We start from the raw sequence: 57,671 nt of genomic DNA, 5'->3' as shown, positions 1-57,671 counted from the left end.
AGTCTGCCGCCTGCAGTGGCGAGACTGTGCAGAGGCAAAGGTAGTGAATGGAGTGAGAGCCTGCAAGCAAAATCGGAAAATTTTTTTGGTACAACCCTCTATCTTTTATAAAGATAGCTGTGCACGGGTAGGTGTATAAGGTGTCAGTAGGTGGGGCAATGTTCTGTTGTTTATGGAGGTGTCATGGTCGATACATCGGACAACGTCCCGACAGTTGTCGCTCTCTCGGATATGTTCAAAATCATCAAAAATTTAAACCAAAGATTTTTGCAAAAAAGCCCCTTTTTGCTATCTTAGTAGCGCAAAAAAGAGATAAATATCATGGCGAAGCGAGTATACTTGGGCTTAGGCTCGAACCTGGGGAATAAGGAGCAAATCATCAGGAAAGCCATCGACCGGATTGGCAAGCGGGTAGGCACGGTTGTAGCCGTGTCGTCGTTCTACAAGACAGAGCCGTGGGGGTACCAGTCGGTACATACCTTTTGCAATGCGGCCATGGCTGTCGATACCGATTTGCTGCCCGAGGAGGTGCTCTCGACCGTACAGGCCATCGAGCGAGAGTTGGGGAGCAAGGACCACCGGCGGAGCGACGGCAGTTATGCCGACCGGCTTATCGACATCGACCTGCTCGACTACGACGGCCAGGTGCTCGACACCTATGCGCTGGTGCTTCCTCACCCCTACATGCACAAGCGCACCTTTGTGATGGAGCCTCTCGCCGAGATTGCCCCGCAGTGGATGCACCCCGTTCTGGGCAAGACGGCTGCCGAGATACTGGCCGGCCTGGAGGGGCGGTAACATCCAGGGAGAGAATGCCGTATTTGCTGCGGTAGCTGTCGTGGCAAATTGAAAATTCGTTGCGAAAAGAGCGATAAAATTTGGTATTGCTCGCGGCATATATTATCTTTGCCGCGCAATTACAAAAAACTGTGGAAGGATTTGGCTGCTTGCAACCACGAAAAAAAATGCTAAAACTGCGTTACGGGGTCTCGCCGAGGCCCGTCCGGCTTTATCAAAATCAGTTTACTTTCGTGGGCTTTGCAGTCGTTCTTCCTTGAAAAAGAAGTATTTACTATTTATTCAAGAGAGAAATGAACTATTTGTTTACCTCGGAATCGGTGTCGGAAGGACACCCCGATAAAGTGGCCGATCAGATTTCGGACGCTTTGCTTGACGAGTTCCTGGCCTATGACCCGAACTCGAAAGTTGCTTGCGAAACCCTTGTGACGACCGGGCAGGTCGTTTTGGCGGGCGAGGTTAAATCGAATGCTTATGTCGATTTGATGGAGGTGACCCGTCGGGTAATTCACCGGATTGGATATAATAAGAGCTCGTACAAATTCGATGCCGACTCGTGCGGCATCTTCTCGGCCATTCACGAACAGTCGGCCGACATCAACCGGGGCGTGGAGCGTGCCGATGCCATGGAGCAGGGTGCCGGCGACCAGGGCATGATGTTTGGTTATGCCTGCAACGAGACAGACAACTACATGCCTCTCTCGCTCGATTTGTCGCACCTATTGCTCGTCGAGCTGGCTGCGATTCGCCGCGAGGCTTCGGCCATGACCTATCTGCGCAAGGGGCGGGTGACGTCGTATCTGCGTCCCGACTCGAAGTCGCAGGTGACTATTGAATACAACGAGAAGAACGAGCCGGTGCGCGTGCACACCATCGTCATCTCGACCCAGCACGACGAGTTCGTGACGCCGGTCGATGGCTCGAAAGAGGCACAGGATGCTGCCGACCGCGAGATGTTGCAGACCATTTATAACGATGTGAAGACGGTGCTTTTGCCCCGCGTGATAGCCCAGTTGCCCGAGCGGGTACGGGCTCTCTTCGACGACCAGCTGGTGTTGCTGGTGAACCCCACGGGCAAGTTTGTCATCGGCGGGCCTCACGGCGATACCGGTCTCACGGGTCGCAAGATCATTGTCGACACCTATGGCGGCAAGGGTGGTCACGGCGGTGGCGCCTTCTCGGGCAAAGACCCTTCGAAGGTAGACCGTTCGGCAGCCTATGCCGCCCGGCACATTGCCAAGAACCTGGTGGCTGCTGGTGTATCCGACGAGATTCTGGTGCAGGTATCCTACGCCATCGGGGTGGCCGAGCCGGTAAGTATCTATGTGAATACCTACGGCAAATCGCATGTGCCGATGAGTGATGCCGAGATTGCCCGTCGCGTGGGCGAGATATTCGACATGCGTCCCCGGGCTATCGAGGAGCGGTTGAAGCTGCGTAACCCCATCTATGAGGAGACCGCGGCTTATGGCCACATGGGTCGCAAACCGCAGACGGTGGTCAAGACCTTCACGTCGCACTACAACACCGAGCCGGTGGTGCGCGAGGTAGAGCTCTTCACCTGGGAGAAACTCGACTATGTGGATGTAGTGAAGAAAGCCTTCAATCTCGACTGACCGATAGACCGGTCGAAACGGAACCATACGAAGGGTGTGCCTGCGATTTTCGAACGGGTGCACCCTTCGCTCGTTTTCGACAGGGGTAATTCGGCGAGGCTGTTGGGGGATGCCTTTAGTATTTTATCGGGAAAGAGAGATTAGAAGTTGCTGAAATTCTGGGGTTTGATGACGAACCCGATACGCAGCCGGGAGTGGAACTTGTTGTAGTCGAGCAGTCCCTCGCCGTAGCCGTTGTAATATTGCAGGAAGAGATACTGGTTCTCGTTGGGGAAGAGGCGGGCACTCAACTCGACGACGGTGTTGAAGTTGAAGTTCCAGCCGCTGCGTTTGGTGAGGATGATGGAGGCTCCGAATCGGCGGTTGTCGCTCAGGTAGCTGCCGGCCAGTTGGAAGATGCCGCAATACTTGAGTATGTCGCGGTTGTTGCCGCTGTCGATAATGGGTATCCAGGTTTTGAATTGCAGCTCTACGTTGTGATCGACGGCAAGTGCACCCATAAGCGAAATTTTGTTCCAGCTGCGAGACCAGATACTGTCTTTTCCGTTCGACTCATGCTCGACGAGGAGCGTGACCTGTCCGATGAAGCGGTCGTGGTAGATGACCGGGTGCGTGAGGCCTATGCCCGGATTGAAGTTGAGGTCATACATGGGGAGCGACTCTTGGAATACGTTCCAAAAAGCCTTTTGCGTGTAGGTGATAAAGAGGTAGGTATCGAAGGGCAGCTTGCTCTTGGTGAGTCGCTGGCTGATACTCAACTGAAATTTTACATCCGAATTTTGTCCGGTGGGTCTCCCGCCCAGAGTAGAACCCACGATGAAATAGTTGTCTTTGAAAAGCGAGAAGTAGGGGCGCTTGTCCAGCTCTTCGCGTACGCTGTCGGGATTGTACTTGGGTACATTGTTGCGTATCTGGGCATTGGCGACGACTGCCAGAAGGAGCAAGGGGAGGAGAATGGCAAAACGTTTCATAGACAAGGTATAAGATATTTTGCAAATATATAGAAAGTCGGGAGTATAAAAATAAGCTCGCTTGATTTTTATACCAAAAGGTGTATCCTGTATTCTACCAAAAGGGAAAAGGATTAACCGCTACAAGTGAAAACCGCGTTTTCACATGGTGTTGCGTCGTACCTCCTTTTGGAGGTGCAAATATAGGCTAACTTCTCGGAGATATATAGTCAAAAAGGTCGTTCTTTTTTGTCGTTTTTTCCAGAAAGTTCGGGCTCGGTCGAGGGTTTTGACCGATAAAGTTTGGCTTCTCCCGCAAATCGAGTACATTTGCAAGAAAAGAAAAAGGTTTTACATGAGCAAGATAGGAGCAATATTGTGTGTGGGGGTGCTGCTGTTGAGCGGTTGTGGAGGCAAAAGTCACGAGTTTTCGGTCGAGGGGACCCTCAACAACCTGGGCGGTCGGCCTGTCTATGCGGTTTACAGCACCGAGAGCGGTATCGTGGTCGATACCCTGCGTCCGCAAAACGGATATATCGCCTTTAAAAATTCGTCGGCCGAGCTTATTCCCATTCAGTTTTATTATTTCGACAAGACTCCGTTTACCCAGATTTATGTGCAGAACGGCGACCGCATCGAGCTTTCGGGCGACGGGCAAGACCCCTTCGGCCTGAAGGTGAAGGGCAGTTCTCTGAACAAAGAGCTGCTCAAGTTCAACCAGGAGAACAAGGAGCTGTTGCAAACCTGGCTGGCCGAGCGTAACGCCTCGGCTTCGGGTTCGCGCACCCCTCGGTACGAACAGTTGTGCCGGGAGCTGCAGGGGGTGGTGGCCGACTATGTGGGCAAGCATCGCGACTCGCCCGTGAGCGCCATCCTGTTGAGCAACTATCTGCTGGGCGAGGCCGATCAGGCCCGTTGCGATTCGCTCATTGCCCTGCTCGACCCCGGGGTGCTGGCCGGTGGGGCCGGAGTTCCGTTGGTGCGCTATCGGGAGTTTGAGAATACGTTGAAAGCCGATTCGGTATTGCCCTACCTCTCGCTGGTCACGGTGGCCGATACCTCGTGGATAATCGATGCCCAGGAGGCCCGGGCCACGCTGCTCTGTTTCTGGGCAGCCGAGACGGCCGGGACCCGCGGCTACGAAACTTTCCTGGGCGATATGGCCGCCCGCTACGATACCGCCGTGCAGGTGATAGATGTGTCGCTCGACCGCGACAGTGCCGTATGGCGCCGGACGGTATCCCCCGACACCGTGCAGTGGACCCGGTTGTGGGCCAAGGGGGGCTACCTCTATGCCGGGGTGAAGTGGCTCGACATACACCGCCTGCCCTATCTGTTGGTAGCCGATTCGACGGGCCGGGTGGTGGCACGAGGTCTGTCGCCCGACTCGACCCAGGCCTGCATCGACCGGATGATTAAACCCTAATCGGGTGTATATAACCTGCTTAAATCTATTACTATGTTGGTGAAAGTTTTCGGAGCAGCCGTGCAGGGCATCGACGCCCTGGTCGTCACCATCGAGGTGAACTGCTCGCAGGGGATTCGATTTCTCATGGTGGGGCTGCCCGATGCGGCAGTCAAGGAGAGCCACGAACGCATTGTCTCGGCCGTAGAGCACAACGGCTATAAATTTCCACGTCGACAAGTCATTGTGAACATGTCGCCTGCCGACATCCGCAAGGAGGGGGCCTCTTACGACCTGCCCCTGGCCATCGGCATCCTGGCCGGCGACGGCAAGGTGAAGAGCGACCGCCTGGGCGACTACATGCTCATGGGCGAACTCTCGCTCGACGGTTCCATTCTCCCCATCAAGGGAGCTCTGCCTATCGCCATCAAGGCCCGCGAGGAGGGATTCAAGGGGTTGATTATCCCCAAGGCCAATGTGCGCGAAGCGGCCGTGGTGAACAACCTCGAGGTCTACGGGGTGGAGAACCTCACCGAGGTGATCCGTTTCTTCGATGGAGAGGTGGAGTTGGAACCGACCGTCATCGACACCCGGGCCGAATTTTTCAAGGAGTGCACCCGTTTCGACCTCGACTTCAGCGACGTGAAGGGACAGGAGAGCGTGAAGCGCGCCTTCGAGGTAGCTGCTGCAGGCGGGCACAACATCATACTCATAGGACCTCCGGGGGCCGGCAAGTCGATGATGGCCAAGCGGTTGCCGTCGATACTCCCGCCGCTTACCCTGCAAGAGGCCCTCGAGACCACCAAGATACACTCGGTAGCCGGCCGTATGGAGCGGGGTAGTTCACTGCTGTCGCAACGTCCCTTCCGGGCACCGCACCACACCATTTCGTCGGTAGCGCTGGTCGGTGGCGGTGCCTATCCCCAGCCGGGCGAAATCTCGCTGGCCCACAACGGGGTGCTCTTTCTCGACGAGTTGCCCGAGTTTTCGCGTCAGGTACTCGAGGTGATGCGCCAACCGCTCGAAGACCGCAAAATCACCATCGCCCGGGCCAAATATTCGATTGAATATCCGGCCAGTGTGATGCTGGTAGCCTCGATGAACCCCTGCCCTTGCGGCTATTACAACCACCCCGACAAGGAGTGCATCTGCAACCCGGGGGCCATACAGCGTTATTTGGGAAAAATATCGGGTCCGCTGCTCGACCGCATCGACATACAGGTAGAGATTGTGCCCGTACCCTTCGAAAAAATATCGGATACCCGTCCGGCCGAGTCGAGCGAAGCGATACGTCGGCGTGTTGTGGCCGCCCGGGAGGTTCAGGCCGCCCGCTTTGCCGAGTATCCCGGCATCTACTGCAACGCCCAGATGACTCCCCGACTGCTGAACCGCTATGCCGCACCCGATGCCGCCGGGCTCAAACGGCTGAAGGATGCCATGGAGCGATTCCACCTCTCGGCCCGAGCCTACGATCGTATCTTGAAGGTAGCTCGCACCATTGCCGACCTCGACGGATGCGAGACGGTGCAGGTGCAGCACATCAACGAGGCGGTGAACTACCGCAACCTCGACCGCGAGAACTGGGGCGACCGTTGAGTAAAGGGCGTTTTTTTCGCCGGCGAAGCAGATAACCGGGATAGGGATAAAGACAATTTAAGAAAAATATCTATTTTTGCCGCGAAAAGGAGACCTTGATGTCCTTCGCGGGAAGATGATGCAATTGAGAATCCTTAAACTGATAACTGAAAAATATAACCATCATAACATTAGCAATGAAGAAAATAGGCTTGTTGGGCATATTCTTATGCCTGAATTTTATGCTGTACTCCGATACCTTGAAAAAGGTAGTCGATGTGGAGTACAAGGACAACACGGTGGTGAGCGTGGTGCTCTCTCCCGATTTGACGATGCGGTTTGCCGACGATGCCCTCGTTTTTGAGAGCGAAGAGTCCGACAACAGTTTTGCCCTGGCCGATATTTCGGGCTTTCGCTATACCAAGCGGGCTATTTCGGGTATTCAGGAGGTCACGGCCGAGACCTTTGTCGTGACAGCCGAGTCGTTGCAGATAACCGGGTTGCCTGCCGGGACTACGGTGCAGGTATACGACCTGAACGGCCGTCTGGTGGCCGACGAGCAGGTCGACGGCGAGTTCCGCCTGGCGTTCGACCGGTTGCCCGGCGGGGCCTATGTGGTCCGCTACGGCCAGGTATCGCGCAAGATTATCGTCGCCCCACGGGGATAATCCTCCCGGTAGAGAGTTATAAACAAGAGTATCCATACCAGTAGTTCAAATAGAAAAACATGAAAAAACTATTCCTCCTTCTCCTGTTGCTGCCGCTTTGGGTATACGGCCAACAGGCTCACCCCTGGCTTCACATATACCACAACGATGTCGATTTCAATTCGGTAAAGGCTACGGAGATTACCGAGATGACACATCGCCTCTCCGATAGCGACGATTCGCTCGACAGTCTCATTGTCAACACGAAAGAGAACCGCTTGTCGGTAGCTCTCTCCGATATAGACCGCTGTGCCGTGGGCACGAATGTTCCCACCGTGTACATCACGATACCCGACTATCCCAACTTGAGCGAACTCTATGACAAGGAGCTCTACCTCGATGCCATGATCAGTATCGACGGCAACGGTGTAGTCGACGATCTGGAACCTACGGCCGTCTCGATCAAGGGGCGGGGCAACAGTACCTGGAACTATGTGAAGAAACCCTATCGGTTGAAATTCGACAAGAAGATCGCCATTTGCGGTCTGGCCAAGGCCAAGAGCTACGCCTTGATTGCCAACTACATCGACTGTACGCTCATGCGGAATGCCATCGCCTTGAAGATAGGCCAGTTGCTCGAGATGCCCTATACCAACCATTGCCAGCCGATACGGGTCTATTTCAACGGTATCTTCAAGGGGGCATACTTCATCACCGAGAAGATTGGCATCACGGGGGCGAGTGTCGATATCGACGAAGAGACTGGCATCTTGTTTGAGATGGATACCAACTTTGACGAGGACTACAAGTTCTGGTCGCGCTACTACAACCTGCCCATGATGGTGAAAGATCCCGACCTGAGCGAAATTGCCGAGTTGAAGGGGGTGACCCCCGAGTCGCTGTTGACCACCTGGGGCGATGATTTTACCGAGTTTGAGCGCAAGGTTTTTATGGGCGAGGATCTCTCAACCAGCCTCGATATGGAGTCGCTTGTCAACTACCTGATAGTCTATAACGTGTGCGGCAATCGCGAGCCCGTGTGGCCCAAGAGCGTCTATCTCTACAAGGCCAGTGCCCAAGATGTCTATCACTTTGGTCCCATTTGGGATTTTGACTGGGGCTTTACCTACAACGACGGGGTGGAGAACCAGGTGACCGACAAACTGTTGCTGGAGATGTTCGACTATCCGCAATACGGTGGTCCGTTCCTGATGCAAATCAGCAAGACCCCCGAGTTCAGAGCTCTCTATAAAGAGAAATTCGACCATTTCAAGACCGAGCTGTATCCCTTACTGCTGGAATACATGGACGAGTATGCCGACCAGATAGAGCCCTCGGCTATTGAGAATGGAGTGGTGTGGCCTGTTGAGCCGGGTCGGACCGAGGGGTCGTTTAATTTCAGGGAGAACCTCGACAAGTTGAAAGAGTGGATCCAAAATCGCATCGACTTTATCTCGGGCCACGAAAACTACGGGCTGTATAACTGATAGCGAACGGATAACGGGTATCCCGTTGTGATATGGAGCGGAGGGGAGAGACCACTGTTGGGGTCGACCTTCCGCTTTGTTTTTTTGCCCTGTTCGGTTGGATAAATCGGTGGCGTTGTCTGTATACCATATAAAAAAGAGTAGGAATATGGACACGAAGAGAGAAGAACGATTGTTGTCGTTGGATACCTTGCGGGGATTCGACATGCTGTTTATCATGGGGTTTGCCTCGTGGGTGGTCGCTTTGAACCGATGTTGCCCGACCGAGGTTGGAGAATGGCTTGCGGGGCAGATGTCGCATACGGTCTGGGATGGTTTTACACAGCACGACCTGATTTTCCCCCTCTTCCTCTTTATTGCGGGCATCTCTTTCCCGTTTTCGCTCGCCAAGCAGCGCAGCCGAGGGGTGCCCGACCGCCGCATCGGCCTGCGAGTATTGCGACGGGGGGTGACCCTCGTGGTGTTGGGCATGGTCTATAACGGCCTGTTGCAGTTCGATTTTGCCGATTTGCGGGTGGCCAGTGTACTGGGGCGTATCGGGGTGGCCTGGATGGTCGGGGCCTGGATTTACATGCGGTTGTCGAAGCGGTTGCAGTATCTATTCGTCGCATTGATTCTACTCGGCTACTGGTTGTTGCTGGCTTTTGTTCCTGCGCCCGATGCTCCGGGAGCCTCGCCCTTTTCGCCCGAAGGCAATCTGGCGGGATACATAGACCGCTGTCTGTTGCCGGGACGGTTGAACGATGGCAGTTTCGACCCCGAGGGATTGTTGAGTACCCTGCCTGCCATAGTAACGGCCCTGTTGGGTATGTATGCCGGCGAGATGGTCCGTTCTGCCCGCTTGGGAAGCGGAGCCCGTAAGAGCCTGTGGCTGGCGGGGACAGGTGCAGGGCTTGTCGCCGTGGGGTGGGTGTGGAATCAATGGTTCCCTATCAATAAAACCTTGTGGAGCAGTTCGTTTACCTGTTTTGCCGGAGGGCTCTCGTTTCTGTTGTTTGCCCTCTTTTATTATGTAATCGATGTGCGGGGCAGGCGGTCGTGGACCCTCTTCTTCCGGGTGATAGGTCTCAACTCCATCACCATCTATCTGGCCCAGCCGATGATAGGATTCTCGCATCTGAATCGTTTCCTGTTCGGCGGGCTGGCTTGCTGGGCAGGCGAATATGCCGGAGAGCCGGCGGGTGAGTTGCTCCTTCGTACGGGGTATGTGGTCTGTTGCTGGGTCTTCCTCTATTTTCTGTATCGCAAACAGATATTTTTGAAGGTATAGCGGTGCGCCGGGAGCTCCCGGCTGCACCGTTGTCGGGTTTCCGGGAGGGAATAAAACGGCGTTTACATTTTTTTTATTTCGCAAATTCGGCCGAAATCGCTACCTTTGTTTCTCTTAAACAGGATAGAAAACAAGAAGATAAAAGAAATAGATTGTGGCCAAGGAAATAGTTGAAACTCCGCTTATGAAGCAGTACATCGAGATGAAAGCCCTGCATCCCGATGCCATATTGCTGTTCAGGGTGGGAGATTTCTATGAGACCTTTTCGGACGATGCCATCGTGGCATCTGAGATTCTGGGAATTACGCTTACCCGTCGGGCAAACGGTGCCGCGCAATATGTCGAGCTGGCGGGCTTCCCGCATCATGCCCTCGACACCTATCTGCCCAAACTGGTGCGGGCCGGCAAGCGGGTGGCTATCTGCGAACAGCTGGAAGACCCCAAGCTGGCCAAGAAGCTGGTGAAGCGGGGTATCACCGAGCTGGTGACCCCGGGTGTGTCGATCAACGACAATATACTGGACCATAAAGAGAATAACTTCCTGGCCGGCGTTCACTTCGGGAAAAACAACAAGGTGGGCGTGGCTTTCCTCGACATCTCGACCGGCGAGTTTCTGGCTGCCGAGGGCGATTACGACTATGTAGACAAACTGCTGGGCAACTTCGCCCCCAAGGAGGTGCTGTTCGAGCGCACCAAGCGTAAACTCTTCGAAGAGCATTTCGGCAGCCGCTTCTTCACCTTCGAACTCGACGACTGGGTCTATACCGAAGATGCTGCCAAAGACCGCCTGCTGCGCCACTTCGAGACCAAGAACCTCAAGGGATTCGGCGTGCACAACATGCCTTGTGCCATCATTGCGGCCGGGTCGCTGCTTCACTACCTCGACATTACCCAACATACCCATATTTCGCACATCACCTCGCTCTCCCGCATCGAGGAGGAGCGCTATGTGCGCCTCGACAAGTTTACGGTGCGCAGCCTCGAACTGCTCGCCCCCATGAACGAGGGGGGCAAGAGTCTGCTCGACGTCATCGACCGCACCGTCACCCCCATGGGTGCCCGCATGCTCAGGCGGTGGATTATCTTCCCCCTGAAGGATGTGAAGCCTATCGAAGACCGGTTGAATGGCGTGGAGTTCTTCTTCCGCCACCCCGAAGCTCGCGAGGTTATCGACCCGCAGCTCGACACCATCGGCGACATGGAGCGGCTCATCTCGAAGGTGGCCGTGGGGCGTATCTCGCCCCGCGAGGTGGTGCAGCTCAAGGTGGCCCTGCAGGCCATCGAGCCCATCAAGGCGGTGTGCGAGCAGAGCGACGAGCCGGTGCTGCAACGCATAGGCGAGCAACTCAACTGCTGCGCGAGCATACGCGACCGCATCGAGCGGGAGATTGTGCCCGATGCGCCCAACGTCTCCAACCGCGGCGGCATCATCCGCAAGGGGGTGAATGCCGAACTCGACGACCTGCGCGAGATTTCTACCTCGGGCAAGGATTATCTGCTGCATGTGCAGCAGCGCGAGAGCGACCGCACGGGTATCCCCAGCCTCAAGGTGGGCTACAACAACGTGTTCGGTTACTACATCGAGGTGCGCAATACCCACAAGGACAAGGTGCCGGCCGACTGGGTGCGCAAGCAGACCCTGGTGAATGCCGAGCGATACATCACCCAGGAGCTGAAGGAGTATGAAGAGAAGATACTCGGGGCCGAGGAGAAGATACTCTCGCTGGAGGCCCAGCTGTTCAACGACCTGATTCTGGCCCTCACCGAGTTCATCCCGGCCATCCAGCTCGACTCGAATCTGATAGCCCGGCTCGACTGCCTGCTGTCGTTTGTGAAGTCGGCCGTCGAGAACCGCTATATCCGCCCCGAGATTAACGATTCGCTCACCATCGACATCAAGGAGGGGCGCCACCCGGTCATCGAGAAGCAGATGCCCCCGGGCGAGAGCTACGTTAGCAACAGCGTGGAGCTCGACAACGACAAGCAGCAGATTATGATGATTACCGGTCCCAACATGGCCGGTAAATCGGCCTTGTTGCGGCAGACGGCCCTCATTGTGCTGATGGCGCAGATAGGCAGTTTCGTCCCCGCCGAGGCGGCCAGCATAGGCATTGTCGACAAGATATTCACTCGCGTGGGAGCTTCGGACAACATCTCGCTGGGCGAGTCGACCTTCATGGTCGAGATGACCGAGGCGGCCGACATCCTCAACAACCTGTCGGAGCGCAGCCTCGTGCTCTTCGACGAGTTGGGGCGCGGCACCAGTACCTACGACGGTATCTCCATCGCCTGGGCCATCGTCGAGCACATACACGAGCATCCCAAGGCGCGGGCCAAGACGCTCTTTGCCACCCACTACCACGAGCTCAACGAGATGGAGCGCACCTACAAGCGCATTGTCAACTACAACGTCTCGGTCAAGGAGATTGACAACAAGGTGATATTCCTGCGCAAACTGGTGCGGGGCGGCAGCGAACACAGCTTCGGTATCCACGTGGCCAAGCTGGCCGGCATGCCCCAGAGCATCGTCAAGCGGGCTAACCAGATCTTGAAACAGCTCGAGGACGAGAACCGGCAGACGGGGCTGGCCAAACCTACGGCCGAGATTGCCTCGTCGCGCGGTGGCGTGCAGCTGAGTTTCTTCCAGCTCGACGACCCCGTGCTCTCGCAGGTGCGCGACGAGATTCTGCGGGCCGACATCAACAACCTCACGCCGGTCGAGGCCCTGAACAAACTGAATGAGATAAAAAAGATAATCACCGGGAAATAACAGTGATTCATGATGAAGAGAAGCGATTTTGAAATTATGGCACCTGTGGGTTCGTACGACTCGCTGGCTGCCGCCATACAGGGAGGGGCCGACTCGATCTACTTCGGTATCGAGGGGCTGAACATGCGCTCCCGTTCGTCCAACAACTTTACCATCGACGACCTGCACGAGATTGTGCGCATCTGCAACGAGCACGGCATCAAGAGCTACCTCACGGTCAATACCGTCATCTACGACGAAGACATCGCCCTGCTGCACCGTATCGTCGATGCGGCCAAGGAGGCGGGCCTCACGGCCATTATCGCCAGCGACGTGGCCGCCATGACCTATGCCCGCGAGGTGGGGGTCGAGGTGCATCTGTCGACCCAGCTGAATATCTCGAACACCGAGGCGCTGCGCTTCTATGCCCGCTTTGCCGACGTGGTGGTGCTGGCCCGCGAGTTGAATCTGGAGCAGGTCACCCGCATTCACGAGGCCATCGAGCGCGACCACATCGTGGGGCCGGGCGGCGAGCCGGTACGTATCGAGATGTTCTGCCACGGGGCCTTGTGCATGGCCGTTTCGGGCAAGTGCTACCTGAGCCTGCACGAGATGAATGCCTCGGCCAACCGGGGAGCCTGCATGCAGATTTGCCGCCGCTCCTACGAGGTGAGAGACAAGGAGACCGGCAATGAACTCGAGGTGGACAACGCCTATATCATGTCGCCGAAAGATTTGAAAACCATACACTTCCTCAATAAACTCATCGATGCCGGCGTGCGGGTGTTCAAAATCGAGGGGCGTGCCCGCGGTCCCGAATATGTGCGTACCGTCGTCTCGTGTTACAACGAGGCCATCGATGCCTGTCTGGCCGGCGACTTCACCGACGAGAAGATTGCCGACTGGGACCAGCGGCTGGCCACGGTATTCAACCGCGGTTTCTGGAACGGTTATTACCTGGGGCAGCGGTTGGGCGAGTGGACCCACAACTACGGGTCGGCGGCCACCAAGCGCAAGGTCTACATAGGCAAGGGGGTGAAATACTTCTCCAACCTGGGGGTGGCCGAGTTTCTGCTCGAGAGCGGGTCGCTGAGCGTAGGCGACGAGGTGGTCATCACCGGGCCCACGACCGGAGCCCTCTTCCGCAAGGTCGAGGAGATACGGGTCGACCTGAAACCGGTCGAGACCGCCGTAAAGGGCGACCGCTTCTCGATGCGGGTCGACGAGAAGATACGTCCGTCGGACAAATTGTATAAATGGGTAGATAGTTCGGAACTTAAATCGAAATAGTTATGTTCAGGAAACGAGCGATTGCAGCAATCTTGGGAATGGCCTGTGTGGGACAGCTCGCGGCCACGAAACAGGGCGTGCCGGCCTACGACGATTACAAGGCTTTGATAAACAGGGGTATCTCTCTCTTCGAAGAGAAGAACTACGTGGGTTGCTCCGATGTGATGCAGGAGGCGCGCCAGGGCGACCTGCCGCGCGAGTTGCGCGAGACGGCCGACTGGTATATCGCGCTGGCCGAGGCCCGCAACCATTCGCCGCAAACGGTAAGTCTGCTGACGGCTTTCCTGCGCGAATACCCCGAGTCGTCGCACACTCTGCAGGCGCGGTTGGCTCTGGCCGACTATTATTACGACCGGCAGGAGTATGCCCGGGCCTTGAAGGCCTACCGCTCGATCAACGTGAGTCTGCTCACCGGCGACGAGGAGGACCGCTGGGGTTACCGCACCGCCTGTTCGCTGTTGAAGACCGGCGAGCCCGCGTCGGCCAAACCGCTCTTTCAGATTCTCATCGGGAAAGATAAATTCAAAACCGGCTCTACCTTCTATCTGGCCTATATCCAGATGAACGAGGGCGACGACCGGGCGGCATTGAGCAACTTTGCCAAGGTCTCGGGCGATGCCCGATACGGCTATTCGGCCCGGCTGCACATGCTGCAAATCTACTTCAAGCAGAAGCGTTTTGCCCAGGTGTTGAGCGAGGGTAAGGAGTTGCTCTTGCACACCACGACCGATGCCGATGCCTATACCGAGTTGCTTCGTCTGTTGGGCGAGAGTACTTACCACGAAGGCAACGACACCTTGGCCGCCGACTACCTCGAGCGCTATCTGCAACGCACTGGCCAGCCGCAACGCTCGGCCCTCTATGCGATGGGTGTGATGGCCTATCGTCAGGGCGACGATGTGCGGGCCATCAACTATCTGGGCCAGGTGACTGTCACCGACGATGCCCTGTCGCAAAATGCCTACCTCTACATCGGGCAGGCTTACCTGCGGGCCGGCGACAAGAACAACGCCCGCATGGCCTTCGAGATGGCCTCGCAGGGCAACTACGACACTCAGGTGCGCGAGACGGCTCTCTACAACTACGCCCTCTGTCTCTACGACCGGTCGGCCTCGCCCTTCGACAATTCGGTGGGGGTGTTCGAGCGTTTCCTCAACGAGTTCCCCGAGTCGCGCTATGCCGACCGCATCAACGACTACCTGGTCGAGGTCTACATGACTACCCGCAACTACCGGTCGGCCCTGGCTTCAATCGAGAAGATACAGCGGCCCGACAGCAAGATATTGGCCGTCAAGCAGCGCATCCTGTTCCAACTGGGTACCGAGGCGTTTGCCAATACCCGCATCGAGGAGGCCCGGCAGCTTTTCACCCAGGCTATCGGTGTGGGCAACTACGATGCCGACATCCGCGCCAAGGCTTCGTTCTGGCTCGCCGAGTGCCTGTATCGTCAGGAGCAATACGGTGCCGCGGCCCGCAACTACTCGGCATTCCTCTCGGCCTGCAAGGACAAGCGCAGCGAGATGTATGCCCTGGCCTGGTACGACTGGGCCTATTGCCAGTTCAAGCAACATAACTTCGCGCAGGCGCTCGACGGCTTCTCGCGCTACCTCTCGGCACAGACGGGGGCCGACAAGCGCATGGTGGCCGATGCCTATGCCCGCACCGGCGACTGCTACTACTATGCCCGTCGCTATGCCGATGCCGAGCAATATTACGCACAGGCGCAGCAGACCTATCCGGCCGGCGGCGATTACGCCCTCTTCCAGAAGGCATTCATGGCCGGGTTGCAGAAAAATCAGGAGCGTAAAATCGAACTGCTCGACCAGCTCATCGCCCAGTATCCCCGCTCGGGTTATCTGGCCAATGCCTGGTTCGAAAAGGGACAAGCCTATACGATACTCAACCGCAACAACGAGGCCATAGCCAGCTACCGCCAGCTGATGGACAACTATCCCCAGAGCGCGATAGCCCGCAAGGGCGGCCTGCAGCTGGGCATGGTCTACTTCAACAACGGCCAGACCGACGAGTCGGTAGCCGCCTACCAGCAGGTAATCGAGCGCTATCCTACCAGCGAAGAGGCCCGTGTGGCCGTGGCCGACCTCAAGTCGGTCTATGTCGAGAAGGATGCCGTCGATGCCTATGCCACCTACCTCAACCGCGTGGGGCTGGCCGAACAGGCACCCGTGGGCGAACTCGACTCGCTCTCCTACATGGCTGCCGAGCGCACCTACATGACGGGCAAGGGGGCGGCCTCGCTCGAGAAATATCTGCGCAACTACCCGGGTGGGGCCTTTGTGGTGCCGGCCCACTTCTATGTGGCACAGGCTGCCTTTGCCGCCAAGGAGTATGACAAGGCCCTCGCCTCGTTCGACTATGTGGTGACCCACAGTCCCGACGGCGAGTTTGGCGAGGAGTCGTTGGCCCGTAAGTGCGAAATCCTCTATCTGAATGGCCGTTACGACGAGGCTCTCGAAGGCTTCAAGGCCCTTGAGAAGAAGGCCACGACGGCCGAGAACAAGCAGGCGGCCTGGCTGGGCATGCTGCGCATAGCCCGCAACAAGCAGCAGTACGACCTGGTACTCGCTGCCGCCGAAGGTCTGCTGGGCGAGAGCAAGCTGTCGCCCGACCTGCGGCAGGAGGTGCTCTTTGCCCGGGCCGATGCCTGTGCCCACAGCGGGCAGGGCGAGAAGGCTGCCGCCGACTGGCAGGAACTGGCCCAGGATACGCGGTCGGAGTATGGTGCACAGAGTGCCTACCTGCTGGCCCAATATCAGTTCGACAACAAAGCCCTCAACAATGCCGAGAAGACCCTGAACGCCTTTATCGACAAGGGCACCCCGCACAGCTACTGGCTGGCCCGGGGCTTCCTGCTCATGGCCGACATCTACGAGAAGCGGGGCGAGACCTTCCAGGCCCGGCAGTATCTGCAGAGCCTGCGCAACAACTATCCGGCGAGCGACGACGATATAAGTGCCCGTATCGACGAGCGGCTGGCCCGATTGGGAAAAACGGAGTAGAACGATTCAATACATGTAACTTATGAAACGGTTTTCTTTTTTGACGATACTGATCATTCCCTTCGCCCTGTCGGCACAGCAGGCCGACTCGCTGCGTCGGGAAGTAACCATAGAGAAAGACTTTACGCCCATCGTGCGCGATGCCTCGAAAATCAACACCCTCCCCGAGGTCGAGGCGCCTACGGTCACCCGGCAGTCGATACAGTACAGCGACTGGACGGTACCGGCTCCGCTCGAGGCCCGCGCCGTGTTGTTGCCGGCCGGCGGTTTCGGCGACCCGGCCCGCGAAAACCTGAAGCGCGGCTATTTCGATTTCGGTCTGGGCAATTACTGGAACATGGTGGGCAATGCCGGCTACCGCATCCTGCAAAGCGAGAAAGTCCAGTTGGGCGTGTGGCTGCAACACCGCTCGACCTGCGGCTCGGTAGACTACAACCAGACTCTGCCGGGCTATGAAACCTCGCGTACGATGAGGCAGCTCGAAGAGCGGGTGGTGGCCGACTATCGCCATTCGTTCGAGAAGCTCGACCTGGGTATACGGGGCGGCTATCGGTACGACTCGTTCAACTACTACGGCCTGCGCTTCCCCGGTGTGCAGGGCATCGCTTCGCCCGGGCAGGAGATAAACCGCTTCTTCCTCAAGAGCCGCATCGCCTCCAGCAACCCCGATGCCCAACTGCGCTACTCGGCATCGCTGGCCTACTATCGGTATGGCTACCAGCGGGGCTATCTGCAAGGCGACAAGGGGGCTGCCGAAAATGTGGTAGCTGCCGATTTCGCCCTCGTGGCTCCCATCGACCCCAGCAGCGACATAGCACTCGACGGCGCGTTCGACTATGTGGGCTACAACCGGTTGCCGTCGGCATCGGGCTATGGCATGCTGTCGCTCAATCCGCGGTACAGCTGGCACAACGACCGGGTGTCGCTCTCGGCCGGTGTGAAGGCCGACATCTCGTTCAACAACGGCACCATCTTCCGCTTTGCCCCCGATGTGCGTTTCGACTGGACCATCGTGCCCGACCTGCAGTTCTACACCCTACTCACCGGAGGCAAGCAACTGAATACCTGGCATCGGGTATCGGCCCGTACGCTCTACTTCAATCCCTCGGCCGTGGTCGACAACAGCTATACTCCGCTCGATGCCCGGCTGGGGCTGCGGGTCAACGCCCTGCGCGGCTTCTCGATAGGTATTTCGGGCGGCTACGAAATCGGTAAGAATGTTCTTTTCCTCGTGCCCGAACAGACCGTGGACGGCCAGTTTACCGGCGTGTCGCGCTTCTGGGGTATCGATGCCTATGCCTGGAAAGCCGGTCTCGACCTCTCGTATCGCTATGGTACCCTGTGGGAGGCTTCGGCCCGGGTCGACTATTGCCGCTGGACCACCACGGGCGGCGGTCAGGTGGTATCGTATGATCGGCCGCAATGGCAAGGCGGGGTGAATGTGCGTTACAATCCGCTCGCTGAACTCTCGCTCGAGGCGGGTTACGACTTTGCCGCCGTGCGCAAATACGGCGTGCTGGGCGCCATCCCCGACATGCACCTCGTGCATGTGAAAGCCTCGTATGCCTTCACCTCCTGGTTCTCGCTTTATGGTCTCACCGACAATCTGTTGAACCGTAAATACGACATCGCCTACGGTATGCCGGCTCAGGGAATCAGTTTCATGTTCGGAGTCGATTTCAAATTCTGATTCCCGCTCTCTGCGGTACCTTTGTCTCCGATACTCGGGCTATACATTATTTAATAAAAAAGTAGAAAAAAAGGCTGTTTTACAATTCGATTTCCTATTTTTGCGCAAAATTTGAACGAAAGTTGCGTGTATGGCGAAGAATTTGGTAATAGTAGAGTCTCCGGCAAAGGCTAAAACAATAGAGAAGTTTCTGGGAAAGGACTACGAGGTCCTCTCGAGCTATGGTCACATTCGGGATCTGAAGAAAAAAGATTTCAGCATAGATATTAACGACCATTATAAACCTATTTACGAGATACCTGCCGACAAGAAGCAGGTGGTCGACACCCTCAAGGCCGAGGCCGCCAAGGCCGATATGGTGTGGCTGGCTTCCGATGAGGACCGCGAGGGAGAGGCTATTGCCTGGCACCTGTTCGAGGTGCTGAAGCTGAAGCCCGAGAAGACCAAGCGTATCGTGTTTCACGAGATTACCAAAGATGCCATTCTGCATGCCATAGCCAATCCGCGCGATATAGACATGCACCGGGTCGATGCCCAGCAGGCACGCCGGGTGCTCGACCGCATCGTGGGCTTCGAGCTCTCGCCGGTGCTGTGGAAAAAGGTGAAACCGGCACTTTCGGCCGGTCGGGTGCAGTCGGTAGCCGTGCGGCTGATTGTGGAGCGCGAGCGCGAAATCGCCGCCTTCAAGCCCGAGGCTGCCTATCGGGTAGTGGGCGAGTTTGTCCTGCCCGGCGGTGAGGTGCTGAAGGCCGAGTTGAACCAGCGGCTCAAGACCGAAGCCGAGGCGATGGCTCTGCTCGAGGCCTGCAAGACGGCCGCTTTCTCGATTGGCGATGTGACGGTGAAACCCGCCCGCAAGTCGCCCGCGGCCCCCTTTACCACCTCGACTCTGCAACAGGAGGCGGCCCGCAAACTGGGATTCTCGGTGGCCCAAACCATGATGGTGGCCCAGCGGTTGTACGAGGCCGGACACATTACCTACATGCGTACCGACTCGGTCAACCTCTCGTCGCTCGCCCTCAATACGACCAAAGACGAAATCATCAAAACGCTGGGTGAGAAATATCTCCACACCCGCAACTACCATACCCACACCAAGGGGGCACAGGAGGCTCACGAGGCTATCCGCCCCACCTACATCAGTCACCGCGAAATCAACTCGTCGTCGCAGGAGAAGCGGTTGTACGAATTGATTTGGAAACGTACCATCGCCTCGCAGATGAGCGACGCCGAGCTGGAGAAGACCACGGCGACCATCACCATATCGGGGCGCAAGGAGTATTTCGTAGCCGTAGGCGAGGTGCTGAAATTCGACGGTTTCCTGAAGGTGTACATGGAGTCGACCGACGACGAAGGCGATGCCGAGAGCAACGACAAGATGCTGCCCCCCCTGACCCGAGGCGAGGCGCTGACCCTCTCGACCGCTACCGCCACCGAGCGATTCTCGCAGGCTCCCGCCCGCTACACCGAGGCCAGTCTGGTACGCAAGCTCGAGGAGCTGGGTATCGGCCGTCCGTCGACCTATGCGCCCACCATCTCGACCATCCAGCAACGCGAGTATGTCGAGAAGGGCGACCGCAAAGGGACTGAGCGCAAGTACCACCTGCTTACGCTGAGCAAGGGCAATATCCGTGCGGTCGAGAAGAGCGAGATTACCGGCGCCGATAAGGGCAAGTTGTTGCCTACCGACATCGGTGTGGTGGTGACCGACTTCCTCACCGAATACTTCCCCGAGATTCTCAACTATAATTTCACGGCCAACGTCGAGCAACAGTTCGACGACATTGCCGAGGGCAAGACCGTGTGGAGCGACGAGATAGACCACTTCTACAAACTGTTCCACCCCGTGGTCGAGAGTGCCATGGCGCTGCGTCTGGAGCACAAGGTGGGCGAGCGTGTGCTGGGTACCGACCCGAAGAGCGGCCGCCCCGTGTCGGTGAAGATAGGCCGCTTCGGGCCGCTGGTACAGATAGGCACCCCCGATGACGAGGAGAAGCCCCTGTTTGCCTCGCTGCTCAAGGGTCAGTCGATGAGCACCATCACCCTCGACGAAGCCTTGAAACTCTTCGAGCTGCCCCGTACGCTGGGCGACTACGAGGGCAAGACGGTGGTGGTAGGTATCGGTCGCTTCGGTCCCTATATCCGGCACGACGGCAAGTATGTGTCGTTGCCCAAGGAGTACACCCCGCAGGGCGTGACGCTCGACGAGGCCATTGCCCTGATCGAGCACAAGCGCGAGGAGGAGAAGCAGCGCTTCATCAAGAAGTTCGACGAAGACCCCGAGCTCGAGTTGTTGAACGGACGCTTCGGCCCCTACATCGCCTACAAGAAAAAGAATTACAAACTGCCCAAGGGCACCGAGCCCGCCTCGCTCTCTTTTGCCGACTGCATGAAGATTATCGAGGAGGCCGACAAGGCACCGGCCAAGAAGAAACCGGTCCGCAAGAAATCGACGAAATAAGAGGCGGTTTATCCTATTGCAGCGAACGCTTTGTCCCCAACCGGGGAGCAAAGCGTTTGTCTTTTTTTGAGCACTCTTTTTGAGAATACGAGGTACCCTGTGGCAGGCCCGGCCGACGGGGTGTCGCACAATTTGCCGCAGAGATGAGGTAAATTTCGAAAGGTGTGCTTATTTTTGGAAAAGATAAAACAGAGCGTGTATGGCAAAGGAGCTTTTCAATCGATATGTGTGGCTTATCGACCTGCTGCAACGCTACGGCCGCCTCACCCGTCGAGAGATCGACGAGTTGTGGATGCGAAGCGAATACTCCGAGGGGAAGCCGATGGCGCGGCGTACCTTTATGAATTACCGGCAGGCGATACAGGAGATGTTCGACGTGAATATCGAGTGCGACCCCTCGACCTACGAATACTACATCGAAGACCCCGAGGCCCTCGAGGGTAACGGGGCCCGGGTGTGGGCGCTCAATACCCTCTCGGTCAACACCCTGCTCAACGAGAGCCAGGAGCTGCGCGACCGCATCGTGCTGGAGAATATCCCTTCGGGACAGAAGTTCCTGCGCCAGGTCTTCGAGGCGATGAAGGAGAGCCGCATGGTGTGGCTCTCGTACCATTCGTTCCGCCGGATTACGGGGTCGCGCACGCTGGTGGCCCCCTACTTTGTGAAGCTCTTCAGGCAGCGGTGGTATGTGGTGGGCCTCCCGGCAGGAGAGCGCAGAATCAAGACCTATGCGTTGGACCGCGTGACCTCGCTCGAGTTGAGCGACCGCACCTTTGTCTATCCCGAGGGGTTCGAGCCGGCCGACTATTTCAAGGATTGTTTCGGCATTACTTACGGCGAGCAGCCGGCCGAGGAGGTGGTGTTGCGGGTCTCGGCCCTCCAGGCCAACTACCTGCGCACGCTGCCGTTGCACGAGAGCCAGGTCGAGAGCGAGCGCGGCGACAGCCATTCGGTTTTCCGCTACCGGTTGAAGATTACCCCCGACCTGGTGCAGGAGCTCTATGCCCTGAGTTTCTGGCAAGCCGAGGTGTTGGCTCCGCAGTCGTTGCGCGAGGCGGTGGCGGCGCGGTTGGCCGAGAGTCTGGCCGGTTATCGGGGTCCGTTGTCACAGCGTTGAGCCACGTGGCTCAATCGCCGGTATAGACCGCCTTCATCGAGCCCAGCGCCAGTTTGCCCTCCACCTTCAGGGGGATGCGCCGCGAGTCGGTGCTGATCCAGGCCGAGATGTTGTCGCTCGTCTTTTTGCCCGAAGTGTCGTAGAATCGGAACCGCACCTTGAAGGTGCTGTACTCCTTTTTGTTCTGTTTGAGAATCTCCTGCCCCAGATATTCGATGTCGAGGTATTCGAGGCTTTTTCCCGAGAAGATTTTGGTCTTGTAGAGCTGGTTCATGGTCATGGCCCTGAAGTCGAAGGCCCGAATCACATAGAAGATGCTGAGCATGTCGTAGACGATGCCCGGCTCGGTGAGGGTGTAATCCTCGATGGCATTCCGCTTGGGTCGGTAGAGCCGTATCTTCCCCGTGGTAGCCGATTCGGTATGGGAGTAGTGCACCTCGTCTTTGCGGTAGGTACCGCCCTCGTCGGCGAGCTTGGCATAGTAGATGGGCAGCAGGTTGCTGTTGCGGCGCATGTCGGCTACGAGGGTGTCGCGCACCCGGAAGATGTTGTCGGCAAAAGGCAGCGTGCGCGCCGTCATCACCGAGTGGTAGCTGTTGGGGCGGACGGTCAGCTGCAAGGTAGCCGTGGCGGCCCGTTTCCAGAGAAACCCCAGTTGGTAGATGATGTCGTAAGTGAGGTTCTCGGGTTGCACTCCCGGTAAGGTTTGTGCCTGGGAACTCGTGACCGACAGCAGGCTGCCGGCGAGGAGAGCGAGTGTCAGCACGGCGAGGCGTGCCTTTGCAACGATAGACGTATGACTCTGGGTACACATGGCCTTGTAAGAGTTAAGCAGGTCAGTAACTTCGTTTCTTCTCCTTGGGTTTGTTTTTCTTGATTTTGTCGGGCTTCTGTCGGTCGACGGGGGTGGCGTATATGTCCCACTCCTGTTCGATGTCCCAGTTGGCCTTCAGTTCCAGCTCCTGGGGGTAGTACGACACCTCTTCGGGCTGTCGCTTCTCGGCATAGTTGCCGGTATCGTATTTGCCGTTCCCGTTGCTGTCGATGTAGAGTCGGGCATAGTAGGTGCCCGGGTTCATGTACATGAATTCGGCCCCTCCGTTGACGACAGGAGCCGACCTCACCGGTTTGTCGCCCGAGTCGAGAATCTCGACGATGGCCGAGTCGGTAACTCCGGTGATGGCAAGGTAGAGGTTGGCATAGTCTTCGAGAGCCTTCACCTTGAATTCTTGCGTGTAGTCGTCGGTGAAAAGCCCGTAGATATTGGTGAAGGCGGTCGAGTCCATCACCACGCGGTAAGCCTCGCCTGGCGTCCACTTGTAGGAGAGGGTATAGTCGCGTATGGCTATCGAGTCCTGCTGGAAGGTGACAAGCGAGTCGGCTACGGGAATCCACAGCGTATCGCGTTTCTGCTCGAGGTGAATCTTGCCCCGGTCGTAACTCTGCAGCGGTTCGGCAAAGGAGAATCGCAGCGGGCGGTACAGGTCGAGCGAGCCGCTCGTCTTGGAGCTCATCTGCAGGAATTCGATTTTGGGAGCCTCGATCGAGTCGCCCTCCTCTTTCTTCTTCTCCTTTTTCTTGGGGGTCTTGTATCGCTTCATGATGAACTTGAGCGTGTCGTTGTAGAGCGACAGTTCCCGGAGCGAGTCGGTGCGCAGGTACTCGGCGGCAAAGAGCAGGGTATCCATGTTGTAGATGGTCGAGTCCTTAATCCAGTATTGCAGGCTGTCGTTGTGGGGCGACCGCTCGAGAATGGCCCAGTCGTCGCTCTCGAAGTTGAGCGGCGTCAGGCGGGGCAGCGAGTCGGCCGGAGCCTTGAAGTAGATATTGAGCCGGCGGCGGTCGGTGCGCTCGGTCTTGTCGAGGTATTGCGATTGAAACCCCTCGTTGAACGAGGTGAGCAGAATGTCGTTGGGGTAGAAGTGGGTGTGGTTGTACTCGATGATGGTGTCGATGGTGACACTGTCCTTCCACAGGGTATCGACATGCAGCTTGACATCGGCCGTAGGCACGACGATGGAGTCGAAGAAGGCAATCTCTTCCGACGGGTTGTCGAACTTGTAGTCGCGGTTGAGGTCCTTGAGGGCGAAGAGCCGATATTTGCCCGGGGCCACGTTGCGTATGGTGAAGTGCCCCAGTTCGTCGGAACTGGCGATTCGCTCCAGCGGCAGCTTCTGGAAGGCCGAGTCGTCGAGGTTGCTGTGCAATCCTACCAGCATGCCGGTCACCGGCTCCAGGTCGCTGGCATTGAGCAGGATGCCCGACACCTGCAGCGAGTCGATGGTGGGGCCTGTCGAGAAGGAGTAGGCAAAGCTGTAGAGCGGGTTCTTCTCGTTGTTGTCGACAATCGAGTTTGAGAAGTCGATGGTATAGGTGGTGTTGGGCAGCAACGAGTCTTTGAGCTCTACGGTCACCTTGCGCCCCAGGGCCCGGATTTCGGGCATGTCCTTTTGCGGGGGCGATACAATCACCTTTTCGCCCGGGCTTTCGACCTGGATGATTTCGTCGAATTCGATTTCGACCCGCTGTTTCGACACGTTCAGCGCGCCGGGAGCCGGGGTGCTCTTGACGAACAGCGGCGGGGTCTCGTCGCGGGGCCCTCCTCCAGGGCGCGACATGTTGGCACAGGAGTATATCGACAGCACCAGCACCAGAGCGGCGGCAAACCGATAGGCGGTCGTGGGGGAAATAGGTCGTTTCAAATTCATTGTCAACGGTTTTGAATATCAAAGATAGTACAAAAAAATGATAGGGCCCAATTCCGGCCGGTACAGACCGGTTGCGGGTACTCTCGATTCGGGTACAAAGATAGCATCCCCACCGCTATGCCGCAAGAAGATAGAACCCTTTCCCGAGGGGCGGAGGAGTGTTGGTGCACCCTTATGCAAAGATATAACAAAAAGCGCGACCACATTCTTCTTTTCGATTATTCGGCAAAAAGAGCGTTAATAATAAATAAATCGAATAATTTTGGGCATCTGTGAAAAAATAATATATCTTTGCACCTTGATAAAAATACGAAAATCAATTAAAACAAAAAATAAAGTACTAATCACATGCAAAACAAAGGATTTATTAGAGTCATTGCGGTTTTGCTTACACTTATCTGCTTGTTCTACATTTCGTTTTCGGTTGTAACCACTGTTTACAACAACAAAGCGAAAGAGTATGCCGCCGGCGATGAGGCGAAGTATAAACATTATATCGACTCTATCTCTACGGAAAAGGTGTATTGGTGGTATTATACGTATCAGCAATGCCGTGAAATGGAAATAGGTTTGGGCCTCGACTTGAAAGGCGGTATGAATGTAATGCTGCAAATTTCGGTGGCCGATGTGCTCAAATCGTTGTCGAATAACAACCCCGACCCCAATTTCAATGCGGCTATTGCTGCCGCACAGGCTGCACAAGCCGGGAACAACGATTTTATCGCTTCGTTCTACGACGAATACAGAAAAATCGATCCCAATGTGCGCCTCTCGGCTATCTTCAGCACCTTCCAGTTGAAAGACAAGATTACGCCGAAGTCGACCAACGAAGAGGTAATAGCCGTTTTGCGCAACGAATTGAACAGTGCGGTAGACAACTCGTATAATGTATTGCGCACGCGTATCGACGGCTTCGGTGTGGTTGCTCCCAATATCCAAAAGTTGGAGAAAGACGGTCTTATCTCGATAGAATTGCCGGGTATCAAAGAGCCCGAACGTGTGAGAAAATTGTTGCAAGGTAGCGCAAACCTCGAGTTTTGGGAAACTTATAAGCTCGACCAGCTCATTGCCAAACTCGATGCTGTAAACAACGCTCTGGCTGCTGCCAATGCCAGCCAGGCTACCGACTCGGTAGCTGCCGAGGCTCCCGTTACCGAACCTGCACCGGCTGCAACCGACACGACGGCTACTGCCGCTGCCGCTACGGGCGACAGCACCGCTCAGTCGCTGAAAGCCAAACTGCAGAAAGAGGAGTCGGATGCCGAAATGATGGCTCGTTTCCGCAAACAGAATCCGTTGCTTTCGCTGATGAACTATACACAAGCCTACGGCGGTTCGCCGGTAATCGGTATTGTGAACAAAAACGATACGGCTGCCGTAAACAGCATGTTGTCGAGCAAGATTGCCCGCGACATCCTGCCCAGCGACCTTATCCTGCGCTGGACGGTGAAACCCATCGACGAGAAACAAACCATGTATGAACTCGTTGCCCTTAAAGCCGGTAAAGGAGGAAAAGCTCCTCTGGGCGGCGACGTGATTACCGATGCTCGCGACGATTTCGACAAGATTAAAGGCTCGGTAGTGAGCATGACCATGAATGCCGAGGGTGCCAAGACGTGGGAGAAACTGACCCGCGACAACATCGGCAACGCCATCGCTATCGTGCTCGACAATCAAGTATATTCGTTCCCCAATGTACATGGTGCCATCACGGGTGGTAGCTCGGAGATTACGGGCGGATTCTCGCCCGAAGAGGCCAAAGACTTGGCCAATGTGCTCAAATCGGGTAAGATGGCAGCTTCTGTAACGATTGTACAAGAAGACATCATCGGTCCTTCGCTGGGCCAGGAGGCTATTCAAAACGGATTGATTTCGTTCTTGGTCGCTTTGGTGCTGCTGATGGCCTATTTGATTATCATGTACGGCTGGACGCCGGGGCTTATTGCCAGCTTCGGTGTGATATGCAACCTTTTCTTCACTGTGGGTATTCTTGCCTCGCTGCAAGCCGTGCTCACCCTTTCGGGTATTGCCGGTATCGTGTTGTCTTTGGCTATGGCGGTCGATGCCAACGTGCTGATTTTCGAGCGTACCAAAGAAGAATTGCGTGCGGGTAAGAATATGAAATCGGCGGTTGCCGATGGTTACAAGAATGCATTCTCGGCAATCTTCGACTCGAACTTGACCTCTATCATCACGGGTGTGATTCTGCTGATTTATGGAACGGGTCCCATCTTGGGCTTTGCCACAACCTTGATTATCGGTATCGCTACTTCGTTCTTTACGGCTATCTTTATCACCCGTCTCATTTTCGAGGCTGGTCTGAACCGCGGGAAATTCAATAATATGACTTTCACTACGGCTATTTCGCGTAATTTCCTCACCGATACCCACATCAATTTCGTAGGGTTGCGCAAGATAGGTTATATCTGCATTCTGGCCGTAATAGCCGTGTTTGTCGTTTCGTTCTTCACTCGTGGAATGAATCAAGGTATCGATTTCTCGGGAGGCCGTAACTACGTGGTTCGATTTGAACAACCGGTAAGCCCGCTCGAAATCGAAAATATGCTTGAGCCTTCGTTCGAAGGACATTCGTTGTCGGTAATCACCATCACGAGCAGCAATCAAGTGCGTATCTCGACCAATTACCGTATTGCCGATAACGGCGAGGAGGTTGACCGTGAAATCGAAACAAAACTCTACGAGGGAATGAAGAGCCTGCTGGGCGATACTACCTATGAAGAGTTTTCCAAAAATATGATTCAGAGCCGCCAGAAGGTAGGCCCGACTATTGCCGACGATATTAAGGTGGGAGCCTATTGGGCAGTCTTTTTCTCGTTGATTGCGATGGCTCTGTATATCTTGCTCCGATTCCGCAACATCGCGTTCAGTGCGGGTACGCTGGTTTCGGTAGCCTTTACCACTTTCTCGGTAGTGGGCTTGTACTCGCTGCTTTATGGAGTTTTGCCCTTCTCGATGGAGATCGATCAGAACTTTGTCGCTGCGGTATTGACGGTTATCGGTTACTCGGTGAACGATACGGTGGTAATCTTCGACCGTATTCGCGAGGAAAAAACGCTCTATCCCAAGCGCGATTTGGTAACGTCGATTAATAGCGCCTTGAACAGTACGTTGCCTCGTACAATCAATACGGGACAAAGTACGATTATCGTGTTGCTGTGTATCCTCTTGTTGGGAGCCGAGTCGGTTCGTAGCTTTGCATTTGCCATGCTGTTCGGTGTAATCATCGGTACGTTCTCGACCTTGTTCGTGGCTACGCCCATCGCTTACGAAATCCAACGCCGCAGCATTGCCAAGAAGGCCGCCAAAGAGGCTGCCGCTGCCAAATAAAGCAGGCGCTTAAGCATAAGAAAAAAGGGATCCGAGTTTTCGGATTCCTTTTTTTTGTCACCTTGGGTGGCAAGTCATTGTCTGTGGCAGGGGCCGGGGCTGGCAGTCACAACAAAAGGGGCTGAACCGAGAAGTGTATCCGGTTCAGCCCCTTTTGTACCCCCGCCGAGAATCGAACTCGGATTTAAAGTTTAGGAAACTTCCGTTCTATCCGTTGAACTACAAGGGCATTCAGCCGACAAAAGTAGTATAAAAATTTATATCCGTCAACCCTTTGGGCCGATTAGTCGAAGAGGGCTTTCAATATTTCGGGCGAGTGCAGCTCGTCGATGCCGGGCTGGTGCAGCCGGTAGTAGGTGAGGATGCGGTCGAGCACGGCGTTGCGTTCGCCCCGGTTGAAGCGGAAGTAGCGCAGGTTGTTGAAGTCCATGCGGGTGAGCTGCGCGAAAATTTCGGCCTCGCGGGGCTCGAGCGTATAGGCATGTAGCGGGCGGCTGGGGGTGAATATGCCGTTGAGCATGTCGAAGTAGTAGCCCGGGTGGTAGCTCTCCATGTTGGGACTGAAGCCGAGAAATCCGCACAGCTGCAGCAGGAAGCAGAGGTGAAAGTTGGCTTTGCCCTCGTCGATGAGATTGAGCACCTGGATAGCCTGGGCAATGAAGGCGAAGAGCTGCGGGTTGGGCTCGGGCATCTTGAGGGTCTGGCCCAGCATCTCGGCCAGGAACAGCGTCTCGGCATTCTTCACCGGGTCGGTATAGATGTTTTGCAGGGGGAGCATGGTGCGGGCCTCGACAATCTTTTGCAACTCGCGGGTGTTGCGATGGTCGATGTCGAGTTCGAGAATCGAGAAAGGCATGAAGAGCGGGCGGTACATGCGGGCTTTCCGGCCGTTGCCCTGAGGGAAGAGAAAAGCCATGCGACCATACTCACGCGTGTAGAGGTGAGCCACCGCTACCTTGTCGTTGTAGGGGATAATATGCAGAACGATACCTAAGGTTTTTTCGAGCATTCGAGTAATAAGTTTAGTGCAAAAATAACTTTTTTTGAGCAAAAGGGAAGAGCCTCTAAGCGACTGTTTTAACAAGAGTTTTAAGTGGGAAAATGATAAAAGAGCCTCACAGCAAAGGGGGCTCTGGAATATGAGGTTATATTTGTACTATCATGTAAAAAAAAGGTATGGAACGGTTGGAAGTTTTTGATTACTCGAATGTGCTTATTGCGAGTTATTTTACCGATAACCGGGGTTGTGCCCACGAGAATCGAGATCATACGCTCATCTATTTATGCTCGGGTGAGCTGGAGATTGAGGAGCGGGGCCGACGTACCGTGCTGCGTGCGGGCGATTGTGCATTTATGCGGCGCGATAACCGCATGTGGTTGCAAAAGCGCATTGTAGGCGACAAGCCTTATCACTCGATTGCTTTGAAATTTTCGAAGGCATTTCTCCGGGAGTTTTATCAGCAACGGCTCGACCCGAGGGAGATTCCTGCCGAGAGTCGCCGGGAGAGAGTGAGTCTGTGGATATTGCCACGCGACCGGGCCGATGTGCGCGCGTTGTTCGAGTCGGTGATTCCCTATTTCGAATCGGGGGAGAAACCCTCCGAGGAGATACTGAAACTGAAAATGGTCGAAGGGGTGTATGTGTTGTTGCATACCGACAGCAGTCTGTACGCCTCGTTGTTCGATTTTGTGGAGCCGTGGAAGATCGATATTCTCGATTATCTCAACGAGAACTACATGTTCGACCTTTCGTTGAGCGAAATTGCCGGTTATACAGGGCGTAGCCTCGCTACGTTCAAGCGCGATTTTGCCAAAGTGAGCGACCTTACTCCCCAAAAGTGGATTATCCGGCGGCGACTGGCTGCCGCTCACGACCTGATCAAGAGCGGGCACCATCGCATTACCGATGTTTGCTACGAGGTGGGGTTCAAGAATCTGGCCCATTTCTCGCGAGCTTATAAAGAGGTTTACGGAGTTCCGCCATCGGCAAAATGAGCTTCTGGGTAAAGTAGATTGAGCCCCGCAACAAACCCGTTGCGGGGCTCAATCTTTATCTTTGCCTTATAAACAATCAACTACAAGTGTGGAAACTATGCAAGGAAAAGTCGCTTTGGTTACCGGGGCAGCGACCGGTATAGGGTTGGCTTGCGCCGAGGCTTTTGCCCGGGCTGGAGCTACCGTAGTGATGGTCGATATTAACAAGCCGACAGACCAGGCAGCCCGGCTGGTGCAAGCGGGGTACGCGGCCGTGCCCTACCGCTGTGATGTCTCCGATACGAAGGCTGTAGAAGAGATGATAGGTTGGATAGTGGCCACCTATGGCCGGTTGGATGCCGCGCACAACAATGCCGGCATACAGACCCCGCAACGGCCCATGGCCGAGATTACCGACGAGGAGTTTGACCGCACGGAGGCCGTCGATCTGAAGGGGGTATGGAACTGCATGCGTTACGAGATACGCCAGATGCTCAGGCAGGGCGGTGGTGCCATTGTCAACACCTCGTCGCAAGGCGGAGTCACGGGCTTCCCCAGGCAGGCTGCCTACATAGCCTGCAAGCATGCGGTCATCGGTCTCACACGTACGGCCGCTATCGACTATGCCGCCCAGGGAATACGCATCAATGCCGTGTGCCCGGGTGTGATACGAACCCCGATGGTCGAAGAGTTGCTTCGGCGAAATCCCGATTTGGAACAAGAGCTGGTGCGCGATATTCCGGCCGGCCGCATGGGGCGTCCCGACGAGATTGCCCACGCTGTGCTGTGGCTGTGCTCCGACGATGCCAGTTTTGTAGACGGCCACGCTTTGTTGGTCGATGGTGCATTTTCGATTCATTGAGAGAGGTAAACATGAAAGAAGAGAATCGAACAGGAGCAATAAGCCGCCGGTCTTTTTTCAAGCGGGCGGCTGCGGTCGGAGCCGCACTGGCTCTGCCTTCGGGAATAGAACGCGTTTGGGCCGGGGAGTCGCCGGCTGTCGATAAACCGCAGGCCGATCAACCGGTAGGGGAGGCAGCCACGATTGCCACCCGCCGGGTATTGGGCAGCGGAGCGGCAGCCTTGGAGGTATCGGCTCTCGGGTTCGGGGTGATGGGCATGATCTATAATCGCAGTCAGCACCCCGGGAAAAGGGAGTGTATGGCTCTGCTGCATGAGGCTGTGGAGCGTGGGGTAACTCTCTTCGATACGGCCATTATCTACGGACCGCTGACCAATGAGCGGTTGGCGGGCGAGGCGCTGGCCGCCTTTCGCGACCGCATTTGTGTGACGACGAAGTTCGGCCACGAGGTGATTGACGGGAAAGCGACCGGTCGGCAAGACAGCCGCCCGGCTACGATTCGTCGTTATTGCGAGGAGTCGCTGCGTCGGTTGCGCATCGACTGCATCCCCCTCTTTTACCAGCATCGATTCGACCCGCAGGTACCCATCGAAGAGGTAGCCGGCACGTTGGGCGATTTGATTCGCGAGGGCAAGGTGCGTTGTTGGGGGTTGTGCGAGGTGAGTGCCGAGACTATCCGCAAGGCTCACGCCGTGCAGCCGCTCACGGCGATACAGAGCGAATATCACCTCATGCACCGGGCTGTCGAGGAGAACGGCGTACTCGACACCTGTCGGGAGTTGGGCATCGGCTTTGTGCCGTACAGTCCGCTGAACCGGGGCTTTCTGGGTGGTTGCATCAACGAATATACAGCCTTCGACCCGAATAACGACAACCGTCCCACGCTGCCACGATTCCAGCCCGAAGCCATCAGAGCCAATCTGCGCATCGTGAATGTGCTGCAAGAGTTCGGCCGCACCCGGGGTATGACCTCGGCCCAGGTGGCGCTGAGCTGGCTGTTGCAAAAGGCCCCGTGGATAGTCCCTATCCCGGGCACCACGAAGCTGTCGCATCTGGAGGAGAACCTGCGAACCCTCTCGTTTGAGTTGCCGGCAGCCGACTGGCGGGCACTCGAAGCGGCTGTGGCCGAGATTCCTGTCGTGGGCGACCGATACAATGCCGAACAACAGCGTCAGGTAGGTTTTTGAGTCGGTGAATCAATATCCCGATAATCTGTTTCAAGAGGTCCCCTCGTCCCGTATCGAGTTGAACAGGGGTTATATCGAGGGGCGAGGGCGACCCGAAATCGAGTAGTAAAAGGGGGTAAATGAAAGATTTTTAGGGAAAAATTTTGCCAATTCAAAAAACCGCTCTATATTTGCACTCGCATTTGGAAAGGGCGCCTTACTTTTTACATCTAAGGCGCATTTTTATCAAGGGCCCATTCGTCTATCGGCTAGGACGCAAGATTTTCATTCTTGAAAGAGGAGTTCGATTCTCCTATGGGCTACGAATATAAAAATAAAATAATTAGGAGACTATTGAGATGGCAAATCATAAATCGTCGGAAAAAAGAATCAGACAAACACAAGTGAGAAATTTGCGTAACCGTTACTACGCAAAAACTGCTCGTAACGCCGTTCGTAAATTGCGTGCTACTACTGTAAAAGAAGAGGCCGCCGCTTTGTATGTAAAAGTGAGCTCGATGTTGGACAAGCTGGCTAAGAAAAATGTAATCCACAAAAACAAAGCCGCTAACCTGAAATCGAAATTGGCTCTCCACGTCAACAAATTGTAATTTCGTAGAGATTGAAAATCGGCAGGGACACCCCCGCCGGTGATAGGTACGGCCCATTCGTCTATCGGCTAGGACGCAAGATTTTCATTCTTGAAAGAGGAGTTCGATTCTCCTATGGGCTACTTTAAGAGTGCGACAGTAACGGCTGCCGCACTCTTTTTATATTCGGTCGGTCGAGGAGGACCGGCGATGTGTAAAACCCGTGGCGTTTGTCTCTGAAAGGGTGCGATTTCTTGGCGTGATATTTCGTCATTCCAACTTTTTTCTCTATTTTTGTTTGTTCGTGGAGAGACGGCTTTTCGAGCCGCTTCTACTGTGTTTTTCCCGTAAGGTACCGGTCTGAAAACCGGAGGAGGGAAAGACCTCAATACAAATAAAAAGATTCGGATAATATGTCAGAAGGAACAGAAAACAAAACTTATTCAGCCGATAGTATTCAAGTGCTCGAAGGGCTCGAGGCCGTTCGTAAGCGCCCGGCCATGTATATTGGCGATATTGGCGTCAAAGGTTTGCATCACCTGGTCTACGAGGTAGTCGACAACTCAATCGACGAGGCTATGGCCGGTTATGCTACACACATCGAGGTGTATATCAACGAAGATAACTCGATAAAGGTGGTCGATAACGGTCGTGGTATCCCGGTCGACATGCACGAGAAGGAACACAAGTCGGCCCTCGAGGTAGTGCTCACGGTGCTTCATGCGGGTGGTAAATTCGACAAGGGTTCTTACAAGGTATCGGGTGGTCTGCACGGTGTAGGTGTTTCGTGTGTGAATGCCCTGTCGACCTATCTGCGTGCCGAGATTCGCCGCGACGGCAAGGTCTATATGCAAGAGTATGCCTGTGGAAAACCGCTGCACGATGTCGAGGTGATTGGCGAAACCGACGAGCGGGGTACGACGATTATCTTCCACCCCGATGCCTCTATCTTCACGACTACGGTCTACGACTACGATATTCTGGCACACCGCCTGCGCGACCTGGCCTTCTTGAATGCCGGCATTACGCTGTCGCTGACCGACCGTCGGGCAGTCAACGAGAACGGCGAGTTCCGGAAAGATGTTTTCTATTCGAAAGAGGGCTTGAAAGAGTTTGTGCGCTACATCGACTCCAACAAGGAGCACCTGATCGACGACGTGATACACATCTCGACCGAGCGTCAGGGTGTCCCCGTCGAAGTGGCCATGACCTACAATACCACCTACAACGAGAACGTATACTCCTACGTCAACAATATCAACACCATCGAGGGCGGTACGCACCTCACCGGTTTCCGCCGCGGTTTGACCCGTACGCTGAAAAAGTATGCCGAGGATTCCAAGATGCTCGACAAGGTGAAGGTCGAAATCAGCAGCGACGACTTCCGCGAAGGCCTTACCGCCGTTATCTCGGTGAAGGTGATGGAACCTCAGTTCGAGGGTCAGACCAAAACCAAGCTGGGTAACAGCGAGGTAATCGGTGCTGTCGATACGGCCGTGAGCGAGGCGCTGGCCAACTATCTGGAAGAGCATCCTGCTCAGGCCAAGGCCATCGTCGAGAAGGTAATCATTGCTGCTACGGCCCGTCATGCCGCCCGCAAGGCTCGTGAGCTGGTACAACGCAAGTCGCCCCTCTCGGGAGGCGGGCTGCCCGGTAAGCTGGCCGACTGTTCTTCGCGTAACCCCGAGGAGTGTGAGATATTCCTCGTCGAGGGTGACTCGGCCGGTGGTTCGGCCAAGCAGGGCCGCGACCGTATGTTCCAGGCCATTCTGCCGTTGCGCGGTAAGATTCTGAATGTCGAGAAGGCCATGGACCACAAGGTATTCGAAAGTCAGGAAATCAGCAACATGTTCAAGGCGCTGGGCGTAACCATCGGTACGGCCGAGGATTCGAAGCAGGCCAACATCGAGAAGCTGCGCTACCACAAAATCATCATCATGACCGATGCCGATGTCGATGGCGCACACATTGCCACCCTGTTGCTCACCTTCTTCTTCCGCCGCATGCGTCCGCTCTTGGAGCAAGGCTACGTCTATCTGGCCACGCCGCCGCTCTACAAGTGCAAGAGCAAGCGGGGCAAAGCCGAGGAGTATTGCTGGACCGACCAGCAGAAAGACCAGTTCTGCGTGAAATACTGCGATGGCAACGAGCAGTTGATGGAGACGCAGCGTTACAAAGGTTTGGGTGAGATGAATCCCCACCAGTTGTGGGAGACCACCATGGACCCCGAGAACCGTATCCTCAAGCAGGTGACTATCGACAATGCCGCCGAGGCCGACCGCATCTTCTCGATGCTGATGGGCGAGGATGTAGGTCCGCGTCGCGAGTTCATCGAGTCGAATGCCACCTATGCCAATATCGATGCTTAATTGCTGAAACCAGATACGAGTCAGCCCGGTTGTTCAATATCGGGCTGACTTGGTTTAAATAGAGTTGTAACACTCCCCGGGCGATGCCGCGCTGCATCGGGGCCGGGGAAGAATAAAAGAGAGTCGTGTTATGGAACGGAAAGCGTTGAACAGTCTCGGCTACATGGAGCTGATAGCCTTTTTTATCTTTGTGCTGTTTTTGGTCGGCGTCTATTTCGACCTCACTTGGTTGCAAGCGGCCATGGCCGTCTGTTTTGTAGGACCTGTAGCGGGTATTCTGCGCTATCCCAGGCGGTGCAAGTCGACCGGCGAGCCTTTTGTCAAGGCTCGTTTCGCCTGGTCGTTCATCACGCTCTTCCTCTATCTGGGCATGGCCTTCGGGCTGCTCAAGGTCTTTTGAGCTTATGTAACAACAGCGGGGGGAGTGTCGCTCTGTGCCGCGGGGTACGTGGCCGGGCGGTTGTGAAATAACACCTGTTTTTTCGCTCAAAAGTCCAGAATAAGTTCCGTTTTAGTTTGTTTCTACCGACGTTTTCGCTATCTTTGGATAGTCATAGGAGACGAGGCGGCATGGCCTGCGTGAGAGTGAGGCCGTTATCGCCATCCGACTCCTGCCGTTCACGATTGTTGTATACCCACATTAAACCCCTATAAGATGAAACAGACGAAGAAAAAAGATTCCAAGCGAATCAAAAAGGAAGATATGCTGGCCTTGATGGTCGAGTTCTTCAATCAGGACAGAAAGCGGGCGTTTAATTACAAACAGGTCGCTCATGGGGTTGGGGCCAAGACTACGCCCCAGAAACAGATGGTGTTCCAGTTGCTCGAGGGCATGGCTGAGCAGAACTTCCTGATCGAGGTCTCGCCCGGCAAATACAAGGCCAACAGCCGGGGCACCGAAGTGGTAGGCCGTTTCGAACGTCGTTCGAACGGTAAGAATCATGTCATTACCGACGACGAAGAGTCGATTTTCATTGCCGAGCGCAACTCGATGCACGCCATGGACGGCGACCGGGTGCGGGTGCTGGTCTATGCCAAACGCAAGGGCCACGATGCCGAGGGCGAAGTGGTCGAGATTATCGAAAAGAATCCGCAGACCTTTGTGGGTACGCTCGAGGTGCAGAAGCACTTTGCCTTCCTGCTTACCGACAACAAGGTGCTGGCCAACGACATATTCATTCCCAAGAATGCCCTCAAGGGGGGCAAGACGGGCGACAAGGCGGTGGTGCGCATCACCGAGTGGCCCGATCGGGCACGAAATCCCTATGGCGAGGTTATCGACATTCTGGGACCGGCCGGTGAGAACAATACCGAGATTCATGCCATCCTGGCCGAGTTCGGGTTGCCCTATCGCTACCCCGAGGCTGTGGAGAAGGCGGCCAACAAGATACCCGACACCATTACGCCCGAGGAGATTGCCGCTCGCGAGGACTTCAGAGAGGTGACCACCTTTACCATCGACCCCAAGGATGCCAAGGACTTCGACGACGCCCTGTCGATTCGTCGTCTCGACAACGGCCATTGGGAGGTAGGCGTGCACATTGCCGATGTGAGCTACTATGTGAAGCCCGGCAGCATCATCGACAAGGAGGCCGAGCACCGCGGTACGTCGGTCTATCTGGTCGACCGTGTGGTACCCATGTTGCCCGAGCGGTTGTGCAACGACGTCTGCTCGCTGCGCCCCGATGAAGAGAAGCTCACCTTCTCGTGCATCTTCGAGCTGAACGACGAGGCCGAGGTACAGAAGTCGCACATCGCCCGCACCGTCATTCGGTCGAACCGCCGCTTTGCCTACGAAGAGGCACAGGCCGTCATCGAGACCGGCGAGGGTGATTACAAGGAAGAGATACTTACGTTGAACGACCTGGCTCAGAAACTGCGCAAACGGCGTTTCGAGCACGGCTCCATCAACTTCGACCGTCACGAGGTGAAGTTCGACATCGACGAGAACGGCAAGCCCATAGGGGTCTACTTCAAGGTATCGAAGGAGGCCAACAAGCTCATCGAGGAGTTCATGTTGCTGGCCAACCGTACGGTGGCCGAGTTTGTGGGCAAGCCCAAGGATGGCCGCAAACCCAAAGCCTTTGTCTATCGTGTACACGACCTGCCCGACCCCGACAAGATGTCGTCGTTTGCCGCCTTCATCACCCGCTTCGGCTACAAAATCAAGACCGAGGGCAGCAAGAGCGACCTGTCGAAAGGCATCAACAGCCTGCTGGCCAAGGTGCAGGGACGTCCCGAAGAGAACCTGGTAGAGACCATTGCCATACGGGCCATGGCCAAGGCCATCTATACGACAGTCAATATCGGCCACTACGGACTGGCTTTTGACTACTATACCCACTTTACATCGCCCATACGCCGGTATCCCGACCTGATGGTACACCGGCTGCTCGAGCGCTACATGGCCGGCGGCCGCAGCGTGAACGTGCAGGCGCTGGAGGATGAGTGCGAACACGCTTCGGATATGGAACAGCTCGCTGCCAGTGCCGAGCGTGCCTCGATCAAGTACAAGCAGGTCGAGTACATGAGCGAGCGGTTGGGACAGGAGTACGACGGTGTCATCTCGGGCATTACCGAGTGGGGACTGTATGTCGAAATCAACGAGAACAAGTGCGAGGGGCTGGTACCCATACGCGACCTCGAGGACGATTACTACGAGTTCGACGAGAAGAACTACTGCCTCATGGGGCGCCGTACCCACCGCATCTATCGGCTGGGCGATCCCATCCGCATCAAGGTGGCTCGGGCCAACCTCGAGCGCAAGCAGCTCGACTTTGCGCTGGCCGAGCAGCAATAGCCGGGTTGGGCGAAATCGAATTTTCACGGAGTCGGGCAAGGCGTTTACGCCCTGCCGGGCTCCGTTTTATTTCTTAAAAAGGTCGTAAAAAGGGAGTTATTCTTTTTTTACTCTTTTTTTAGCGTTATCTTTGTGTGGAAAGCCGGTACAGAGCCGGCAGGATAGAATTTTATGGAAGAAAATACACATGTAAATATCGACTTGGAATATGGCTCCGACGCCATCAAGACCCTCGACTGGAAAGAGCACATCCGTCGCCGTCCCGGTATGTATATCGGCAAGCTGGGCGACGGCTCGCACGCCGACGACGGCATCTATGTGCTGCTGAAAGAGGTGCTCGACAATGCGCTCGACGAGCATATGATGGGCTTTGGCAAACAGATAGTCGTGGAGATTTCGCCCGAAGTGGTTTCGGTGCGCGACTACGGCCGGGGTATCCCTCTCGACAAGGTGCGCGACGTATCGTCGAAAATGAACACCGGCGGTAAATACGACTCCAAGGCCTTCAAGAAGTCGGTGGGGTTGAACGGCGTGGGTATCAAGGCGGTGAATGCCTTGTCGTCGAGTTTCTTTATCCAGTCGTATCGCGACGGCATGAGCAACTCGGTGAGCTATGCCCGGGGCGAAGTCATCTCGGAGAGCGGCCTCACGCCTACCGACGAGCTCAACGGCACGCTGGTGCAGTTTGCCCCCGACAATACCATATTCAAAAACTATGCTTATCGCGAGGAGCTGATTGTGCCGCTGCTCAAGAACTATGTGTTCCTGAACACGGGGCTCACTATCTTGCTGAACGGGCGTAGATACCACTCGCGCAACGGTCTGGTCGACCTGCTCAACGAGAACATGACCACCGATCCGCTCTATCCCATCATTCACCTGTCGGGGACCGACATCGAGGTGGTCATCACCCACGGTAACCAGTATGGCGAAGAGTACTACTCGTTTGTCAACGGGCAGCACACCACCCAGGGCGGTACCCACTTGACCGCCTTCAGAGAGTCGGTGTCGCGTACCATCAAGGAGTTTTACAACAAGAATTTCGAGTATACCGACATTCGCAACGGTATGGTGGCCGCCATCAGCATCAAGGTAGAGGAGCCGGTGTTCGAGTCGCAGACCAAGACCAAACTGGGCTCGAAAGACATGGGCCCCGAAGGACCTACGGTGGCCAAGTTTATCGGCGACTTCCTGAAGAAGGAGCTGGACAACTACCTGCACAAGCACGGCGATGTGGCCGAGGTGATGCTGAAAAAGATATTGGCCTCGGAGAAGGAGCGCAAGGCTATTGCCGGGGTGACGAAGCTGGCCCGCGAACGGGCCAAGAAGGCGAGCCTCAACAACCGCAAGTTGCGCGACTGCCGCATACACTACAACGATGCGAAGGGCGACCGGCGCGACGAGAGTTGCATATTCATTACTGAGGGCGACTCGGCCAGCGGCTCGATTACCAAGATTCGCAACGTAGAGACTCAGGCCGTATTCTCGCTGCGGGGGAAGCCCCTCAACACCTACGGCCTCACCCAGAAGGTGGTGTATGAAAACGAGGAGTTCAACCTGTTGCAGGCGGCCCTCAACATCGAGGAGGGTATCGAGGGGTTGCGCTACAACAAGGTGATTATCGCTACCGATGCCGATGTCGACGGCATGCACATACGTCTGCTGATGATTACCTTCCTCCTGCAGTTCTTCCCCGACCTGATCAAGAAGGGGCATGTCTATATTTTGCAGACCCCCCTCTTCAGGGTGCGCAACAAGAAGGAGACCTACTATTGTTATAGCGACGAAGAGCGTATCGCTGCCATCGAGAAGTGCGGGGCCAATCCCGAGGTGACTCGATTCAAAGGGTTGGGCGAGATTTCGCCCGAGGAGTTCCGCCAGTTCATCGGCCCCGATATGCGCCTCGACCAAGTATCGTTGCGAAAAGAAGACCTGGTGAAAGACCTGCTCGAGTTTTACATGGGCAAGAACACCATGGAGCGACAAAATTTTATTGTACAAAATCTGGTTATAGAAGATGACACCAACCTCGTCTAAACGAATCGCCGTATTTCCCGGGACTTTCGACCCCTTTACCATCGGCCACATGTCGATTGTAAACCGCGGGCTCGAACTGCTCGACGAAGTGGTGATTGCCATCGGTATCAACGACTCGAAACGCACCTATTTTACGGTGGAGCAGCGGCTCGACATGCTGCGCGACCTCTTCCGCGACAATCCCCGCGTGCGGGTTGTCTCGTACGACAGTCTCACCATCGACCTGGCCAGGGAGTGGAATGCCCGGTTTATCTTGCGGGGCATTCGGTCGGTCAACGATTTTGAGTATGAAAAGACGATTGCCGACGTAAATCGCAAGCTCTCGGGCGTAGAGACCATCATCCTGTTTACCGAACCCGAGCTGACCCACGTCAGCTCCACTATCGTGCGCGAGCTCTTGCGCTTCGGTCACAGTGTAGACGAGTTTGTACCCAAGGGTTTGAAACTGGTATAATTTGACAACAAACGATGAAAAGACTGTTTTTTGCAATACTCCTGCTGGCCGTGACCGCAGGAGCCGTACGGGCGCAGGGCCAGAGTGAAGGCATGCGCAAACTGAGTCTGGCCGATTTTGCCATCACCAACCTCTATGTCGACGAGGTCGACGAAGCGAAGTTGGTCGAGGATGGCATACGGGGCATGCTCGAGAAACTCGACCCCCATTCGACCTATACGACTGCCGAGGAGACCAAGGAGATGAACGAACCGTTGCAGGGCAACTTCAGCGGCATCGGCATTCAGTTCAACATGAACCGCGACACGCTGTATGTGATACAGACCATCGTGGGGGGCCCCTCGGAGAAGGTGGGCATCCTGGCGGGCGACCGCATCGTCTCGGTCAACGACACGGTGATTGCCGGGGTGAAGATGAAAAATACCGACATTATGAAACGCTTGCGCGGCGAGGCCGGCACAGTGGTGCGGGTGAGCGTGTTGCGCAAGGGGGTGAAGGAGCCCATCGAGTTCAGAATCGTACGCGACAAGATACCTATTTACAGCATCGACGCTTCGTATATGGCCGACAAGGAGACGGGCTACATCCGGGTGAGCCGCTTTGCCGCCACGACCGACAAGGAGTTCTCCGATGCACTCAAGGCGTTGAAAAAGAAGGGTATGAAAAACCTTATTGTCGACCTTCAGGGCAACGGAGGCGGATACCTGGTGAGTGCTATCGGCATGGCCGACGAGTTCCTCGACGACGGGCAGTCGATTGTCTATACCGAGGGGCGCCGTTCGCCTCGCGACGATGCCTTTGCCACTAAACAGGGGTTGTTTCAGAAAGGAAAACTGGTGCTGTTGGTCGATGAGAGTTCGGCCTCGGCCAGCGAAATTCTGTCGGGAGCCGTGCAGGATTGGGACCGTGGCGTGATTGTCGGTCGCCGCACCTTCGGCAAGGGGCTGGTACAACGGCCTATTCCCTTCCCCGACGGTTCGATGATACGTCTGACCGTAGCCCGCTACTATACCCCGGCAGGGCGCAGCATCCAGAAACCCTACGACAAGGGACACGAGGCCTACGAGCGGGAGCTGCTCGACCGTTTCAACCACGGCGAACTCATCTATACCGACAGTATTCATTTCCCCGACTCGCTGCAATATCAGACCTTGAAGAGCAAGCGTATCGTCTACGGTGGCGGGGGAATCATGCCCGATGTATTTGTGCCGCTCGACACTACCATCTATACCGATTTTCACCGCGATCTGCTGGCCAAGGGGGTATTGAACCAGTATCCTATCAACTACCTCGACAAGCACCGCAAGGAGCTGACGAGCCGTTACAAGAATGTGGAGCAGTTTGTCGAGGGCTTCACGGTGACTGACGAGATGCTTGCCGACCTGCTGAAGATGGGCGAGGCCGAGAAGGTGAAGTATGACGAGGAGCAGTACCAGAAGTCGCGTAACCTCATAGCCTTGCAGGTCAAGGCGCTCGTCGCTCGTGACATGTTCGACACGGCGGCCTATTTCCGCATTATGAACCCCGAGAATCCCTCGTTTGTCAAGGCGATGGCGATTATCCACGACGATGCCGAGTATAACCGATTGCTCCAACCTCGGGAGTAATCGGTAGCCACACCATAATCAAGCGGAGCGGATGAGTCATTGACTCTTCCGCTCCGCTTGGTTTTTATCTCATACGATACGATGGACTATCGTCTCTTCCCCACAGCCCAGGGGATATACTTGTTCACTACCGGAATGAGCAGGTAGATGACGAGCAGGGTGAGGGCGAGGGCAATGGCTCCGGCCAGCAGGTCGGGCTTGCCGGTGATGGCACAGGCTATCGGTTGCAGGGGTGCCAGCAGGATGACGTGGATGCCCATGATGAGCAGCGACGATTCGCCGCAGGTGCGCACGAAACGGGCCAACGGCGAGCGGTTGCCCTCGGCATAAGAGAGGAGGGCAAGGAGGGCCGCAAAGAGGGCAAAGAACTTGACCAGCGAGAGCACCGGCCACTCGATCGGCAGGTATTGCACGGCGATGAACAGCGCCAGCCCGAGGAGTGCCACGAGGTATCGGTGTGAACTGCGGGCCAGGTATCGGGCCAGCGGCAGCCCGAAGAGGTTGCCGGCGATGAAGTAGGGCAGACTCTCGAGAGCCACGTTGACCATGAATAGGGTGCGCCACTCTTCGATAGCCGGGTAGCCAGCGTAGATGACGGCTATTACGAGCAGGAACCAGAGGGTGCGATGCCGCTGCGGAATGAGTCGGTTCAATACCCAGAAGATAAGCTGCATCACGAAGAGGCAGACCAGAAACCACAGCGGAATATTGACCGAGAGGTAGAGCGACCCGCTGTCGATGGTGAAGAGTTGCAGCACGGCACTCCAGTCGAACCCGTGCAGCGTGTGGTGGTGAGCTACGTGGAAGAGCAGCCGGGCGAGAAAGGAGAAGAGATAGAAGACGAGAAAGGGAACGAGTATCGTCCTCACCCGCTTCTTCAGGAAGGGGACGAAGGGTTCGTCCTTGAAAAAGGTACCCGACAGGATGAAGAAGATGGCGCTGATGAGAATCAGGTCGCACCAGTGGGGGTGGACGGTGTGTTTCCACACGATACCCACGATAGCAAGACCTTTGAGCAGGTCGATGCTGTCGATGCGCTTCTTGTGTGTCTGGGGTACAGGGTTTTCCATCTCTTGCGGTTAAACGGTGCAAAGATAGTGAAAGGTGAGAGCAGAAAGTCAAGTTTACTTGAACTTTATGCAGAACCGAATCTTATCTTCTACAAAGATAGTGAAAGGTGAGAGCAGAGGCAAATGAAAACCTTGTTTTCAAATTTGACCATGCCGAACCGCATCCTTTCTTATGAAAAGATAATGAAAGTCGAAGGCAGAAAAACAAGCTCGCTTGATTTTTATGCTGGCCCCTTTGAAGATAATACAAATATAGCAAGGGCTGCCCGATTTTTACCAGGCAGCCCTTGCAGGTCGAATGAGCTTATTCGTGTATTATTTCAAACCGCGGTTACGGAGCAGTGCGTCGGGGTTGGGGTCGGCACCGCGGAATTGGCGGTAGAGTTTCATGGGGTCTTCGCTGCCACCCTTCTCGAGGATGTTTTCGCGGAAGGCTTTGGCGGTAGCCGGGTCGAAGATACCGTGTTCGATGAAGGCATCGAAGGCATCGGCATCGAGCACCTCGGCCCAGGTGTAGCTGTAATAGCCGGCACAGTAGTCGTTGGTGAAGATGTGCGAGAAGTAGGTGCTGCGATAGCGGTAGGTAATCTCGTCGATGAGACCGATAGATTGAGCTACCTCTTTCTCGAACTGGCGTACGTCGTACTCTTTGGCTTCGCTGATTTCGTGCCAGCGCATGTCGAGAATCGAAGCGGCAATGAGCTCGGTGGTAGTGAAGCCCTGGTTGAATTTCGAAGCGGCCTCCATCTTCTCGATGAGCGAGTCGGGAATCACCTCACCCGTCTTGTAGTGTTTGGCGTAGAGTTTGAGTACTTCGGGATGAGTAGCCCAGTGCTCGTTGATTTGCGAGGGCAGCTCCACGAAGTCGCGAGCTACGTTGGTACCGCTTACCGAGGGGTAGTGGCAGCGGGTGAGCATGCCGTGCAGGGCGTGGCCGAACTCGTGGAAGAGCGTCTGTACCTCGTCGATGGTGAGCAGGGCAGGCGTGTCGCCGGTAGGTTTGGTAAAGTTGGCTACGTTGTAGACGATGGGGCGCACCTCGTTGCCATCCTGTACATAGGCTTCGCGGAAGTTGTACATCCAGGCACCGGCCCGTTTGCTGGGACGGGGGAAGTAGTCGGTATAGAACACGGCCAGGTGTTTGCCGTCGGCATCCTTCACTTCGAAGGCACGCACGTCGGGGTGATATACGGGCACATCCTTCAGCTCGGTGATGGTGATGCCGTAGAGCTTGTTGGCCACCATGAAGGCCCCTTCGCGCACGTTGTCGAGGCTGAAGTAGGGTTTCAGCTCATCTTCGTTGAGGTCGTATTTGGCCTTGCGTACCTTCTCGGCATAGTACCACCAGTCCCAGGGAGCCAGTTTGAAGTTGCCGCCTTCGGCATCGATAATCTTCTGCATGTCGGCCACCTCTTCCTTGGCCCGGGGGATGGCATATTCCCACACACGGTTGAACAGGTTGTTCACGTTCTCGTCGGTCTTGGCCATGCGGTCGTCGAGGGCAAAGTCGGCGTAGGTCTTGAAGCCCAGCAGATTGGCCTTTTTAAGGCGGAGGTTGACAATCTTCGACACGAGAGCCTTGTTGTCGTGCTCGTTGTCGTTATCGCCCTTGTTGATGTAGGCCTTGTAAACCTTCTCGCGCAGGGCGCGGTTGTCGGCATACTGGAGGAAGGGAATGCGGCTGGGAGCGTCGAGGGTAAATACCCATTTGCCGGCCAGGTTGCGGGCGGCAGCCTCGTCGGCAGCGGCAGCCACTACGGCTTCGGGCAGTCCGGCCAGGTCGGCCTCGTTGTCGATTACCAGCTGGAAGGCATTCGATTCGGCCAAGGCATTGTCGCCATACTGAATCGAGAGCATGGCCAGCTCCTTGTTGATTTCGCGCAGGGTATCCTTGGCCGCCTCGGAGAGGAGGGCGCCGGCCCGTACGAAATCTTTGTAGTGGTTCTCGAGCACTTTCATCTGTTCGGCGTCGAGACCCTCGTTTTCGCGGTTGTCATATACCGCTTTGACACGCTGGAACAGCTTGTCGTTGAGTGAGATGTTGTCGTAGTGCTCGGTGAGTCGGGGCGAAATCTCCTTGGCGATTGCCTGGAGCTCGTCGTTGGTATCGGCTTCGGTAAGGCTGCTGAAGATGAGGTTTACCCGGGTGAGCAGCAGGCCGCTGAATTCGAGAGGCTCGATGGTATTCTTGAAGGTAGGAGCCTCGGGGTTGTTGACGATGGCTTCGATTTCGGCATCGTGTTGCTTGATAGCCTCTTCGAAAGCAGGCATGTAGTGCTCGGTCTTGATCTGGTCGAACGGCGGTACGCCGAACGGAGTGTTAAATTCGCCCAAAAGCGGATTCTCTTTTTGATTGCAGGAAATCATCATAAGAGCGGTTAACGATGTGACTAAAAGTTTTTTCATGTGGTATAATATTACTGTGTTAATGAATTTCGGCAGGGGGCTCCCAGGCAAATCGTACCAGGAGCGGGTAGTGGTCGGAACTCTTGTAGCGCAGCCGTTCGAGCCAACGCGCCTCCATGTTGCCCTTGTAGAGAATGTGGTCGATGCGGAACCAGAACCGGTTGGCGTGGTAGGTGATACCGGGCCCCAGACCCAGTTCGTTGTAGGCGTTGCGGAATCCCATGCGGCGGAACCGGCGCACGGCATAGGAGAGGGGCGAGTCGTTGAAGTCGCCGCACACGATTACGTTGCCGGCGAGCTCCTCGACCTTCTCGGCCGTGAGGTCGGCCTGTTTGTTGCGGGCCCGGGCCGCATTGACAAGTTTGGAGAGCAGATGCTTCTTCACCTCGTCGAGGTAGTCGGTATTGGGGTGTGCGGTAATCTCGTGGTAGAGCTCCTTGTCGGTTTGAGTAAGCCCAATCGACTCCATGTGCTGGTTGACGACGGTAACCTCGCGCTCGCCTATCTGTACCCGATAGGCTGCTACGGCACTCGATTCGGAGTAGACGGTGTCGAAGAGCAGTCGGGCCGGATATTTCGAGAGGAAGTTCATGCCGTGGCTCGTGGGTATCCGGTAGGGATAGCGTGCGTGGATGCTGTCGATTTGCGCCTGCGCAACCTTCAGGCCGGGGTTGGGGTCGGCCAGTTCGGGCGCCTCTTGCAGGCACACCAGGTCGGCATCCTGTGCCAGCAGGAACGAGATGGTGCGGTTTTGGGGTGTATCGCTCCCCTCGTAGTCGAGCAGGAAATAGACGTTATAGGTCATCAGCGTGAAGCCCGGTGTGCTGTTGTCGGGCGGCTGGGGCTTGTGTATGGGGCAGTAGCGGGCTATGCCTCCCCAGGCCAGTACCAGGGCCGCCACGGGTACCCAGATATAGCGCGGGTTATAGGCGAGCCATACGAAGAGAAAGGCCACGCACACGAAGAGGTTGAGGGGAAAGAGCAGCTCGAGCAGAATGCCCACGCGGGTGGGACAGTAGGCCGAGTAGGCTCCCATGATGAGGAGTAATCCCCACAGGGTATTGAGTATCAGTAATATGATTTTGACGACATGTTTCATATCCCGGTTATTTTTTCCCGGCCTCGAAGAGCCGCTTTTTCTCTTCGGCCGTCAGCGAGGTGTACCCCGATTTCTTGATTTTATCGAGAATGGCGTCAATCTCGTCGTTCTCCTGTTTTTTGCGGGCCCGATATTCCATATCGGTTTCGGGTCGTGACGAGGTGCGGTAGGCGGTGCGGGCCGAGGGGCGCTTCACACGGATACGGGGCCGCGGCTTGCAAGCCGTCACGATGCGGTCGATGAGTCGGTTGAGCGGAGCGGTGAGGTCTTTTCCCTTCTCCCAACGCACGATGAACCAGTAGCCCAGCAGGGCACCGCCCAGGTGGGCAATGTGTCCGCCGCCGTTGGCCGAGGTGACGCTGAGCAGGTCGATGAGGATGGTGACGATAGCAATGTATTTCAGCGAGATAGCCCCGAGAAAGAGCAGGTTGATTTTATAGTCGGGCATGCGGAAGGCGGTAGCCACCACGATGGCGATAATCGAGGCCGAGGCTCCGCACATGAGCCCCTGCTTTCCCTCGAAATAGGGGAAGAGGTTGTACGAGAGCAGGTAGAGCAGTCCGCCGGCAATGCCGCCCCACAGGTAGAGCCCCACCATCTGCTTCTCGCCGAAGGCGGTGAGGAATATCTGCCCGAACCAGTAGAGCCACAGCATGTTGAAGAGGATGTGCCACACGTCGTAGTGTACGAACATGTAGGTGAGCAGAGTCCACGGATGGGTGATAAACTCATAGGGATCGGAGGGCATCTCGATGTAGGGGAGCACAATCGAGAGGTCGATGTTGAACAGCAGGAGTACAACCCCCGTGATGCGTAGCAGCAGGAACACCGCTACGTTGATATAGATGAGTTTCAGCAGTACCGAGCCTTGCCCGAACTGCCGCTTGAGGTTGTCAAAAATAGAAGCCGCCACCGCCTATTCCTTTCTTTTTCCAATAGCGTATGAGGAAGAATCCGAAGAGCATGCCTCCCAGGTGGGCAAAGTGAGCTACACCGCTCATGGTGCCGCTGATACCGAATATCAGTTCGAGGAGGCCGTAGAAGATAACAAAATATTTAGCCTTGATGGGTATGGGGATAAACAGGATGAAGAGCGGCGCGTTGGGGAACAACATGCCAAAGGCGAGCAGGATACCGAAGGCGGCTCCCGAGGCTCCCACGGTAACAAACTGGTTGAGCAGCATCGAGGTTTGGTCCCAGCCCAACTGGGCTACCGTAGCGTCGATGGCCGAATGCAGTTCGAAATACCAGGCCAGCTCCTGTATCAGACCGGCTCCTATACCGGTGGTGAGGTAGTAGAAGATGAACCGTTTGCCACCCCACACCGCCTCGAGTGTACGGCCGAACATGAAGACCGAGAACATGTTGAAGAAGATGTGGTCGAAGCTGTTCGTGTCGTGAAGGAACATGTAGGTGACCAACTGAATGACGTTGAAATCGTCGGCTTCGATGTAGTGCAATCCCAGCAGATAATTCAAGTCGATGCCGGCAATTTTGGGCAGGGTCAACGCAGCCAGCCACACAATGAAGTTGATGATGATAAGATTGAGCGTGACGGGCGGTATCGATCCCAAAAAAGATCTGTTTTGCATAAATAATCGTTCTTTTATTGACGAGGGTAACTGCCTTGTAGTCTAAGACATAAAACAGATTATCCCCTGATTTTGCAAGCAAAAATAGTGATTTTTCAAGGATTTACTCAAATATGGGTGTGTTATATTATAAAATAGCGACTTTTATTATATTTTTTTACTTTATTGTTTGCACTATATCATTTTAATATTTACATTTGCCGTGCTGCTCTTCAGGGAGATTATTACTTAACTTTTAATTATACATGTTATGAACAAGACTGAACTTATCAATGCTATGGCCGAAAAAGCCGGTTTGAGCAAAGTTGACGCAAAGAAGGCATTGGACGCTTTTGTAGAAGCAGTTTCGGAATCACTCGTAAAAGGGGACAAAGTGGCTCTTATTGGTTTTGGAACTTTTGGCGTTGCAGAGAAAGCTGCTCGCACAGGTATCAATCCGGCAACTAAAGAAAAAATCACTATCGCTGCCAAGAAAGTGGTTAAATTCAAAGCTGGTGCCGAGTTGGCCGACCAAGTAAAATAAAGAAGTTATTTTATGGTAGCATAAAAAAAGAGAGACTTACGAGTCTCTCTTTTTTTGTTGGGTGGTTCCCAAATAGTTGTCTATGCGTTTGAGGAGTGGAACGGGTGCAGCCCGCGGCGTATCTATACCGGGACGTTGGAACGCCGTGCTGCGACACTTCAATCCGGTAGAGACGAAAACCAATGGCACATCCGCTCTTTGTCGGGTGCGAGTGCAGGCACAAGGGATGGTAGGGCGGTAACCTTGCCGGTATTACAATTCGATTTTCTTTTTGCGATTGCGGTGGGTCCACCGTTTTTTGTAGGCGATGAGTTGTCGGAAAATCTTTTCGATACCCAGAATTTCGGAGTGGCTGAGCATGTCGTGCGACATGGGTTCCATGAACGAAGCGGGGGCCGGCTCGGCGGTACCGAACTGCTCGGGATAGAGTACGATAAGGTTGTTGTCGACGAAGTATTTCGAAAGGAACGAGGGAATGTTGTCGGCGTCGGCATTGAACGAGACCGAAGTGGGACGTGCGCTCACGACGATGAAAAGGTCGTCGTCGAGCACTACATTGGCCAAGAGCATGAAATCGTCCCAGTTCTCGAGCACTTCAAACTCGTTGCGGATGTTGTATCGACCGGCTCTCAACCGGGCTTTCAGGTAAGGGATAGTCTCGGCATAGGCATAGAAGATGGCCCGGCAGCCTATCTGTTTGGCCATGTTGGCTATCCGGTCTATCCATCGGGCAAAGCCCGTTTCATATTCGGCCTTGCGAGGTACGGCGATGACGATGCGGGTAATGGTGTTGATGGGGTTTACACACTTCGAGATGAGAATCATCTTGTTGGTGTTCTTGAGCAGCGACTCGATTTTGGCACCGAAGAAGGTATCGACGATATTGGCCTTGTGGTGCAGACCCAGCACGACCTCGGTAATGTTCCGCTCCTTCATGGTGTGGATGATGCCGCTGGTGATGTTCATGTCGTACCGGGCGATGGGAATCAGTTTGGTATCGGCCGATGAGGCTACTTTACCGGCAAACTCGAGAATCGACTGCGAGCGGTAGTTGCTCGTCTTGCTGTCGTCGGTCACATGCAGGGCATAGAGGGGAGTCCGCTTTTGGGGCGACTTGAGCAGCAGGGCCAGGTTGATGAGGTTCTCGATGGTGCTGGGGTTGGCGATGGGTATCAGTATCTGTTCGCTCTGTACGGGCGATTTGGAAGATTTCGGTTCGTTGTTCTGCATGTCGACGACCATTTGGCGGGCGGCTTTCTCGGTGACCAGCGTACTGATGATGCAGGTAACCAGAATCATCACGATGGTGCCGTTGAGGATTTCTTCGTTGAATAGCCCGATGTCGTGACCGATAATCACGGCGGCCAGTGTGGCAGCGGCTTGGGCGTTACTCAACCCGAAGATGAGTTTGCGGTCTATCTTTGTCATGTGGCAACTCTTTTGGGTGAGCCAGGCGGCAATCCATTTGCACAGGGTGGCGACAACCGACATGTTGATGGCGACGATGAGCGTATCGGTGCCGCTGACGATAACCCGCAAGTCGATGAGCATACCTACCCCGATGAGGAAATAGGGAATGAATAGCGCGTTGCCTACAAATTCGAGCCGGTTCATCAGCGGCGATACATTGGGAATGAACCGGTTGAGTACGATGCCGGCAAAGAAAGCTCCCAAGATGGCCTCCAACCCGATGACCTGCGCCATGTACGAGGCAAGGAAGACGAGCGCCAGAATGAAGATGAACTGGGTGACGTTGTCGTTGTAGTTCTTGAAGAACCAGCGGGTGAGCCGCGGGTAGATGTAGAGGATGGCCACGCTGTAGATGGCGATGTTGACCGACAGTCTGAGCCAGAAGAACTCGGTGAGGTCGCCCCGCACCATGCCCGAGATGACCGCCAAAATGATGAGTGCTCCCAATACGGTGAAAATCGTGCCCGCAATCGTCACGGGTACGGCCCGGCTGCGCGAGATTCCGTACCGGCTGATGATGGGATAGGCGATGAGTGTGTGCGAAGCATACATGCTGGCCAGTAAAATCGAGGTCATGAGGTCGAGATGCAGCGTGTAGTAGCTGGTAATCGTACCCAGAATCATGGGGACGAGAAAGGTGTAGAGACCGAAGATTATACCGTCTTTGCGGGTCTTTTTGAAATCGTTCATGTCGATTTCGAGACCGGCCAAAAACATCAGGTAGAGGATACCTACGTTGCCGAATATTTCGAAACTGCTGTCGCGGGCCAGCAGGTTAAGGCCGTTGGGCCCGATGATAACCCCGGCGATGATGAGTCCGATGATGTGTGGAACCCGTATGCGGTTGAGGAGTATGGGCGCAAGCAGGATGATAACCAGTACAATAAAGAAAATCAGTACCGGATTCTCAATCGGTAGAGAAGTAATGCTGCTCATGACTCTGTAATTTTGAGATGCTGAAACTGTAAATATGCAACAAAAATACAAATAAAAGTTCGCTCTTGCAAGCCATACGCTTCCTTCTGTTTGAAAAGTGTCGCAAATATCTAAAATGCAGTGAGAAGAATATAATTATTACGTTTTGATATGGTTTTACCTAAATAGTTGTATATTTGTGCCAATTTTTTGGAGAACAGGATTAAACGAGATTTTGAAACATAAACCATATAAGAAGATGAAAGTCGCTATTGTGGGCGCCAGTGGCGCTGTCGGACAAGAGTTCCTAAGAGTTTTGGACGAGCGGAATTTCCCGATCGACGAACTGTTGTTGTTCGGTTCCTCTCGGAGTGCAGGACGTGCTTATCCCTTCAGGGGTAAACAGGTTGTAGTCAAGGAGCTGAAGCACAATGACGATTTCAAGGGCGTGGATATTGCTTTCACCTCGGCCGGTGCCGGTACCTCGAAAGAGTTTGCCGAGACGATTACCCGCTACGGCGCCATCATGATTGACAACTCGAGTGCTTTCCGCATGGACGACGACGTGCCTCTGGTGGTCCCCGAGGTGAATGGCGACGATGCTTTCGTGCGTCCCCGCGGAATTATCGCCAACCCCAACTGCACCACCATACAGATGGTTGTGGCCCTGAATGCCATCGAGGCCCTCTCGCACATCAAGCGGGTGCATGTGGCTACCTATCAGGCTGCCAGCGGTGCCGGTGCATCGGCCATGGCCGAGCTGAAGAAACAGTTCGAGCAACTCGTGGTCGGCGAGCAACCCACGGTCGAGAAGTTCTTCTTCCAACTGGCCTACAACCTCATTCCCCAGGTCGATGTCTTTACCGACAACCTCTATACCAAGGAGGAGATGAAGATGTATAACGAGACGCGCAAGATTATGCACTCCGATATAGCCGTGAGCGCAACCTGCGTGCGTGTGCCGGTGATGCGGGCTCACTCCGAAGCCATCTGGGTAGAGACCGAGCGTTCCGTATCGGTGGCCGAGGCCCGCGAGGCTTTTGCCCATGCCCCGGGTGTGGTGCTCGAGGACGATCCCGAGAATCGCGTATACCCCATGCCGCTCTTCAAGGCCGGGTGCGATCCGGTGTATGTAGGCCGTATCCGCAGCGATATATCCAACCCCAACGGGTTGACCTTCTGGACCGTGAGCGACCAGATTAAGAAGGGTGCTGCCCTGAATGCCGTGCAGATTGCCGAGTATCTGCTGGCACACAAGCAATAAACAGGCCCCGTGGTTTTCAAGAAAGGGCTCTGCCCGTATTGAAATTTGTATTGTTTATAAATGACCGACAGCCGCATGGAGTGCTCCGTGCGGCTGTCTTGTTATGGGGTGTCGACGTGAGGTCAGTCGTTGTTGACAAAGGTAGAGGTGAGACTCTCTTTCCCCAGGTAGAAGAGTCGGGCCTTGACAACTTGAGCCTGGCAGTCGAGGGGTTCCTCCCAGCGGGGCGACTCGGCCGTAGGCTCGCTGCCGTCGGTGGTGTAGCGTATCTCGGCTTGCGGGATGGGCGAGTTGGCATAGAGCTTGCCGTCGACAATCTGCACACCGGGTTGGGGGATGCGGAAGTTGACCCCTTCGTGGGCGAGGCGAGGCATTTCGACTGCCGCAATCTTGGCATTGTAGATGGCACGGGCCTCTTCATAAAGAGCCTCTTTGTCGTCGGTCGGGGTGGGCGACCAGTCGGGGGTGGCATTCCAGCCGCGCTCTACGAGGCCGAAAATCTTGGGGAAGATGTAGTATTGCGCCTGTTCGAAACTGCCCAGTGTCTCGGCAAAGAGCTGCGCCTGTATACCCTTGATGCGGGGGCGGGCCTGTGGCTGGAGGGCCACCTTGCCCTGGTGGGCCTTCTTGAGATTCTTGGGGTTGCCGGCCATATCGGTGCGGGCCGAGCAGTAGATGTTGTAGGGGAGCATGTTGAACGAGGCAAATTGGTCGACATAGCCACCCCAGATGAGTCCCGGCTCGTCTTTGTGGGAATTGTAGGCCAAGTCGAGGTAGAAATTGCTGACATTGCAGAGAATCACGCCATATCCGTCATTAGCCACGGTGTAGGGTATTATGTCGCTGCGTCCGGTGGTGCGCCAGCAGTATACACCGTCGAAGCGGGGTGCGATTCGGGCGTTCAGCTCGGGTGAGTGGTTGAGGGCAACCTCCTGCCACCCCGATACTTTTACACCTTTCCCGGCCAGCATGGCCGATACCTGGTCGAGGAAGTGTTCGGCCAGTTGGTGCGGGTGGGTCATACCCTGCTCTTTCATAAACCGCTGGCAAGAGGGCGACCCTTCCCACGAGCCGTGGGGTACTTCGTCGCCACCGATGTGAATAGCGGCCAGCGGTACACCGGCTTCGCGGTACATGGCGATAATCTCGTCGCTCACTTTTTCCATGAAGCGGTAGACCGAGGGGAGAGAGACATTCATCACATTGTCGGTATAGGCTTGGGCCGAGACATATTTCGAGGTATCGGCTTTCTCGGAGAGCAGGTACTCTTTGGCACCCTCGGGGTCACTGTCTTTCAATCGGTTGTAGCGAGCTTTCATGGCAACGATGGCTGCGCGGGCATGTCCCGGCGACTCGATTTCGGGGATAACGGTGATGTGACGGCTGGCGGCATATTGCAGCAAATCGATAAAATCCTGGCGGGTATAATAGCCGTTGGCTGTGGCGGTGGTATCGGCGGGATTCCAGCCTCCGTAGTAGTTGGGGTAGAGGCATTGGCTCTCGTCGCGGGTAAACCCGCGGTGCGCCCCCACCGAGGTGAGCTCTTCGAGTCCGGGAATCTCGAGCCGCCAGGCTTCGTCGTCGCTGAAGTGGAAGTGGAAGGTGTTGATTTTGTACGAGGCCAGCAGGTCAATCAGCCTGAAGAGGTCGGCCTTGCGGGTGAAGTTGCGGGCGATGTCGAGCATCATGCCGCGGTAGAGCAGGTCGGGGTAGTCGTCGATGGCTACGTTGTCGAGCCGGGCAGGGATGTTCTGCCGCTTCAGCAGCGAGAGCAGGGTCTGCGAGCCGTTGAAGATGGCGTGAGGCGTAGCCCCGCTGACGGTGATGTAGTTGTCGCGGACATCGAGCCGGTAGTGCTCGTCGTTGCGGGCCTGGGTGTTTTTGGCGAAGTGGCAGAGGGCGATGACGGTCTGCCCGTTGTCGGTGACGTGGTAACCTATCTTTTCCAGTTCCTGCACCAGCAGGCGAGCTTCATTGGCAAAACCCTCCTCGACGCTGAGCGAGATGTTCTCGGAGATAACCGACACCCCCGTGCGCGGGGTCACCTCTTTGAGCGAGGGCAGCATGTCGTAGGTTTGCGGAGTGTAGTCGGTCTGGAGCGCTTCGTTCTGGGCATAGCAGGTAGCCCCGTCGGGGTAAGGGGGAGCCACCCGGTCGGGAACGGTCCACTGTGCTTCACGGGTGAAGGGCGCGATGGTGAGGGGTATGGATATCGGCTTGTCGTCGCTCTGCACGAAGAAGGGCGACTTGGGGGTAAATTGGGTTTGGGTGAGGATACCCCTGTTGAGGTAGTGTATGGCGATGGAGTCGCCGGGGGCAAGCGGTTGCCACGAGTCGGCAGGGGTCATCTTGTAGTATCCGGGGTTGACCATCTCGATTGTCACCGGTGAGTTTTCGTAGTTCTTTACCTGGCGGGGCGAGAGTTGGGTGTAGTAGATTTCCCATCCGGTTTCGAGCGGCTTGTCCGAGGTATTGACGAGGGTGAAGGTGCTCCCGTAGAATCCGGGTTCCTCTTGGTTCTCGCCCATCTCCCATTGCAGGGATACGGGGCTTTGCGGCGTCGTCTTGCAGGCGGTCAGCGAGCTTATGGCCAGCGCAGTGAGCAGAAGATGCGATTTTTTCATGTTCATGGTATGTTTAAGTGATGAATGATGATTGTCTGATGCGTGAGGAGACCGAAGCACTACCAGCCCGACGAGGCACCGCCGCCGCCGGTGGAGCCTCCACCGAATCCGCCGCCGAAACCGCCTCCACCGAATCCTCCGCCCCGGCCCGAACCGCCAATGATGGTGGCCGCTGCAACGACGGGGATGATGTAGACTTTGCGGTCTATCTTGTGGCAATGGGCACAGATGTAGCGCTTCTCGCCCAGTCCGGTGCTTACGGCGGTAGCCCGGCGCAGGATATGGTCGCCTTCGAGGCTGTAGGCCCGGCTGTGGCAGTAGGGGCACCGCTGGTATTGGGTGAATTGGTTTTCGTAGGGATAGACGAGGGTGTTGCCGCACTGGTCGCAGAGCCACACGTCGTAGTCGACCGAGTTGAGTTGCTCTTCGGTATTCTCCTGCGGGGTGAGGTAGAGGTTGTCCTCCTCTTCGTTCAGCTTGCGCATGGTGCCGCCGCACGATTCACACTTGCGGGGTTTGTTGCGCAGCCGTTTGAGCCGGCGGTTCAGCCCTCCGTAGAGCAGCCACACGAAGAAGGGGAAGATGAAGCTGCCGACAAGCAGGAAGGGGCGGAAGGCCACCAGCCGCTTGTACTGTTCGTAGGGTCCTTTGCGGGCATAGCGGGCCACTATCCACAGCATGGCGAAGAGCAGGATGTGCGAGACGATGAGCGAGATGGTAATGTAGCCGTTGAATATCTTTCCCCAGTCGATTTCTATCCCCTGAACCTGGGGAGCTGCCGTAATCTCCTCGGCCGCGGCGGGGTCGGTGAGTATGCGGGAGACGGCCGTGATACCGTCGATCATGCCCTGGTCGTAGTTGCCCTCCCTGAAGCGAGGCAGGATGTAGCGCGACTGGATGCGCTTGCAGATGGCATCGGGCAGAACCCCCTCCAGCCCGTAGCCGGTGCGGAAGGTGATGCGCCGCTGGTCGAGCACGAGCAGCACGAGCAGGCCGTTGTCGTTCTTTTTGCCGATGCCCCACTGGGTGAAGAGCTCGGTGGCAAAGAGGTCGGTATCGGCCTGGCCGATCGACTGCAGGGCCACGACGGCCACCTCGCTGGTGGTGGCCTCTTGCAGGCCGAAGAGCGTGCGGTCGAGCGTGTCGACGGTCTCGGGCGAGAGTATCCCGTCGGGGTTGCTTACAAACCGCCGGCCGTCGGTCTGGTGCACGTTGGGCACTTGGGCGGGGGTATATTCGACTGCCCGCAGCAGGGGGACGAAGAGAAGGAGCAGGAGTATCGTGCAGAATCTTTTCATGCGTGTATTCGTGTTTAAAGCGAGGGGAGGCTCATGCCGTTGATTTTGCGATAGAGGTCGAGGGCATAGACGTCGGTCATGCCCGATATGTAGTCGATGACCGCCTGTACCTTGCCGTAGAGCGTGGGGGCGTGCATCTCGTATTGCTCGGGTACCTTGTTGAGTAGTAGGCGCGAGTAGGCCTTGTCGGGGAATCGCACGGCATCGAGAAACTTGTCGAGCAGCACCGATATGATGCGGTTACCGGCCAGCTCGATGTCGAGCACGTCGGACGATTTGTAAATCTTTTCCATCGCCGTGGCGGCGCAGTTGCGGTAGGCCTGGCAGGGACGGTCGGAGATGTGGTCGACCAGAGCCCCGGTAAAGCGCCCCTCGAGCAACGCCTGTTCTTCGCGGCAGAAGAGGGCCGAGCACTCGTCGATGAGGGTGCCGATGACGCAGGAGCGCAGGTAGACAATCTGCTCGTTGAGGTCGGTCACCACCTTGAGCACGTCGAGAATGTGCTGTTGCCGCTTCGGGTCGAAGAAGTCGAGGAAGAGCCTCTTCACCGTTTCGGTGGTGAGAATCTTCAGTTTGTGGGCATCCTCGATGTCCATAATCTGGTAGCAGATGTCGTCGGCCGCCTCGACCAGATAGACCAGCGGGTGGCGATGGTAACGCTCGCCGCTGTCGCCCTCGGGGAGCATGCCCAGGTCGTTGGCGATGCGCAGGAAATCTTCCTTCTCCGAGGTGAAGAATCCCGACTTGCCCCGCTTGGTCGACTGGATGGACGAGTAGGGATATTTCACAATCGAGGCAAGAGTCGAGTAGGTGAGGGCAAAGCCGCCGGGACGCCGGCCGTGGAACTGGTGGGTGAGCAGGCGGAAGGCGTTGGCATTCCCCTCGAAGTGGGTGAAGTCTTGCCAGTGGTGCTCGTTTTTCAATTCCTGTTTCAGCACCTGCCCGTTCCCCTCGGAGAAGTAGGTGGCAATGGCCCGTTCGCCCGAGTGGCCGAAGGGGGGATTGCCCAGGTCGTGGGCCAGACAAGCCGCCGAGGTGATGGCCCCCAGGTGGTTGAGCTTGTGGCACCAGGGCTCGCCGCTGTATTTCTCGGAGAGCGTAGACGACACGTTGTTGCCCAGCGAGCGCCCTACGCACGAGACTTCGAGGCTGTGGGTGAGCCGGTTGTGCACGAATATGCTGCCCGGCAACGGGAATACCTGAGTCTTGTTCTGCAGGCGACGGAAGGGTGCCGAGAAGACCAGGCGGTCGTAGTCGCGCTGAAAGTCGGTGCGGGTGTGGTGCCGCTCGTCGTGGTATTTCTCCATGCCGAAGCGTTTGGAGGTGATGAGGCGGTCCCAGTGCATTTGGGTGGGGGTATCCTTGGCTTGCATGTTTATGGATTCTTGTCAACAATCTGTGCAAATGTAGTAAAAAAGAGAGA

General features: G+C 55.8%; 40 protein-coding genes and 3 tRNA genes. 29 read left to right on the top strand and 14 right to left on the bottom strand.

The window, feature by feature from the left end; genetic code table 11:
• Positions 1–321 precede the first annotated feature (321 nt).
• Both folK and metK read left to right on the top strand, forming a co-directional pair.
• On the top strand, positions 322–798 hold the full coding sequence (folK, locus tag NW211_RS02955) for a 2-amino-4-hydroxy-6-hydroxymethyldihydropteridine diphosphokinase (protein WP_087407959.1): 477 nt from the start codon (positions 322–324) through the stop codon (positions 796–798).
• A 293-nt stretch (positions 799–1,091) separates the two neighbouring features.
• Entirely contained in the window at positions 1,092–2,414 is a 1,323-nt protein-coding gene (gene metK, locus NW211_RS02950; RefSeq protein WP_258326859.1) for a methionine adenosyltransferase, read from the top strand.
• A 140-nt stretch (positions 2,415–2,554) separates the two neighbouring features.
• On the opposite strand, the gene NW211_RS02945 is transcribed toward metK, so the two are convergent.
• Positions 2,555–3,385: a phospholipase A gene (locus tag NW211_RS02945; protein WP_087407962.1), complete on the bottom strand. Its 831-nt coding sequence runs from the start codon at positions 3,383–3,385 to the stop codon at positions 2,555–2,557.
• Positions 3,386–3,719: 334 nt separating this feature from the next.
• Between NW211_RS02945 and NW211_RS02940 the strand changes: the two genes are divergently transcribed.
• The 11 genes from NW211_RS02940 to NW211_RS02890 all read left to right on the top strand — a co-directional run bounded on the left by NW211_RS02940 (position 3,720) and on the right by NW211_RS02890 (position 22,072).
• Complete coding sequence (locus NW211_RS02940) at positions 3,720–4,790, top strand: DUF4369 domain-containing protein (RefSeq protein ID WP_258326857.1); 1,071 nt, start codon at positions 3,720–3,722, stop codon at positions 4,788–4,790.
• A 33-nt stretch (positions 4,791–4,823) separates the two neighbouring features.
• Entirely contained in the window at positions 4,824–6,365 is a 1,542-nt protein-coding gene (locus tag NW211_RS02935; RefSeq protein WP_258326856.1) for a YifB family Mg chelatase-like AAA ATPase, read from the top strand.
• A gap of 176 nt (positions 6,366–6,541) precedes the next feature.
• Positions 6,542–7,012, top strand: coding sequence for a T9SS type A sorting domain-containing protein (locus NW211_RS02930; RefSeq protein WP_258326855.1), 471 nt, complete (start codon positions 6,542–6,544; stop codon positions 7,010–7,012).
• Positions 7,013–7,071: 59 nt separating this feature from the next.
• The gene (locus NW211_RS02925; protein WP_258326854.1) at positions 7,072–8,478 is read left to right on the top strand and encodes a CotH kinase family protein; all 1,407 of its coding nucleotides are present in this window, start codon (positions 7,072–7,074) and stop codon (positions 8,476–8,478) included.
• Positions 8,479–8,626: 148 nt separating this feature from the next.
• On the top strand, positions 8,627–9,748 hold the full coding sequence (locus NW211_RS02920; RefSeq protein WP_258326853.1) for an acyltransferase family protein: 1,122 nt from the start codon (positions 8,627–8,629) through the stop codon (positions 9,746–9,748).
• Positions 9,749–9,932: 184 nt separating this feature from the next.
• The gene (mutS, locus tag NW211_RS02915; protein WP_375379569.1) at positions 9,933–12,518 is read left to right on the top strand and encodes a DNA mismatch repair protein MutS; all 2,586 of its coding nucleotides are present in this window, start codon (positions 9,933–9,935) and stop codon (positions 12,516–12,518) included.
• A 12-nt stretch (positions 12,519–12,530) separates the two neighbouring features.
• Complete coding sequence (locus tag NW211_RS02910) at positions 12,531–13,787, top strand: peptidase U32 family protein (protein ID WP_258326926.1); 1,257 nt, start codon at positions 12,531–12,533, stop codon at positions 13,785–13,787.
• Positions 13,788–13,789: 2 nt separating this feature from the next.
• The gene (locus NW211_RS02905) at positions 13,790–16,804 is read left to right on the top strand and encodes a tetratricopeptide repeat protein (protein WP_258326851.1); all 3,015 of its coding nucleotides are present in this window, start codon (positions 13,790–13,792) and stop codon (positions 16,802–16,804) included.
• A 22-nt stretch (positions 16,805–16,826) separates the two neighbouring features.
• Positions 16,827–18,494 carry a TonB-dependent receptor gene (locus NW211_RS02900; RefSeq protein ID WP_258326850.1) on the top strand — a complete coding sequence of 556 codons (1,668 nt, stop codon included), beginning with the start codon at positions 16,827–16,829 and terminating at the stop codon, positions 18,492–18,494.
• A 130-nt stretch (positions 18,495–18,624) separates the two neighbouring features.
• Positions 18,625–20,955, top strand: coding sequence for a type I DNA topoisomerase (topA, locus tag NW211_RS02895; protein WP_087407972.1), 2,331 nt, complete (start codon positions 18,625–18,627; stop codon positions 20,953–20,955).
• A gap of 199 nt (positions 20,956–21,154) precedes the next feature.
• The gene (locus NW211_RS02890) at positions 21,155–22,072 is read left to right on the top strand and encodes a YafY family protein (RefSeq protein WP_087407973.1); all 918 of its coding nucleotides are present in this window, start codon (positions 21,155–21,157) and stop codon (positions 22,070–22,072) included.
• A 10-nt stretch (positions 22,073–22,082) separates the two neighbouring features.
• Here NW211_RS02890 and NW211_RS02885 read toward each other — a convergent pair whose 3' ends face one another.
• A complete protein-coding gene (locus tag NW211_RS02885) occupies positions 22,083–22,886 on the bottom strand; it encodes a DUF3108 domain-containing protein (protein WP_087407974.1) in 804 nt (267 codons plus the stop codon).
• Positions 22,887–22,908: 22 nt separating this feature from the next.
• Positions 22,909–24,780 (bottom strand): Ig-like domain-containing domain, encoded by a 1,872-nt coding sequence (locus tag NW211_RS02880; RefSeq protein ID WP_258326849.1) that lies wholly within the window; start codon positions 24,778–24,780, stop codon positions 22,909–22,911.
• A gap of 348 nt (positions 24,781–25,128) precedes the next feature.
• On the opposite strand from NW211_RS02880, the gene secDF reads away from it, so the two are divergent.
• Positions 25,129–28,128, top strand: coding sequence for a protein translocase subunit SecDF (gene secDF / locus NW211_RS02875; protein ID WP_258326848.1), 3,000 nt, complete (start codon positions 25,129–25,131; stop codon positions 28,126–28,128).
• Between the two features lie 157 nt (positions 28,129–28,285).
• On the opposite strand, the gene NW211_RS02870 is transcribed toward secDF, so the two are convergent.
• Together NW211_RS02870 and NW211_RS02865 are read right to left on the bottom strand one after the other, a co-directional pair.
• Positions 28,286–28,357, bottom strand: a tRNA-Arg gene (locus NW211_RS02870).
• Positions 28,358–28,411: 54 nt separating this feature from the next.
• Entirely contained in the window at positions 28,412–29,137 is a 726-nt protein-coding gene (locus NW211_RS02865; RefSeq protein ID WP_087407978.1) for a DNA repair protein RecO, read from the bottom strand.
• A 167-nt stretch (positions 29,138–29,304) separates the two neighbouring features.
• Between NW211_RS02865 and NW211_RS02860 the strand changes: the two genes are divergently transcribed.
• The 12 genes from NW211_RS02860 (at position 29,305) to NW211_RS02805 (ending at position 41,987) form a co-directional block, all read left to right on the top strand.
• The gene (locus NW211_RS02860; RefSeq protein ID WP_258326847.1) at positions 29,305–30,123 is read left to right on the top strand and encodes an AraC family transcriptional regulator; all 819 of its coding nucleotides are present in this window, start codon (positions 29,305–29,307) and stop codon (positions 30,121–30,123) included.
• Positions 30,124–30,211: 88 nt separating this feature from the next.
• Entirely contained in the window at positions 30,212–30,964 is a 753-nt protein-coding gene (locus NW211_RS02855; protein ID WP_258326846.1) for an SDR family NAD(P)-dependent oxidoreductase, read from the top strand.
• Between the two features lie 11 nt (positions 30,965–30,975).
• Positions 30,976–32,151, top strand: coding sequence for an aldo/keto reductase (locus NW211_RS02850; protein ID WP_258326844.1), 1,176 nt, complete (start codon positions 30,976–30,978; stop codon positions 32,149–32,151).
• Between the two features lie 230 nt (positions 32,152–32,381).
• Positions 32,382–32,453 (top strand) — tRNA-Glu (locus NW211_RS02845).
• A 36-nt stretch (positions 32,454–32,489) separates the two neighbouring features.
• A complete protein-coding gene (gene rpsT, locus NW211_RS02840) occupies positions 32,490–32,741 on the top strand; it encodes a 30S ribosomal protein S20 (RefSeq protein WP_008862907.1) in 252 nt (83 codons plus the stop codon).
• Positions 32,742–32,791: 50 nt separating this feature from the next.
• Positions 32,792–32,863, top strand: a tRNA-Glu gene (locus NW211_RS02835).
• 270 nt (positions 32,864–33,133) lie between these two features.
• Positions 33,134–35,089 carry a DNA topoisomerase (ATP-hydrolyzing) subunit B gene (gyrB, locus tag NW211_RS02830; RefSeq protein WP_258326843.1) on the top strand — a complete coding sequence of 652 codons (1,956 nt, stop codon included), beginning with the start codon at positions 33,134–33,136 and terminating at the stop codon, positions 35,087–35,089.
• A gap of 130 nt (positions 35,090–35,219) precedes the next feature.
• The gene (locus NW211_RS02825; protein WP_087407983.1) at positions 35,220–35,489 is read left to right on the top strand and encodes a hypothetical protein; all 270 of its coding nucleotides are present in this window, start codon (positions 35,220–35,222) and stop codon (positions 35,487–35,489) included.
• A 255-nt stretch (positions 35,490–35,744) separates the two neighbouring features.
• The gene (rnr, locus tag NW211_RS02820) at positions 35,745–37,889 is read left to right on the top strand and encodes a ribonuclease R (protein WP_087407984.1); all 2,145 of its coding nucleotides are present in this window, start codon (positions 35,745–35,747) and stop codon (positions 37,887–37,889) included.
• Positions 37,890–38,060: 171 nt separating this feature from the next.
• A complete protein-coding gene (locus NW211_RS02815) occupies positions 38,061–39,926 on the top strand; it encodes a DNA topoisomerase IV subunit B (protein WP_087407985.1) in 1,866 nt (621 codons plus the stop codon).
• The gene (gene coaD, locus NW211_RS02810; protein WP_258326842.1) at positions 39,907–40,380 is read left to right on the top strand and encodes a pantetheine-phosphate adenylyltransferase; all 474 of its coding nucleotides are present in this window, start codon (positions 39,907–39,909) and stop codon (positions 40,378–40,380) included. The genes NW211_RS02815 and coaD overlap by 20 nt, the downstream gene beginning before the upstream one ends.
• Before the next feature lie 14 nt (positions 40,381–40,394).
• On the top strand, positions 40,395–41,987 hold the full coding sequence (locus tag NW211_RS02805) for a S41 family peptidase (protein ID WP_258326841.1): 1,593 nt from the start codon (positions 40,395–40,397) through the stop codon (positions 41,985–41,987).
• Between the two features lie 86 nt (positions 41,988–42,073).
• Here NW211_RS02805 and NW211_RS02800 read toward each other — a convergent pair whose 3' ends face one another.
• The 5 genes from NW211_RS02800 to NW211_RS02780 form a co-directional block, all read right to left on the bottom strand.
• Positions 42,074–43,057 (bottom strand): acyltransferase family protein, encoded by a 984-nt coding sequence (locus NW211_RS02800; protein WP_258326840.1) that lies wholly within the window; start codon positions 43,055–43,057, stop codon positions 42,074–42,076.
• Positions 43,058–43,372: 315 nt separating this feature from the next.
• The gene (locus NW211_RS02795; RefSeq protein ID WP_258326838.1) at positions 43,373–45,463 is read right to left on the bottom strand and encodes a M3 family metallopeptidase; all 2,091 of its coding nucleotides are present in this window, start codon (positions 45,461–45,463) and stop codon (positions 43,373–43,375) included.
• A gap of 19 nt (positions 45,464–45,482) precedes the next feature.
• Positions 45,483–46,562, bottom strand: coding sequence for an endonuclease/exonuclease/phosphatase family protein (locus NW211_RS02790; RefSeq protein ID WP_258326837.1), 1,080 nt, complete (start codon positions 46,560–46,562; stop codon positions 45,483–45,485).
• 7 nt (positions 46,563–46,569) lie between these two features.
• Positions 46,570–47,475: a rhomboid family intramembrane serine protease gene (locus NW211_RS02785; protein ID WP_258326836.1), complete on the bottom strand. Its 906-nt coding sequence runs from the start codon at positions 47,473–47,475 to the stop codon at positions 46,570–46,572.
• The gene (locus NW211_RS02780; RefSeq protein WP_258326835.1) at positions 47,456–48,154 is read right to left on the bottom strand and encodes a rhomboid family intramembrane serine protease; all 699 of its coding nucleotides are present in this window, start codon (positions 48,152–48,154) and stop codon (positions 47,456–47,458) included. Before NW211_RS02780 ends, NW211_RS02785 begins: the two co-directional genes overlap by 20 nt.
• Before the next feature lie 250 nt (positions 48,155–48,404).
• Here NW211_RS02780 and NW211_RS02775 point away from each other — a divergent pair, with 250 nt between their 5' ends.
• Together NW211_RS02775 and NW211_RS02770 are read left to right on the top strand one after the other, a co-directional pair.
• Positions 48,405–48,677: an HU family DNA-binding protein gene (locus NW211_RS02775; RefSeq protein ID WP_087407993.1), complete on the top strand. Its 273-nt coding sequence runs from the start codon at positions 48,405–48,407 to the stop codon at positions 48,675–48,677.
• A gap of 82 nt (positions 48,678–48,759) precedes the next feature.
• On the top strand, positions 48,760–48,918 hold the full coding sequence (locus NW211_RS02770; RefSeq protein ID WP_258326834.1) for a hypothetical protein: 159 nt from the start codon (positions 48,760–48,762) through the stop codon (positions 48,916–48,918).
• A gap of 11 nt (positions 48,919–48,929) precedes the next feature.
• Here the strand turns inward: NW211_RS02770 and NW211_RS02765 are convergent, their stop codons facing one another.
• Positions 48,930–51,083 carry a cation:proton antiporter gene (locus NW211_RS02765; RefSeq protein ID WP_258326833.1) on the bottom strand — a complete coding sequence of 718 codons (2,154 nt, stop codon included), beginning with the start codon at positions 51,081–51,083 and terminating at the stop codon, positions 48,930–48,932.
• 238 nt (positions 51,084–51,321) lie between these two features.
• Between NW211_RS02765 and NW211_RS02760 the strand changes: the two genes are divergently transcribed.
• Positions 51,322–52,326, top strand: coding sequence for an aspartate-semialdehyde dehydrogenase (locus NW211_RS02760; protein WP_258326832.1), 1,005 nt, complete (start codon positions 51,322–51,324; stop codon positions 52,324–52,326).
• Positions 52,327–52,448: 122 nt separating this feature from the next.
• On the opposite strand, the gene NW211_RS02755 is transcribed toward NW211_RS02760, so the two are convergent.
• Genes NW211_RS02755 through dgt form a run of 3 tightly spaced genes read right to left on the bottom strand, consistent with a single transcriptional unit; the run spans position 52,449 to position 57,594 of the window.
• The gene (locus NW211_RS02755) at positions 52,449–54,950 is read right to left on the bottom strand and encodes a family 20 glycosylhydrolase (RefSeq protein ID WP_258326831.1); all 2,502 of its coding nucleotides are present in this window, start codon (positions 54,948–54,950) and stop codon (positions 52,449–52,451) included.
• 59 nt (positions 54,951–55,009) lie between these two features.
• Entirely contained in the window at positions 55,010–56,248 is a 1,239-nt protein-coding gene (locus tag NW211_RS02750; protein ID WP_087407996.1) for a YgcG family protein, read from the bottom strand.
• A gap of 14 nt (positions 56,249–56,262) precedes the next feature.
• The gene (gene dgt, locus NW211_RS02745) at positions 56,263–57,594 is read right to left on the bottom strand and encodes a dGTP triphosphohydrolase (RefSeq protein ID WP_087408046.1); all 1,332 of its coding nucleotides are present in this window, start codon (positions 57,592–57,594) and stop codon (positions 56,263–56,265) included.
• Positions 57,595–57,671: the final 77 nt, after the last annotated feature.

Origin of the sequence: Barnesiella sp. ET7, assembly GCF_024733785.1 — a bacterium.
Classification (GTDB): Bacteria; Bacteroidota; Bacteroidia; order Bacteroidales; family Barnesiellaceae; genus Barnesiella; species Barnesiella merdigallinarum.
The sequence above is the reverse complement of the archived record's forward strand: the minus strand, read 5'-3'. Positions and strand labels throughout refer to the sequence as shown.

Bases quoted from the DNA above. Each gene is read 5' to 3' on its own strand.
- NW211_RS02780 (WP_258326835.1), bottom strand. From the start codon at position 48,154: ATGCAAAACAGATCTTTTTTGGGATCGATACCGCCCGTCACGCTCAAT.
- NW211_RS02860 (WP_258326847.1), top strand. From the start codon at position 29,305: ATGGAACGGTTGGAAGTTTTTGATTACTCGAATGTGCTTATTGCGAGT.
- NW211_RS02815 (WP_087407985.1), top strand. From the start codon at position 38,061: ATGGAAGAAAATACACATGTAAATATCGACTTGGAATATGGCTCCGAC.
- mutS (WP_375379569.1), top strand. From the start codon at position 9,933: ATGAAGCAGTACATCGAGATGAAAGCCCTGCATCCCGATGCCATATTG.
- NW211_RS02910 (WP_258326926.1), top strand. From the start codon at position 12,531: ATGAAGAGAAGCGATTTTGAAATTATGGCACCTGTGGGTTCGTACGAC.
- NW211_RS02935 (WP_258326856.1), top strand. From the start codon at position 4,824: ATGTTGGTGAAAGTTTTCGGAGCAGCCGTGCAGGGCATCGACGCCCTG.
- NW211_RS02885 (WP_087407974.1), bottom strand. From the start codon at position 22,886: ATGTGTACCCAGAGTCATACGTCTATCGTTGCAAAGGCACGCCTCGCC.
- gyrB (WP_258326843.1), top strand. From the start codon at position 33,134: ATGTCAGAAGGAACAGAAAACAAAACTTATTCAGCCGATAGTATTCAA.
- secDF (WP_258326848.1), top strand. From the start codon at position 25,129: ATGCAAAACAAAGGATTTATTAGAGTCATTGCGGTTTTGCTTACACTT.
- NW211_RS02765 (WP_258326833.1), bottom strand. From the start codon at position 51,083: ATGAGCAGCATTACTTCTCTACCGATTGAGAATCCGGTACTGATTTTC.
- NW211_RS02795 (WP_258326838.1), bottom strand. From the start codon at position 45,463: ATGAAAAAACTTTTAGTCACATCGTTAACCGCTCTTATGATGATTTCC.
- NW211_RS02805 (WP_258326841.1), top strand. From the start codon at position 40,395: ATGAAAAGACTGTTTTTTGCAATACTCCTGCTGGCCGTGACCGCAGGA.
- folK (WP_087407959.1), top strand. From the start codon at position 322: ATGGCGAAGCGAGTATACTTGGGCTTAGGCTCGAACCTGGGGAATAAG.
- NW211_RS02770 (WP_258326834.1), top strand. From the start codon at position 48,760: ATGCGTTTGAGGAGTGGAACGGGTGCAGCCCGCGGCGTATCTATACCG.
- NW211_RS02880 (WP_258326849.1), bottom strand. From the start codon at position 24,780: ATGAATTTGAAACGACCTATTTCCCCCACGACCGCCTATCGGTTTGCC.
- NW211_RS02865 (WP_087407978.1), bottom strand. From the start codon at position 29,137: ATGCTCGAAAAAACCTTAGGTATCGTTCTGCATATTATCCCCTACAAC.
- rpsT (WP_008862907.1), top strand. From the start codon at position 32,490: ATGGCAAATCATAAATCGTCGGAAAAAAGAATCAGACAAACACAAGTG.
- NW211_RS02940 (WP_258326857.1), top strand. From the start codon at position 3,720: ATGAGCAAGATAGGAGCAATATTGTGTGTGGGGGTGCTGCTGTTGAGC.
- NW211_RS02850 (WP_258326844.1), top strand. From the start codon at position 30,976: ATGAAAGAAGAGAATCGAACAGGAGCAATAAGCCGCCGGTCTTTTTTC.
- NW211_RS02825 (WP_087407983.1), top strand. From the start codon at position 35,220: ATGGAACGGAAAGCGTTGAACAGTCTCGGCTACATGGAGCTGATAGCC.
- NW211_RS02775 (WP_087407993.1), top strand. From the start codon at position 48,405: ATGAACAAGACTGAACTTATCAATGCTATGGCCGAAAAAGCCGGTTTG.
- NW211_RS02760 (WP_258326832.1), top strand. From the start codon at position 51,322: ATGAAAGTCGCTATTGTGGGCGCCAGTGGCGCTGTCGGACAAGAGTTC.
- NW211_RS02945 (WP_087407962.1), bottom strand. From the start codon at position 3,385: ATGAAACGTTTTGCCATTCTCCTCCCCTTGCTCCTTCTGGCAGTCGTC.
- rnr (WP_087407984.1), top strand. From the start codon at position 35,745: ATGAAACAGACGAAGAAAAAAGATTCCAAGCGAATCAAAAAGGAAGAT.
- NW211_RS02905 (WP_258326851.1), top strand. From the start codon at position 13,790: ATGTTCAGGAAACGAGCGATTGCAGCAATCTTGGGAATGGCCTGTGTG.
- NW211_RS02800 (WP_258326840.1), bottom strand. From the start codon at position 43,057: ATGGAAAACCCTGTACCCCAGACACACAAGAAGCGCATCGACAGCATC.
- topA (WP_087407972.1), top strand. From the start codon at position 18,625: ATGGCGAAGAATTTGGTAATAGTAGAGTCTCCGGCAAAGGCTAAAACA.
- NW211_RS02750 (WP_087407996.1), bottom strand. From the start codon at position 56,248: ATGAAAAGATTCTGCACGATACTCCTGCTCCTTCTCTTCGTCCCCCTG.
- NW211_RS02890 (WP_087407973.1), top strand. From the start codon at position 21,155: ATGGCAAAGGAGCTTTTCAATCGATATGTGTGGCTTATCGACCTGCTG.
- NW211_RS02925 (WP_258326854.1), top strand. From the start codon at position 7,072: ATGAAAAAACTATTCCTCCTTCTCCTGTTGCTGCCGCTTTGGGTATAC.
- dgt (WP_087408046.1), bottom strand. From the start codon at position 57,594: ATGCACTGGGACCGCCTCATCACCTCCAAACGCTTCGGCATGGAGAAA.
- NW211_RS02900 (WP_258326850.1), top strand. From the start codon at position 16,827: ATGAAACGGTTTTCTTTTTTGACGATACTGATCATTCCCTTCGCCCTG.
- NW211_RS02920 (WP_258326853.1), top strand. From the start codon at position 8,627: ATGGACACGAAGAGAGAAGAACGATTGTTGTCGTTGGATACCTTGCGG.
- NW211_RS02790 (WP_258326837.1), bottom strand. From the start codon at position 46,562: ATGAAACATGTCGTCAAAATCATATTACTGATACTCAATACCCTGTGG.
- metK (WP_258326859.1), top strand. From the start codon at position 1,092: ATGAACTATTTGTTTACCTCGGAATCGGTGTCGGAAGGACACCCCGAT.
- NW211_RS02755 (WP_258326831.1), bottom strand. From the start codon at position 54,950: ATGAAAAAATCGCATCTTCTGCTCACTGCGCTGGCCATAAGCTCGCTG.
- coaD (WP_258326842.1), top strand. From the start codon at position 39,907: ATGACACCAACCTCGTCTAAACGAATCGCCGTATTTCCCGGGACTTTC.
- NW211_RS02930 (WP_258326855.1), top strand. From the start codon at position 6,542: ATGAAGAAAATAGGCTTGTTGGGCATATTCTTATGCCTGAATTTTATG.